The sequence below is a fragment of the Nocardia sp. NPDC127606 genome (genome assembly GCF_042671725.1).
GTDB lineage: Bacteria > Actinomycetota > Actinomycetes > Mycobacteriales > Mycobacteriaceae > Nocardia.
The window spans coordinates 396457-453787 of the sequence record NZ_JBHXWQ010000002.1 but is presented as its reverse complement, the minus strand read 5'-3'; the positions used below and the strand labels follow the sequence as shown (position 1 = coordinate 453787).

Here is a 57331-nt window from a genome sequence, read left to right as displayed (position 1 = left end):
GGGCCACACCCGCGGTCGCCCAGGCGCCGCTGGCCGAGGCGGTCAAGGAGCACTGGCGCACCATCCTGCTCGGCTGCGGTCTGCTGGCAGGCACCAACTCGCTGTTCTACGTGAGCATCGCGGGCCTGCTCAGCTACGGCACCACCGAACTCGGCATGAACCGCAATGCGCTGCTGGCCATCTCGCTGATCTCCTCCGGCCTGCTCACCGCGGTGATCCTGTGGGCCGGGGCGGTGTCGGACCGGATCGGCAGGCGACCGCTGATCCTCATCGGCGGCGCGGGCATGGCACTGTGGGCGTTCCCGTTCTTCGGGCTGATCAACACCGCCAGTGTGCTCGCCGTGTTCGTCGCGGTCTCGGTCGGCGCGGCCATGCAGGCACTCACCTACGGCCCGCTCGCCGCCTTCATGGGTGAGCTGTTCGCGCCGCGCGTGCGGTACTCGGGCGCCTCGCTGGCCTACCAGCTCGCCGCCATCACCATCAGCGGCGGCACACCGTTCATCATGACCGCGATCATCGCCGAAACCGGCTCCACCACCGGGGTTTCGCTGTTCCTGATGGTCATGGGCCTGATCACCGTGTTCAGCGCGTGGAAGTTGCGCGAGACCAACACCCCGGCGGTCCGCGACGACCCGCAGGCAGTGCCCGGAACCCAGCTGTACTGAACGAACGGAAGGAATTCTCGTGAGAGTTGCCGACAAGGTGGCCATCGTGACCGGGGGCGGCGCGGGCATCGGCGCCGCGCTGGCCGCCGCACTCGCCGCGGCGGGCGCGAAGGTGGTGGTGTCCGACCTCGACGAGCCCGCCGCGCTGGCGGTGTCGGAGCAGATCAATGCCGATCACCCCGGCACTACCGTCGGCGTCGGCGCCGACGCCGCCGTCACCGAGGAGATCCGCGGTCTGATCGCGCTGGCACAGCAGCACTTCGGGCCGGTCGACCTGTACTTCGCCAATGCGGGCATCGTCGGCGCTTCCGGACTCGACGTCACCGACGACGAGTGGGACCGTTCACTGGACGTGAACCTGCGCGCGCACATCCGTGCCGCGCGGCTGCTGGTGCCCGAGTGGGTCGAACGCGGTGCGGGCTATTTCATCAGCACCGCCTCGGCCGCCGGCCTGCTCACCCAGATCGGTTCGGCCACCTACTCGGTGAGCAAGCACGCCGCGGTCGGGTTCGCCGAGTGGCTCAGTGTCACCTACGGCGACCAGGGTGTGCGCGTCAGTTGCCTGTGCCCGATGGGCGTCAACACGAAACTGCTGTACGCGGGCCAGAATTCGGGCGAGGAACTCGGCGCCGCGGCGACCCGCGCGGTCGTCTCGGCGGGCGATGTCCTCGAACCCGCCGACGTGGCCGACATCGTGCTCACGGCCGTCGCCGCCGAGGAATTCCTGATCCTGCCGCATCCGCAGGTGCTGGACATGTACCGCCACAAAGGCGCCGACTACGACCGCTGGCTGCGCGGCATGCGTCGCTATCAGTCGTCGCTGCTGGCCGAAACCCACTGAGCGAGAGAGAAAGCCATGTCACTGTTCGATCTGAGCGATCGCGCGAAGAAGTATTCCGAAGACCTGCTCGACTTCATGGACGCGCACGTCTACCCGGCTGAAGCCGTCTACGACGCGCAGATGCGCGAATCCGGCGACCCCCATTTTCAGCCGCCCGTCCTCGAAGAGCTCAAAGCCGAAGCCAAGCGGCGCGGCCTGTGGAACCTCTTCCACCCGCACCCCGGGCGTGGACCCGGCCTCACCAACCTCGAGTACGCGCCGCTGGCCGAGATCATGGGTCGCAGCCACCTCGCCGCCGAGGCCTGCAACTGCAACGCCCCCGACACCGGCAACATGGAAGTGCTCGAGCTGTTCGGCACCGAGGAGCACAAAGAGAAATACCTGAAGCCCCTGCTCGACGGCACCATGGCATCGGCGTTCGCGATGACCGAACCGCGGGTGGCCAGCTCCGACGCCACCAATATCGAACTGTCGATGGTGCGTGACGGCGAGGACTACATCCTCAACGGCCGAAAGTGGTTCGCCACCAACGCCTTGCACAAGAACTGTCGCGTGATGATCGTGATGGGCAAGACCGATCCCACCGCGGCGCCGCACCGTCAGCAGACCATGATGGTGGTCCCGATCGACGCGCCGGGCGTCACGATCCTGCGCGGACTGCCGGTCTTCGGCTACCAGGAACGCGAAGGCCACGCCGAGATCGACTTCGCCGACGTGCGCGTGCCCGCCACCGACGTACTCAAAGGCGAGGGCGAGGGTTTCGCGATCAGCCAGGCCCGGCTCGGACCCGGCCGCATCCACCACTGCATGCGCAGCATCGGGATGGCCGAACGCGCGCTGGAGCTGATGTGCAGGCGCGCGCAGGCGCGGGTCACCTTCGGCAAGCCCATCGCCGACAACGCCAATATCCAGGACTGGATCGCCGAGTCACGCATCGAGATCGAGATGATCCGGCTGCTCACGCTCAAGGCCGCGCATCTGATGGACACCGTCGGCAACAAGGCCGCGCGCACCGAGATCGCCGCCATCAAAGTTGCCGCGCCGAACATCGCGCTCAAGGTCGTCGATCGGGCGATTCAGGTGCACGGGGCCGGCGGTGTCACCGACGACTTCCCACTCGCCGCCGCCTGGGCGCACCTGCGCACACTCCGGCTCGCCGACGGCCCCGACGAAGTACACAAGCGTGCCATCGCGCGTCAGGAACTGCACAAGTACAAGGAGAGCAACTGATATGACCGGACTGGATCTCACCGGCCGCACCGCCATCGTCACCGGCGCCTCGCGCGGCATCGGTCTGGCGATCGCCCAGGCGCTGGCCACCGCGGGGGCCAACGTCGTGTTGACCGCGCGCACACAGGAATCCGCTGACGCGGCCGCGGCGCAGATCGTCGGCACCGCGATCGGCGTCGGCGCGCACGTGGTGGACGAAGACGCCGCGCGACGCTGCGTCGAGCTGACCATCGAGCGGTTCGGCAGCGTCGACATCCTGGTCAACAACGCGGGCACCAACCCGGCGTTCGGCCCGACGATCGACCAGGATCACGCCCGCTTCGCCAAGATCTTCGACGTGAATCTGTGGGCTCCCGTGCTGTGGACGTCGCTGGTCACCCGCGCGTGGATGGGCGAGCACGGCGGCGCCGTGGTCAACACCACCTCGATCGGCGGCCTGAGTCTCGAGCCGAACATCGGGCTGTACAACGCGTCCAAGGCGGCACTGATCCACCTGACCAAGCAGTTGGCGATGGAACTGTCGCCGAAGGTGCGCGTCAACGCGATCGCGCCGGGCGTGGTGCGGACCAAGCTGGCCGAAGCGCTGTGGCAGGAGCAGGAGCGCGAGCTCTCGGCCTCGACCGCGCTGGACCGGATCGGCGAGCCCGACGACGTCGCCGCCGCGGTGGCCTTCCTGGTCTCCGACGCGGCGAGCTGGATCACCGGCGAGACCATGGTGATCGACGGCGGCCAGCGGCTCGGCGACGTCGCACCGTTCCGGAGCGGAGCCTCGGTCGGTGCCTGACGTGCACGAGGTGGTCGGCGTCGACCCGGTCGCCGTCGGCCGATGGTTCACCGCGGTCGGCGTCGAGCACACCGCGCCACTGCGTTTCGACCGGATCGGCCTCGGCCAATCGAACCTGACCTACCTGGTGCGCGACGGCGCGGACCGCCGGTGGGTGCTGCGCAGGCCGCCGCTGGGGCACCTGCTCGCCTCCGCGCACGATGTGGTGCGCGAGGCCAGGATCATGGCGGCGCTCGAGTCCACCGATGTCCCGGCGCCGCGGATTCTCGGCGTCGTCGACGATCCGGCGGTGTCCGAGGTACCGATGGTGCTGATGGAATTCGTCGACGGGCAGGTGGTCGACACCATGGCGATCGTGGAATCGCTGACCCCGCAGCGTCGCCGGGCCATCGCCGAATCACTGCCGCGCACGCTGGCGAAGATCCACGCGGTCGACCTGACCGCCGTCGGCCTCGCCGATCTGGCGAGTCACAAGCCCTACGCCGCCCGCCAGCTCAAACGGTGGGGCGGGCAATGGGAGCAATCCAAGACCCGGGAGCTGCCGGAGCTCGACGAGCTCACCCGCAGGCTGACCGCCGACATCCCGGAGCAGCGAGAGGTGACCCTCGTGCACGGCGACTTCCACCTGCGCAACGTGATCACCGCGCACGAGACCGGCGAGGTGGTGGCCGCGCTGGACTGGGAACTGTCCACCCTCGGCGACCCGCTGGCCGACATGGGCAGCCTGCTCGCCTACTGGGCCGAACCGGGTGAGAACACCGGCGGCGACTTTCCCGCGTCGGCGCTGCCCGGTTTCCCCGACCGCGCGCAGATGTCAGAGGCCTACCTCGCGCTGACCGGACGCGACCCGGCGGCCCTGCGCTACTGGCATGCCTTCGGGCTGTGGAAGCTCGCCGTCATCGCCGAGGGCGTGCTCCGCCGAGCGCGGGACACGCCGCAGAACAGGGCCGCCGCGGGCACCCCGACCGTCGAACGTATCGACGCGATCGTGCACAAGGCACTCGATGTCACCGAAGAAATCTAGACAGGAGCAGACATGACTCGCACCGCCATCGTCACCGGCGCTGCCCGCGGCATCGGCGCCGCCATCGCGACCCGGCTGGCCACCGACGGCATGGCTGTCGCCGTGCTGGACCTCGACGAATCAGCGTGTAAGGCAACGGTCGACGCCATCGAGACCGCTGGGGGCACCGCGCTCGCGGTGGGCGCCGATGTCGCCGACGAGGCCGCCGTCGCGGCGGCTGTCGAGCGCGTGGCCGGCGAACTGGGCGCGCCCACCGTGCTCGTGAACAACGCGGGCATCATCCGCGACAACATGCTGTACAAGATGACCACCGACGACTGGGACGCGGTGCTGAACGTGCACCTGCGCGGCGCCTTCCTGATGACCCGCGCGGTGCAGCAGCACATGGTCGCGGCGAACTACGGCCGCGTGGTCAACCTGTCGAGCACCTCCGCGCTGGGCAATCGCGGCCAGGCCAACTACGCCGCCGCGAAGGCGGGCATGCAGGGCTTCACCAAGACCCTGGCCTTCGAACTCGGCAAGTTCGGCGTCACCGCCAACGCCATCGCACCCGGCTTCATCGAGACCGAGATGACCGCCGCGACGGCCGCGCGCATCGGGATGGACTTCGAGGAGTTCAAGCGGGTCTCGGCCGCGCAGATTCCGGTCAACCGGACCGGAACGCCCCAGGACATCGCGCACACCGCGTCGTTCCTGGCCGGGGAGGGCGCGGGGTTCGTCTCCGGCCAGGTCATTTACGTCGCCGGCGGACCGAAGGACTGATCAACGATGAAAGCATGGCAGGTAACCGAACTCGGCGAACCGCGGGATGTGCTGCAGTTCAACGACATCGACGATCCGGTGGCCGGACCCGGGCAGGTGCTGGTGCGTGTCCTCGCGGCGCCGGCCAACTTCCCCGACGTGCTGCTGTGTCGCGGGCAGTACCAGGTCAAGCCGCCGCTACCGTTCACGCCCGGCGTCGAGCTGTGCGGTGAAGTGGTGGCGGTCGGCGACGGGGCCGACTTCGCGGTCGGTGACCGGATCGTCGGCACCACGAACCTACCCGGCGGCGCGTTCGCCGAGCTGGCCGTGCTCGATGCCGACAGCGCGTTTCCCGCGCCGGACTCCCTCGACGACGCCGAGGCCGCCGCACTCGTCATCGGCTATCAGACGAGCTGGTTCGCCCTGCACCGCCGCACCCAGGTGCGGCCCGGCGAGACGCTGTTGGTGCACGCCGCCGCGGGTGGCGTGGGCAGTTCCGCCGTGCAGCTGGGTAAGGCGGCGGGCGCGCGGATGATCGGTGTCGTCGGTGGCGCGGAGAAGGCCGACTACTGCCGCCGCCTCGGCGCCGACCTCGTGATCGACCGGCGCACCGAGGATTTCGTGCCGATCGTCAAGGAGTTCACCGGCGGCCGTGGCGCCGACGTGATCTACGACCCGGTCGGCGGCGACGCCTATGCCAAGTCCACCAAGTGCATCGCCTTCGAAGGTCGCATCCTGGTGATCGGCTTCGCGGGCGGCACGATCCCCCAGCCCGCGCTCAATCACGCGCTGATCAAGAACTATTCGATCATCGGACTGCACTGGGGTCTCTACAAGCAGTACAACCAGCAGGCGATCGCCGACTGCCACGCCGAGCTGTCTCGGCTGGCCGCGGCGGGCAAGGTGAGACCACTGATCAGCGAACGCCTTTCGCTCGGCGACGTCCCCGACGGCCTCGGCCGCCTCGGCGACGGCGACACCGTCGGCAGGCTCGTCTTCCACCCCCCGCTATAAATAGGGCATGGAACGACGTGCGGAGACCGCAGGCGACAGCGCGCCGCCCTCGATGGCGCGCACCTCGCTGCTGCGCGAGCTGCCCGCCACACCACGTGGGCTGCGAACCAGGACAGCGCTGATCGACGCGGGCCGGAAGGTGTTCGAGCGCATGGGGTATCTCGATACCCGGCTCGTGGACATCACCCAGGAGGCCAAATGCTCCTCGGGCACCTTCTACACCTATTTCGCCGGGAAAGAGGAGATCTTCGCGGCGATCCTGGAGCACGCCCAGGAAGACATGATGCATCCCGGGATGGAGCATGTGGCGGGTGACGACGATCCCGTGTCGATCATCGAGGCCAGCAATCTGGCGTACTTCGAGGCCTACAAGCGCAATGCGAAGTTGATGGGGCTGCTCGAACAGGTCGCCAATATCGACCCCGAGTTCAGCAAGCTCCGCCAGGAACGGGCCGACGCGTTCATCCGCCGCAACGCGCGCAGCATCGCCGATCTCCAGCAGCGCGGTCTCGCCGATCCCGAGCTGGACCCGATGCTGTCCTCACGGGCGCTGTCGGGGATGGTCAGCAGGCTGGCCTTCAACTATTTCGTCACCGGCGACGGGCTCCTCGACGGCAAGCCGCTCCCGGTCGAGGAGCTCGTCTATACGGTGACCCGGCTCTGGGCGAACGCGCTGCGCATGCCGCTGAAGAACTGACCGGCGCCCCGACCGAACGAAAAAATCCCCTCACCGAGTTATCTGGTGAGGGGATCGAAGGTGGCCAGAGCCGGGATCGAACCGGCGACCTACCGCTTTTCAGGCGGTCGCTCGTACCAACTGAGCTACCTGGCCGGAAGTACCGGATTGCTCTGGTACTACGTGCGACCCTGACGGGACTCGAACCCGCGACCTCCGCCGTGACAGGGCGGCGCGCTAACCAACTGCGCTACAGGGCCATGCTTCTGCAGTACTGCTAGACACAGTCCGAAGACTGTACCCCCTACGGGATTCGAACCCGCGCTACCGCCTTGAAAGGGCGGCGTCCTAGGCCGCTAGACGAAGGGGGCTCGTTCCGAATCTCTCCGGGGCGGCTTCAACGTTTCCGTTGGGAGCTCGCATAGCTTATGACAGGTGTGCGCAGAGTTCCAAATCGCCTGGTCAGGCGCCCAAACCGAGGTCATCCAGGCGTGCTTGCTCCCGCCAGCCCTCGGTGCGGAAGTTCTGGATCCACAACGGGGTGGCCATCGCCTCCACGATAACCTCCAGCACCTCGGCGAAGCGGGCGCGCAAGTCGGCGGCCGAACCGTTGGAGATCGGGTCGACCAGATAGCGCTGACCCGCCAGCGCCGCGGACAGGGTCCGGGTGAAGCGGTCGGGGTCGGCGTCGGCGCGCAGCTGGCCGTCGTCGATGGCGCGGACCGCGAGCACGCGGGTGGCGCGGCCGACGATGCGTCCGCCGCCGTTGCCGGTGTCGCGATGGAAGTCGGGTTCGATCACGAGGCGGTACTCGGCTTGGACGATGGTGTCGTGTTCCAGACGGAGGGCGATCTCGTCGACCATGCCGTGCAGCACGTCGAGCGGACCGAGGTCGGCGCGCGCGAGCCAGCGCTCCGCGCAGATCCGGTACCGCTCGACCGCGGTCTCGAGCACCGCGCGCGCCAGGTCTTCCTTGGAGTCGAAGTGGAAGTACATCGCGCCCTTGGTGGCGCGCGAACCTTCCAGAATGCGGTTGAGCGATGCCGCGGCATATCCGCTCTTCCCGAACTCGACGGCCGCGGACTTGATTATCGCCGCGCGTGTCCGGCGCGCCCGCTCTTGCTGCCGTGCCATGCTCGAAACGCCTCCGAACCTTCTCGACGCCTACGGTCGAATACAGACCGTTGGTGCGAATTGTGGTTTTAATTCAAACTTTCGGTATGAAAAACGTGCGGCGCCTCGCACAGCGGCCCCGCCACCAGTGAGAACCGCCTCCTCCCGCGGTCACGACTACCCCTTTGCCGGGAGTTCGCGCACCCATCGCGATCACCTCGGCCTGCGATCTGTCGGCGAATTCCCGAAACGCCACACCCTGCACCGGAACCACGGAAAACGCGGCACCGGTGATTGTTTCGAAATTCACCAGGCGATCACCGTACCCGTATTCGCGAGTCGACACGCGGCGATTGGAGTACCCATCCGAACATCCGATCCGGTTATCCAAACCAGCAAACGAAGCGCAACCGGAATGGTTACTTCGGGTACGAATTCCATAGGCGCGCAGCTCGGTTGACCACCGCGCCGGCACCGCCGACGTTCGCCGAACGGTCGCGAGACCGGCGCCCACCTTGGACCTCTCCATCGCTGCTGCACCCCTGCTTGTCGAAAGATGTTGCGATACAACAGTATTCGATGACCATACGCAACCCGTAACGCGAACACCGCTGGGGCACCGGGTGTTTACCAGGAATCGTCGCGCACGTCCACGTCGTTACCGGTCGCCACCAGCGGCGATCAGCCGCCCGCGACTCGGGCCGGGGGGACTGTTCGGTCCTTCGGCACAGCGTCCGCTAGACTCCGCTGCGCGCCCCTTTAGCTCAGTTGGTAGAGCTGGTGACTTTTAATCACTAGGTCGTAGGTTCGAGTCCTACAGGGGGCACCACGACGACTACCGTGACCATCGTCACGTGGCGACGCGCCAACCGCAGACGCCGCCGAAACCACCGGTTTCGCGCACCGCCTCACCTAACCTGAGCGCGACCCGGGCTTCCGGGCGCCCACAACCTCAGGCGGAGTGAGATGACTTCCTTCGACGATTTGCTCTCCCAAGTACCCATCGCCCAGATCGCCGACCAGCTCGGCGTCGACCAGGCGACCGCGACCACGGCCGTGCAGGCCGCGCTGCCGACGCTGCTCGGCGGACTCCAGGCCAATGCCGCCCAGCCACAGGGCGCGGCCGCACTGCTCGGCGCGCTCGACAACCACGGCGGCCTCGTCGAAGGCGAAGGCGCGGTGGATCTGCAGCAGGTGGACGTCGGCGACGGCGAGAAGATCGTCGACAACGTCTTCGGTGACGAGAAGAACACCGTCATCAGCGCGCTCGGCGCGGGCGGCGGAACCGGTGGCAACGACCTGATCGGCAAGCTGCTGCCGATTCTCGCCCCGATCGTGCTCGCCTACGTGGCCAAACAGCTCACCGGCGGTGGCGGCGGCGCGGCGCCGGCGCCGCAGCAGACGCAGGCCTCCGGCGGCGGTCTCGGCGATCTGCTGGGCGGTCTGCTCGGCGGCAGCGGCAACACCGGCGGGCTCGGCGGCATGATCGGCGATGCCCTGTCGAAGAACGCGGGGGGTGCGCTGGGCAGCGTGCTCGGCGGCCTGCTCGGCGGCAAGCGCTGAGATGTTCATCTACCTGTAGTTAACGTCGCGAGGCCCGCAGCGATAGTCCCTATGCTGCGGGCCGAACGCCTAGACTCGTCAGCAAGACCATCGGTTCTACCGGCGAGTTGTGGCGTTGCTCAACATCGTCGGAAAACCGCTCTGTTGCGTTTCGCATCACACCTACGGTGCCGTAAGGTATGGCCGCATCGCGACGTTCGACCGCAAGCACGACAGCGAAGGGTTTTTACATGGCAAGGGATCTGACTCAACTCGAACTGCTCACGGAGTTGGAGCCGGTTGCCGAGGAAAACGTCAACCGGCACATGTCGCTCGCCAAAGAATGGCATCCGCACGACTACGTCCCGTGGGACGAGGGCCGCAACTTCGCCGCCATGGGCGGCATCGACTGGGATCCTGAGCAGTCCAAGCTCAGTGAGGTCGCCAAGGCGGCCATGATCACCAATCTGCTCACCGAGGACAATCTGCCGTCCTACCACCGTGAGATCGCCGAGAACTTCTCCCAGGACGGCGCGTGGGGCACCTGGGTCGGTCGCTGGACCGCCGAGGAGAACCGGCACGGCATCGTGATGCGCGATTACCTGGTGGTCACCCGTGGTGTGGACCCGGTCGCCCTCGAAGAGGCCCGGATGATCCACATGACCAACGGCTTCGCCTCCCCCGCCGAGGTCGACGCCGGCTTCCTGCACTCGGTCGCCTACGTGACCTTCCAGGAACTGGCCACCCGCGTGAGTCACCGCAACACCGGCAAGGTGTGCGACGACCCGATCGCCGACCGCATGCTCCAGCGCGTCGCGGCCGACGAGAACCTGCACATGATCTTCTACCGCAACCTCTGCGGCGCGGCGATGGACCTGAGCCCCGACCAGACCATCGAGGCCATCTCGATGATCGTCGAGAACTTCCAGATGCCCGGCGCGGGCATGCCGAACTTCCGTCGCAACGGCGTGCTGATGGCCAAGCACGGCATCTACGACCTGCGTCAGCACCTCGAAGAGGTCGTGCAGCCGGTGCTCAAGAAGTGGAACGTCTTCGACCGCACCGACTTCACCGCGCGTGGCGAGGCCACCCGTGAGCGGCTGGCAGGCTTCCTGGACAAGCTGGGCCAGGACGTACTGAAGTTCGAGGAGCAGCGCGACAAGATGCTCGCTCGCGAAGCCAAGCGCCGCGAAATGGTCGCGGTTTAGGTTTCAAAAAAAGCGCTGCGCACCTTGATCGCAAAGGTGCGCAGCGCTTTTGTGTGGATGTCTACCGATGTCCGGCGATCCGGGTTCGCGAACTACTTCATCGGGAGGGCGCCGTCGGCGCTGCCGACGTCGGTGATCTTCCAGTCCTGGCCCGCGTCGACGGTGATGTTGTAGGTGACGGTGTTGCGCAGGCCGTCGGGGTTCTGCGCGTTGGTGGTGCTCACGTCCACGAACGCCGCGACCTTGTAGACCTCGCCCTCGTGCGAGAGCACCTTGGCGGTGATCGGCGTGGCGGTGGAGGTCCACTTCAGCGGGATGATGATCTGCTCGAGTTTCGCGCCGGTGGCATCGAACTTCTTCGACAGCTCGGGCGACGTTCCGGCCTTGAGCTCGGCGACCCAGGCGTTGACGTCCTGGTAGTTCAGGGTCGCCGAGCCGACGGAGTAGTCGAGGGCGATCTGTTCGGCCTTCGCGTCGTCGGCGGCCTGCTCCTTCATGTCGGAGATCTCGGAACGGGCCGAGCCGAGCAGCACGCCGAGCACCAGCGCGATAATCGCGAGGACGGCGATCACGGCACCGCCCACCAGCGAAGAGACGCGCACGGCGACCGTGCCCTTGTCGGGCGTGGCAGGGGTTTTCGTCGGGTCGGTGGCGTCTTCCATGGGGGTCTTCTCCGATTACGTGGGGACAGCGCACCGCCGGAGGCGACGATGCCAGCAGAGTAAGGCTACTGACGTCGCGGACCTGTTCCGGACACGGCGTAGCAGGTAAACGGTGTCATCTCGGTCGCAGTGGCGGCGATGACCCGCGGATAAGCACCAGGACGCGAGATCGATCACATCGGGGCGGATGAGACAATCGTGTGCGTGACTACCACGCTGCCCCAGGCGCCCACCGCGCTGCGGATCGGGCCCTACCCGGTCGATCCGCCGGTTGTGCTCGCGCCGATGGCGGGCATCACCAACCGTGCCTTCCGCAGGCTGTGCCGGGAGTTCGGTAGCGCGACCTCGATCTATGTGTGCGAGATGATCACCGCACGCGCGGTGGTCGAGCGCAACGAGAAGACGCTGCACATGATGTCGTTCGACGCCGACGAGCATCCGCGCTCGATGCAGCTCTACGGGGTGGACCCCAAGACCCTCGGCGAGGCCGTGCGGATCATCGTCGGCGAGGGCTGGGCCGACCACATCGACCTCAACTTGGGCTGCCCGGTCCGCAAGGTGACCAAGCTCGGCGGCGGTTCGGCGCTGCCGTACAAGCGCAGGCTGTTCGCCAATATCGTCCGTGAGATGGTGGCCGCTGCCGAACCGGCCGGCGTTCCGGTGACCTTCAAGTTCCGCATCGGCATCGACGACGACCACCACACCTACCTCGACACCGGCCGCATCGCCGAGGCCGAGGGCGCTGCAGCCGTGGCGCTGCACGCGCGCACCGCGGCCCAGCTCTACTCGGGCGAGGCCGACTGGTCGGCCATCGCCCGGCTCAAGGAAGCCGTCACCTCCATCCCGGTCCTCGGCAACGGCGACATCTTCACCGCCGACGACGCCCTGCGGATGATGAACGAGACCGGCTGCGACGGCGTGGTCGTCGGCCGCGGCTGCCTCGGTCGGCCGTGGCTGTTCGCCGAACTCAGCGCGGCCCTGCGCGGCGAACCGATCCCGGAGGGGCCGACGCTCGGCCGCGTCGGGGAGATCCTGGTGCGCCACGCCACCCTGCTCACCGAGCACGACGGTGAGGACAAGGCCATGCGCGATATCCGCAAGCACATGGCCTGGTACCTGATGGGTTTCCCGGTCGGCTCGCAGCTGCGGCGCAGCTTCGCCACCGTGTCGAAGCTGTCGCAGATCGAGGACCTGGTCGGGCAGCTCGACCAGGCCGTGCCGTTCCCCACCGACGCGCTCGGACCCCGCGGACGCCAGGGTTCGCCGCAGACCAAGGTGGTGCTTCCGGAGGGCTGGCTCGACGACCCGGAGGACGACACCGTCCCGGCCGCGGCCGATGTGATGCACAGCGGCGGCTGATCAGCCGCCGATAACGGGTCGACATCAATTCGTAAGCCGCCACGGTTCCGCCCGATGGCACCCGCTCGAGCAGGGCTTTTCGACGGCGATTCGCGCTTCGCAATCAAATCGTCAGCGATTCCCGTGTGTACTGGAGTGGCCTCTCGTGGCGGAATCGTTATCATTGCGGGATCGTTCGACTCTGGTTCGAATCGGAGCCGGGCGGTGACGCGCAGGCTGCGCCAGATAGAGAAGTGAGGTTCGTTGGTGGGTGACGATCGGCGCGGGCGTACGCCCCGGCCCGGAAATCGCGCCCCCTGGGAGCGATACCCGACGGCCGAACCCACCGAGCAACCGGAAAACGGCTCGCGACGTTCGCGTCACGCCGACGCGACGCAGGACGCCGGTTCCGCACCGCTGACGGTGGCCGACCTGGTGAACCGGGTCGACAGCGAACGCACCAGACGCGGCAGACGCGTTCCGCCCGCCGAGAGCGCCGAGCCCGGCTCACGCGCGGGCCGCCGCGCCCGCGAACAGGCACCGCGCCCCACCCCACGTCCCGACATCGCGCCCCGCACCGACGGCTCCCCCGTCGTCGACGACATCGTCGGCACCCCACCCCATCGCGCCGAATCCCCCGCCGACCGCACCGCGACCACCGCGCTGCCCGCCCAGTCGAAGGAGCCGGTACGCACCGCCGTCCCGGCACGGAGGGTGGGCGGTCCGGTCGATCCGCCCACGGACATCCTGCCCGCGGTGAACGCCGCCGCCGAACGCGAGCGTGCCCGGCCGGTCAAATCCGCGTCCGCGGCACCGCCACGTCGTCCGGACGGCCGTGCGGGCACAGGAGAGCGCCGGAACAAGCAGGCACGGGTGGCAGGGCGCGTCACGCTCACGTTCGTCGCGGTGCTCACGCTGGTGATCACCGGCGGCGGCTGGAGCTACCTCCAGGCCACCAACAACAGCTTCACCCAGGTCGACGCACTCGGCGGCGGCGCCACGGGCGACGTGCTCGACGGCGATATGCAGCTCGGCGACGAGAACTACCTCATCGTCGGCACCGACACCAGAGCGGGCGTCAACGCCGACATGGGCGCGGGTTCCGCCGCCGACACCGAGGGCGCCCGCGCCGACACGGCGATGCTGGTGCACATCCCGAAGAACCGCTCGCGCGTGGTGGTCGTGTCGTTCCCGCGCGACCTCGACGTCTCCCGTCCGGTGTGCTCGGGCTGGGACAACGACACGGCCACCTATACCGACCAGAAACTCGAGTCGGCCATGAGCGACAAGCTCAACGCCGTCTACGCCCGCGGCGGGCCCAAGTGCCTGGTCGACGTGATTCGCAAGATGTCGGGCCTGACCATCGGCCACTTCATCGGCATCGACTTCGCCGGCTTCGAAGCCATGGTCGACCAGGTCGACGGCGTCGAGGTGTGCTCGACCAAGCCGATCATCGACGGCGTCCTCGGCCCGGTGCTCGAGACCTCGGGCAAGCAGCGGGTCAACGGCGAGACCGCGCTCAACTATGTGCGCGCCAGGCACGTGGTCGGTGAGGAACGCAGCGACTACGACCGGATCAACCGCCAGCAGCGCTTCCTCGCGTCGCTGTTGCGCGGGGCGTTGTCGAGCAAGGTGCTCTTCGATCCGGGCAAGCTCAACGGGTTCATCCAGGCGTTCACCGCCCACACCTTCGTCGACAAGGTGACGCCGCAGGACCTGCTGCTGCTCGGCCGTTCTCTGCAGAAGATGGACGCGGGCGCGGTGACGTTCCTGACCATCCCGACGGCGGGCACCACCTCCTACGGCAACGAGATTCCGCGCGAATCCGACATCAAGGCCATCTTCCGCGCCGTGATCGACGACCAGCCGCTGCCGGGTGAGACCAAGGCCCCCGAGGTGCAGAGTTCGGCGCCGTCACCGGCCCCGGTCGCACCCAAGCAGTACGCGGTGGCCCCCGGCACGATGTCGCTGCTGGTGTCCAACGGTTCGACCACGGCGGGCGCGGCCAAGACCGTCGCCTCCAAGCTCAGCTACCAGGGTTTCGGGATCTACAACACCGGCAACTACTCCGGCGGTACCGCGACGACCTCGACGATCCGCTACGCCGCGGGTCTGGAAGCCGAGGCCGCCACCGTGGCGAGCACGATCCCCGGCGCGGTTCTGGAGCAGGCCAACGAGCTGGGCAGCATCATCGAAGTGGTGGTCGGCACCGATTTCGCGGGCACGGTCCGCACGGTGACACCGGTCGGCACCGAACTGCCGACCGTGCCGATGGGGCAGCCGCACAGCGCGGCCCCGGTCGCATTGCCCTCCGACCTCGAGCACATGAACGCCGCCGACGACACCTGCAAGTGAGGCAGCCGCTGACCTGCCACGACACTGCCACGTGGCATTAACCCAGCGTTGGGTGACAGGGGTCCGGGTACCCACTAGGGTCTGCAATCATGCGTGTCATCTACAACGAGCAAATGGCCGACCTCGCCAACCTCCTCGGCGAGATGGCCGGTCTCGCTGGCCAGGCCATGGAACAGGCCACCCAGTCACTGCTGCAGGCCGACCTGGGTCTGGCCGAGCAGGTCATCGGTGAGCAGGATCGGATCTCGGTGATGATCACCGAGGCCGAGGAGAAGGCCTTCGCGCTACTCGCACTGCAGGCCCCCGTCGCGGGCGACCTGCGCCAGGTCGTCAGCGCGATTCAGATCGTGGGCGACGTCAACCGGATGGGTGCGCTCGCGCTGCACGTCGCCAAGGTGACCCGCCGCCGCCACCCCGCCCACGCCCTGCCCGAGTCGGTCAACGGCTACTTCGCCGAGATGGGCCGCATCGCGGTCAACATGGGCGCGGGCGCCAAAGAGGTACTCGAGTCCCGCGACCCCGAGCGCGCCGCCCAGCTCAACCAGGACGACGAGGCGATGGACGACCTCCACCGCCACCTGTTCACCCTCCTGATGGACCGTGACTGGAAGTACGGCGTGGCCGCCGCCGTGGACGTCACCCTGCTCGGCCGCTACTACGAGCGCTTCGCCGACCACGCCGTGGAGATCGGCCGTCGCGTGATCTTCCTGGTAACGGGCGTCCTGCCCGGCGACGAGGACCTCGAAACCAGCTGAGAATCACGAGTCAGCCCCCGCTCACCGCGGGGGCTTTTTCGTGTCGGCCGCACAACGAAAAGCGGCTCGAACGCGTCGGGCAGAACCGTGCAGGTAGTCGACACTTTTTGGCCGGATTCCGCTGCCGCCCTGATCATTTCGATTGTCGACAGCCATTGTTTCCGCCAACACGGTTCGGTAGGCTACGTAACAAGGGGGGTTGGAAACAGCGCAACCTCTGTGGGGATCTATTGAAATGGAAGAGGATTCGCGATGGCAATACGATTGCTTTCTGGTGCACTGCTCGGTGCCGCCACGATCTTGACCGCGACGTTGCTTGCCCCGCAAGCTGCGGCCGCGCCGACAGCGCCTTGCGATGCGTACCACGTTGGCGACGTTCAGTACGAGGGCGGGACGAAGTGGTTGTGCTATTCATACGGCCAGGGCGCGTACGGATGGATCATTGCCTGATAGTCACCGCTGATAACAGGCGGTAGCCAGATCACGCAAAAACGCTCGGCCGAGGTTTCCCGGCCGAGCGTTTTTGCGTGGAAGCCCGTTGAGTTGCAAAGCCCCGCACTCCTTTCAGAAGGAGTGCGGGGCTTTGCCTGTGCTCTTTAACCGAAGCGGCCGGAGATGTAGTCCTCCGTGGCGCGCTGGGTGGGGTTGGAGAAGATCTTCTCGGTGTCGTCGATCTCGATCAGGCGGCCGGGCTTGCCCTGGGCCTCGAGGTTGAAGAAACCGGTCTGGTCACTCACCCGCGCGGCCTGCTGCATGTTGTGGGTGACGATGACGATCGTGAACTCTTTCTTGAGCTCGGTGATCAGATCCTCGATCGCCAAGGTGGAGATCGGGTCCAGGGCCGAACACGGCTCGTCCATCAGCAGGACGTCGGGCGAGACCGCGATGGCGCGGGCGATGCACAGACGCTGCTGCTGACCACCGGAGAGGCTGCCACCGGGCTTGTCGAGACGGTCCTTGACCTCGTTCCAGAGGTTGGCGCCCTTGAGCGAGCGCTCGGCGACCTCGTCGAGCTCCTTCTTGTTGCGCACACCCTGCAGCTTGAGCCCGGCCACCACGTTGTCGCGAATCGACATGGTGGGGAACGGGTTCGGGCGCTGGAACACCATGCCGATGGTGCGACGCACGCCGACCGGGTCGATCGAGGAGCTGTAGATGTCCTCGCCGTCGAGCAGCACGGCGCCTTCGACGCGGGCGTTCGGGGTCACCTCGTGCATGCGGTTGAGCGAGCGCAGCACGGTGGACTTGCCACAGCCGGAGGGACCGATGAAGGCGGTGACGCTGCGCGGCAGCACGGTCAGTTCCACATTCGCCACGGCGTGGAAGCTGCCGTAATAGATGTTGAGATCTTTGACGTCGATCCGCTTGGCCATCTGAGTATTCCGTTCGCTTCTATCGGTTCCGGGTGAGCAGCTTGTTGACGCCGGCGGCAGCCAGGTACAGCAGTGCGATCATGAGGATCAGCGTGAACGCCGCACCCCAGACACGTTCGCGGCCGGCAGCCTCCGGGTTGGCCAGCTCTTGGTAGATCAACAGCGGCAGCGAGGCCATGTTGCCGTCGAAGATGTTCTGGTTGATCGACTTGCTGTAGCCGACCAGCACGAGCACCGGCGCGGTCTCACCCATGACGCGGGCCACGGCGAGCAGGATGCCGGAGATCATGCCGGGCGCCGCCGTGGGAATGACGATCCGCAGGATGGTCTTCCACTTCGGCACACCGAGCGCGTAGGACGCCTCACGCAGCTCGTCGGGCACCAGCTTCAACATTTCCTCGGTGCTGCGCACCACCACCGGCAGCATCAGCAGCACCAGCGCCAGCGAGACGGCGAAGGAGCTCTGCGGCATGCCGAAAGTGGCGATCCAGAGCGCGAAGATGAACAGCGCGGCGACGATCGAGGGCACACCGGCCAGGATGTCGACCATGAACGTCGTCACCTTGGCGAGCCGACCGCGACCGTATTCGACGAGGTACACCGCGGCCATGATGCCCAGCGGCACCGCGATGACAGAGGCGACCAGCGACTGCACAATCGTGCCGTAGATCGCGTGGTAGACGCCGCCGCCGGTCTGGTCCGGCAGGATGCCCTTCTGCGAGTTCATCCACCAGTCAGCGGACGCGATCGCGGTGATGCCCTTGGTGACCACCAGGCCGAGCACCCACACCAGGGGGATCAGCGCGATGACGAAGCACAGCGTGACCAGGCCGGTGGCGACATTGTTCTTGATCCGGCGTGCGGTACTGACCTCACGAAAGGTCCGAGCCTTTACCGGCTTGTCGAGAGTCGTTGTGGTGGTCATCAGCCGTTCACCTTTCCACCGGAGGCCAGGCGGGCCAGTGCGTTGACGACGAAGGTCAGCGCGAAGAGGACGAAGCCCGCGGCGATATAGGCGCCGGTCGGCAGCGGTGCGCTGAACTCCGAAGCAGCCGAGGCGATCTTGGAGGCGAAGGTGTAGCCGCCGTCGAACAGCGACCAGGTGCCGGGCACCGAAGCCGTCCGCAGCACAACGAGGACGGCGATCGTCTCGCCGAGCGCACGACCGAGGCCGAGCATGGAACCGGCGATCACACCGCTGCGGCCGTACGGCAGGACAGTCATGCGAACGACTTCCCACTTGGTGGCGCCGAGCGCCTGCGCTGCCTCGATGTGCGCACGCGGAGTCAGCGAGAACACTTCACGAGACACCGAGGTGATGATCGGCAGGATCATGACAGCGAGCACGACGCCCGCGGTGAAGATCGTGCCGCCACCGCTGATCGAGATTCCGCCTTCGGTGTGGGAGAACAGGAAGAACCAGCCGAGGTTCTCGTTCAGGAATTCCTGGACCGGCACGATCTTGGGTGCCAGCACCAGGAAGCCCCACAGACCGAACACGATGGACGGCACCGCGGCGAGCAGGTCGACCAGCATCGTGAGCGGCTTACCCAGTCGCGACGGCGCGTAATGCGTCAGGAACAGCGCGATACCGACACCGATCGGCACCGCGACGATGAGCGCGAACACCGAGCTCAGCACCGTGACCATGAACAGGTCGCGGATACCGAAGCGCAGGTTGTTCGCGTCACCGGTCGAGAATTCGGTACTGGTGAAGAAGTTGACCTCGTCAGCCCTGATCGAGGGGACCGCGCGGATCAGCAGGAACAGCGCGATCAACGCGATGGCGGCGACGATCGTCGCGCCGGCCGCGGTGGCCGTCCACCGGAAGATCGTCTCGGCGTTCAGGCGGCCGGTACGACCCCCGTCAGGGGCCTTGTCGATTTTCGGTTCGGTCGGCATATTCGCAGTATCTCCGGCCGCCCGTGGGCTCGTCGAGTTCGACGAGCCCACCGCGGTCACCTCAGGGTGCATGGTCATGGCCAGGATGCGATCAGGAAATGGCGTTGATCGCGGTGGTCAGCTTGGTCTTGAACGCGTCGGGCAGCGGCACGTAGCCCGCCTCGGTCAGACCGTTCTGGCCGTTGGTGACGGCCGAGGTCAGGAAGGCCTTGACGGCCTTGCTGGTCTCGGCGTCGGCGTACTTGGAGCACACGATCTCGTAGGTGGCCATGACGATCGGGTAAGAGCCGGCGGCGGTCGGCTTGTAGAACGAGCTGGTGTCGAGGACGAGGTCGTTGCCCTCACCCTTGATCTTCACGCCGTCGATGGCCTTGGCGGCCGACTCGGCCGACAGCTTGACCGGGTCCTTGCTCGCGGAGGTGATGATCTGCGAGATGGACAGGTTCTGCGCCTTGGCGAAGGACCACTCGTTGTAGGTGATCGAGTTCTTGGTGCTCTTGATGGCGGCCGAGGTGCCCTCGTTGCCCTTGGCGCCTTCACCGACGCCACCGTTGAAGGTCTTGCCGCCGCCCTTGCCCCACGCGCCGTCGGAGGCCGCGTCGAGGTAGAGCTGGAAGTTGTCGGTGGTGCCCGACTCGTCGGAGCGGAAGATCACGGCGATCTTCTCCGAGGGGAGCTTGGCGTTGGGGTTGAGCGCCTTGATCTCGGGGGCATCCCAGGTGGCGACGGAGCCGTTGAACACCTTGGCGGCGGTCGGGCCGTCGAGCACCAGGTCGGTGACGCCGTCGACGTTGTAGGTCACGGCGATCGGGCCGAAGACGGTCGGCAGGTTCCACGCGGGGGCGCCGCAACGCTCCGCGGCCTTGGCCGGCTCTTCCTTCTTGGAGCTCAGCGCCGAGTCGGAGCCACCGAAATCGGTCTGGGCGCCGAGGAACTCGTTGACGCCGGCGCCCGAACCACTCGAGGTGTAGTTGAGGGTGAAGCCGTCGCAGTTGTTCTCGTAGGCCGCGACGAAACGCTCCATGGCGTTCTTCTGCGAGGAGGCGCCGGACGCCTTGAGCGCCTTCTTGCCACCACAGGCAACGCTGGTGTTGGCGGCGTTGCTGGCATCGCCACTGGTGGTGTTCTCGTCACTGCCACAGGCGGCCAGGGTCATGGCGCCCACGGCGAAGACGCCGACCAGGGCACTGGTGCGCTTGAAGTTCACTTTTCCTCCGACAATGCTGGGTGTCTCACTCGGTCCCTCACCGGCCCGAGCGAGGCTGGCTGGTGCTCGCTATCCCCGAAGGAATGCGCGCACCAGGCGACGACTGTGCCGCCCAGAAGTAACCTAAGGTCGTCCGGTTGACAGTTGGCCCGATGTGGGTTAACGGAGAATGAACAGCCCGGCGCGATCAATGCCGCGAATGTGACGTTAGCCCCAGTTTTACTCGCTCTTACCCGGTCATCCGCGCAATATTCTCCTCGCGCACCAGAATTCACCTCGGATGTGAGGTGACTCGCATCAGGGCAGGGAGTACGCCACGTCGATGTGGGCGGGGGCGAATCCGAGCTTGGTGTAGGTGTTCACGGCGGCGGTGTTGTCCGCCTCGGTGTAGAGCAGGACTTCCGTGGAGCCGGCCGCGCGCAGGTGTCGCAGACCGGCCAGGGTGAGCAGTCTGCCCAGGCCACGCCCCTGCGCGGACGGGTCGACCCCAACCACGTACACCTCACCGGCGGGGGCGGCGTCGGGGTGCTGTTTGGTCCAGTGGAAACCGAGCAGGCGGTTCGGGTCGGCGGCGTCGAACGCCAGGAACAGGCCGGCCGGTTCGAACCAGGACTCGGCCCGGCGAGCGGCGATATCGCGCTCGGTCCAGCCGCCCTGTTCGGGGTGCCAGGTGAAAGCCGCGTTGTTCACCCGCAGGATCTCGAGGTCGTCGACGGGGCCCGCGTAGGTGCGCAGGATGAGGTCTGCGGGGAGCTCCAGTTCCGGTAGCTCCGGGGTTGCCAGCGAGCGGCGCATCTGCCACAGCTCACGAGCCGTGACCAGCCCGAGGCCGGTCGCCAGCGCCTTGGCCGCGGGCAGGTCACCGTGTGCCCACACCCGCGCTCCCGCGCCGCCCTCGGCCAGTGCGGCACGGACCAGATCCGCGCCGATGCCGACACCACGCGCGGCGGGATCGACGGCGACCTCGGCCATCGCGGGGTGTTCGTCATGTGCCGCAACGAGATTCGCGTAGCCCACCACCTCGCCCACGCGTATCGCCAGCAGATGCCGGGTCGACGGATCGGCTTCGGCGAGGGACAGCACCGCCTGCTCCGAGACCGGGGCGACACCGTCGACGTCAGCCGCGCGGTCGAGCAGTGCGCGCACCTTTTTCGCGGTGCCGGGTTCGATCCGATCGGTCCAGGTCAGAGTTGCTGTGTCCGGCATCGCGATTCTCCTCGGTGCGCTGCTACTGCGCGGTGCCGTTGAGCGGGGCGAAGGAGTCGTCGCCGTCGATGTCCTCGTCGACGAAGGTCACCGCGGGCTCACCCTTGGCCGTGGCCGTCCGAGCCGGGCGCACCGCCTTGTAGCCGACGTTGCGCACGGTGCCGATCAGCGACTCGTACTCGGTGCCGAGCTTGGCGCGCAGGCGTCGCACGTGCACGTCGACGGTGCGGGTGCCGCCGAAGAAGTCGTAGCCCCAGACCTCCTGCAGCAGCTGGGCGCGGGTGAACACCCGGCCCGCGTGCTGCGCGAGGTACTTGAGCAGCTCGAATTCCTTGTAGGTGAGGTCGAGCGGGCGGCCACGCAGGCGCGCGGTGTAGGTGCCCTCGTCGATCACCAGCTCACCCAGGGTGATCTTGCCGGTGTTCTCCGGGCTGGCGACCCCACCGTTGCGTCCGACCAGCAGCCGCAGGCGCGCGTCGAGCTCGGCGGGGCCGGTGCCGGGCAGCAGGATGTCGTCCAGGCCCCAGTCCGCGTTGACGGCCACCAGGCCGCCCTCGGTCAGGACCGCGACCACCGGAACCGAGGACCCGGTGCTGCCCAGCAGTCGGCACAGACCGCGCGCGGCGGCCAGGTCGGTTCTGGCGTCGACCAGCGCGACATCGGCGCTACTCGCCTCCAGCAGGGACGACACCTCGGTCGGCGCGGGCCGGACGTTGTGCGCCAGGAGCGTCAACGACGGTAGGACCGCATCGGGGTTGGGGTCGGAGGTCAGTAGGAGCAGCTCCATGGGGCTCTCCTCCTATCTCGTTGCTCCGCGGACGACAGCAGCCGCGTAGCTACGTCGCCGAAACACAGGTTAAGTCGTGTGCAACATTAGCGCCTCCACAGCCACTACCTCGCAACACGGCGTCCGTTTTGTGTCCTTCGCCCTCGCGCTGGTCGGACCAGGGGCCCGCGACCCGCGGCGCCAGCCGCTACTGTCAGGGCATGCGCAAGCTGATCATCGGGCTTCTCTGCCTGGCCGGTTTGGCGGTGGTCATCGATTTCGGCGCCGCCGCCTATTCGGAGTACCACGTCTCCCGTCAACTGCGGGCGGGCGCGGATCTGTCGGCCGACCCGGAAGTCACGTTCCACGGATTCCCGTTCGCCGCCCAGGCGATGAGCGGCCGCTACGACGACGTGACCATCCGCGCCCGCGCCGTGCGCCCCGACATCCCCGGCGAGGTCGGCATCGAGGCCAAGCTGCAGGGCCTGCACGCCTCGGCCGGCGAGTTGCTCGACGGTGCGGCACGCACGGCGCAGGTCGACCGGATCGACGCGCTGATGCGTTTCGAGCCCACCGAGCTCGGCAAGCTCTTCGGCATCCCGGACCTGCAGGTCCACACCCCGCCGGCCGACAAGTCCGACGGCACGGGCGGCTCCGGTGGGTCGGGGATGACCACCGCGGGCGTCCTCGTCCTCAAGGGCACCCTGCCGACCGCGGCGAACGGCCGCGTGCTGCCCGCCGGTGTCACCCCGTCCAGCTCCGCGACGCGCGTGCCGGTGCAGATCCAGGCCGACCTGCTGCTCGAGGGCGACAAGGTCCGCATCCAGGCGACCGGTTTCTACACCGACACCACCAGCACGGTCGACACGACCGCCGCGGTCAAGACCGATTCGAAGATCCCCGAGACCGATCACGCCGCTGTCCTCGCCCGATTCAGCCGTACGATCGACATCAAGGAGTTGCCGTTCGGTGTCGCACCGACCGAGGTGTCGGCGCTCGGCGGCCAGATCGTCGTCGAGGGTGTCGGCCGCAACGTCACCATCGACCTGGACCGATTGCAGCAACCATGATCGAGATCGTCATTCTGGCCGCCGTCATCGCGGCCGCCGTCGCGGCCGGTTTCTACCTGTCGCGCAGGCAGGGACAGATTCGTCCCGCCACCCTCGACCCCGAGACACACCAGCGCGCCCGCCTGCTCGACGCCGCCGGTGTGACCGGTGCGGCCCCCGCGGTGCTGCACTTCTCCGCCGACTGGTGCGGCCCGTGTGACGCGGTCCGCCGGGTCGTCGCCGGCGTCACCGCCGACCTGTCGGAGTCCCCGAATGCCCCGCGCGACATCGAGATCGACATCGACGCCGATCCCGCGCTCGCCCGCGAGCTCAATGTCCTCTCCCTGCCGACGACCTTCGTCTTCGATGCCGAGGGCAAGGAACGCTTCCGCATCTCCGGCGTCCCGAAGGCGGGCGATCTGCGCACCGCCCTGGAGCCCCTGACAGTGTGATCCAGCCCCATATCCAGGGGGGCCGAGACATTCTCCGGTGCGACCGGGTAAACTACTTCTCGTGCAAACCGACCACGAGCTGATGCTCACCCGACGCCGCACAGTTGACCTGTGTCGCCTCGGTGGTTGTTGCTGCCTGTGCTGCTGAACGATCGGCCTTTTCTCTCCCGAGATTTCTGACGTCGATCTATGCCCGCCGCGCGAGTGATCCTCTCGGATCCCCCGGCGAACAGGTAGATCCCCCTGAAAGTGCTCATCTGAAGCGCAGGAGTTCGCACAATGACCGTTTCCGATTCCCCACCTCGCGTAGATGTCCGGGGCCCACGTTTCGTGGCCTGGATCACTACCGGCGTCCTGATCCTGGTGCTCCTCGTCAGCGCCTTCTCGACCGTCGCCGCCGCGATCCTGATCGGCCTGCAAGCCGTGGTTTTCGCGATCGGCGCGGCCGTCGGCCCTGCCAAGCACCCTTACGGCCGGATCTACGCCGCGTTCGTCGCGCCGCGTAACGGTCCGCCCACCGAGACCGAGCCCGTGCCGCCGCTGCGTTTCGCGCAAGCGCTCGGCTTCGTGTTCGCCGGTCTCTCCCTGCTGGGCTTCGCGCTCGGCTCCTCGATCGTCGGCGCGGTGTTCGCCGGCTTCGCCCTGTTCGCGGCGTTCTTGAACGCGGCGTTCGGGGTCTGCCTGGGTTGCCAGATCTATCCGCTGGTAGCCCGTTTCCGCCGGTCACCAGCCCCGGCACCGAACTGACCCCCTTGCACGTCTCTGAAAGGAACAACATGGCTCGCTCCGATGTCCTGGTCTCCGTTGACTGGGCCGAAGAGAACCTCAACGCCCCCGGCGTCGTCTTCGTCGAGGTCGACGAGGACACCTCCGCCTACGAGGGTGGCCACATCGAAGGCGCCATCCGCCTGGACTGGAAGACCGACCTGCAGGATCAGGTCCGTCGCGACTTCGTGAACCAGGAGCAGTTCTCCGACCTGCTCTCGGCGCGTGGCATCGGCAACGATGACACCGTGGTGCTCTACGGCGGCAACAACAACTGGTTCGCGGCCTACGCCTACTGGTACTTCAAGCTCTACGGCCACAACGACGTCAAGCTGCTCGACGGCGGCCGCAAGAAGTGGGAGCTCGACGGTCGTCCGCTCTCGCGTGACGCGGTCTCGCGCCCGGCCACCCAGTACAAGGCCGCCGCTCCCGACCTGAGCATCCGCGCGTTCCGTGACGAGGTCATCGCGGCCATCGGCACCAAGAACCTGGTCGACGTGCGCAGCCCCGACGAGTTCTCGGGCAAGATCCTCGCGCCCGCGCACCTGCCGCAGGAGCAGAGCCAGCGTCCCGGCCACATCCCGGGCGCGATCAACGTGCCGTGGAGCAAGGCCGCGAACGAGGACGGCACCTTCCGCAGCGACGCCGACCTGGCCGAGCTGTACAAGGACGCGGGCCTGGACGGCGAGAAGGAAACCATCGCCTACTGCCGCATCGGCGAGCGTTCCTCGCACACCTGGTTCGTGCTGCAGGAGCTGCTCGGCCACCAGAACGTCAAGAACTACGACGGCAGCTGGACCGAATACGGTTCCCTCGTCGGAGCGCCTATCGAGTTGGGAGCGTAATCAATATGTGTGCAGCACCTACCCAGGGTCAGGCCATCCCGGCCGGCGTCGATGTGGAGAAGGAAACGGTCATCACCGGCCGTGTCCTGAGCACCGACGGCCAGCCTGTCGGCGGCGCGTTCGTGCGTCTGCTCGACGGCAACGGTGACTTCACCGCCGAGGTCGTCGCCTCCGGCACCGGTGATTTCCGCTTCTTCGCCGCACCGGGTTCGTGGACCCTGCGCGCGCTGTCCTCGTCGGGCAACGGCTCCGCCGAGATCAGCCCCGAGGGCGCCGGCATTCACGCCGTCGACGTCGCGGTCGCCAAGTAAGAAGCTCACAACGGCCCTGGTAGTTCCTGTGCGGGAACTACCAGGGCCGTTTTCGTATCTGTTGCGCGGAGTAGCTAGACTCCGATTGTGGTCATCTTCTTCGAGGTACTCCTTGTCGCCGTGTCGATTCTCATCGGCTGGTTCGGCCTGTACGTCTTCTACCGGCTCTTCACCGAGTCATGAGCGGGCTCGCTGGCGAAGGTAACGAACCGGCCGAGCGAGCGAGCACAGAGCAAGACGCTCCGGCCGAGCGTCGTAGCGGCGACGAGGCAGTGAATGTCGCCGCTGAACGGGCGAAAGAGACCGGCGCCCGCAATATTTCGGTCCTGCCTGGTCTTCCCCTGCCCGAAGACACCGCCAATCTGCGCCTCGGCCCGGATCTGAACCACGCCATGCTGGCCCTGTTGCCGCTGGTCGGTGTGTGGCGCGGCGAGGGCGAGGGCAATCACCCCACCGAGGGTGACTACCGGTTCGGCCAGCAGATCATCGTCTCCCACGACGGCGGCGACTACCTGGCCTGGGAATCGCAGACCTGGAAGCTCGACGCCGAGGGCAAGTACACCGGCCCCGATCTGCGCGAGAGCGGCTACTGGCGGGTCGGCGGTGAGGGCACCGACGAACTGCTCGAACTCCTGCTCACCCACAGCAACGGCGTCATCGAGCTGTACTACGGCAAGGCCCGCAACCAGGCCTCCTGGGAGCTCGCGACCGACGTCTCCATCCGCAGCACCTCCGGCGCGGTGGTGGGCGGCGCCAAGCGCCTCTACGGCATCGTCGACAACGGCGACCTCGCCTACGTGGAAGAACGCGTGGACCCCGACGGCGCGCTCGTCCCCCGCCTGTCGGCGCGGCTGGTCCGCTACATCGGCTGAGATCCTTCGGGAACGGCCCGTCCAGAGCACTCTGGGCGGGCCGTTCTCGTTGTGAAATGGAGCGACCCCCGAGCCGTTCCACCGCATTCTGTGAACACGATGGTCCCGGTTGGATCTTCCGGGGGCTCGGGGGTCGGGTGACTGCCTGGGATTCGCTCAGCGCACCGCTGGGGAATCTCCCGCAGTGGAGCTGCTAGCGGGCAGCCACCTCACGCATCCGATGAACATACATTCTTCAGACCACCTCCTCTCTTGTGTACTGATGAATTTAGCCGCGCTCGGCGTGCTCGGCAATTGATTTAATTGCGGTTCTGACCTGGGCGAATACGTCAGGTTTCCGAGTACGTCGCGGAGTGGAGGTGCTCGATGTGGCAGGTGCCGGTCGCATCGACGGTGACGACGGTGTCGGCTCCGTGCCCACGCGGGAGTTGGTGGGTGACAACGACAACGGTGCGATCGGGGGCGACGAGACCGCTGTCCGCGTCGAGGAGGTCGCGCAGGAGTTGATCGCCTTCGGCGGCGGCCAGGTGTTCGGTCGGCTCGTCGAGGAGCAGGGTGTGCGCGGGGGCGACCAGGGCGCGGGCCAGCAGGATGCGGCGGCGTTGACCACCGGATACGGCGGCCGCGCCCGCGGTGAGCGAGGTGTGCGGACCGTCCGGCAGCGCATCCAGCCACGGCCCGAGACCGACTGTGCGCAGGGCGCTGTCGGCCTCGTCGAGGGTGAGGTCACCACGCGCGACCCGGAGGTTCTCCAGGATCGAGGTGCCGAACAGATGCGCGTCCTCCGCGAAGAACGTGACCCCGTCCCGAGGCGTGTCGAACAGGCCCGCCCAGGCCATCAGCAACGTCGTCTTCCCCGCCCCGCTCGGTCCGACGACGACCACCCGGCGCCCTTCCGGCATCGGTTCCCGCATACCAACGGCAGACGCTCTCTCGCGGTCCACACCCGTGTCGCCCTCCGTACCCGGGGCTGCCGCCGAGATGCCGCGGATCCGGTGCAGAGCGGCTCTGGAGGTGGTGAGAGTTGTCGCTGCGGCGGGCAGCGCACCCACGGCTTCGAACGCGGACAGCGGCACCAGGACGAGGATCGTGAGAGCCATCGGGGTCATGCCGCCCGGGAGCCCGCCGGTCGGCCCGTAGGCGGCGATGCCGACCAGCAGCGCACCGAACGCGCTCACCCCGATCGACAGCGGAGTGGCCGCAGCCGCCCACGCGCTCCGCGAGGCAGCCGAATCCTCGGCGATCACCGCACGTTGAGAAGCCCTGTCCGCCACCGAGAGTGCCACATCCAGCCGCCCCGCGACACGGAGCTCGGCAGCATGGTCGAGCACTGTGAGCCCCTCGGCGGTGAACTCGGCCCGATCGGCCCGCACCGACCGCTCGGCGTCGCGCGCGGCCACCGCCGACGACCACGGCGCGAGAACCCCTGAAACCCCCAGCGCCACAGCGAGAATCACGGCAGCAAGCGGCGAAATGATGGCGATCAGTCCCACCGCGGCCAGCGACAACACCACCGCCACCGCCACGGGCACCAGCACCCGCACAACCACCGCCCCGAGATCGTCGATATCAGCACCGATCCGCACCAACACGTCCCCGCGCCGCAACTCGCGCCTCGAACCGTCCTCTTCGCTGCGATCCGACGAGCCCACACGCGTCCGCCACTCGGCGGTGAGCGCCCGATCGGACTCGTCACCGGCCTGCCCGTCCGAGGAGTTGCTTCGGTCTCGCCGCCACCAGACATCCGACTGCGCCAACGCGCGATACACCGACGTGCGAGCGGTCGTCATCGCCCGCAATGCCACATCGTGGGTGGCCAGCCGCTCCAGGTACCGGCACAACCCCCGCGAGATGCCCAGTGCCCGCACCGCCACCACCGCGACGCTCAGATCCAGCACCGGCGGCATCTGCCAGGCCCGCGCGATCAACCACGCGGCCAGCGCGGCCAGCCCGAGCCCACTGCCCAACGCCGCCACTCCCCAGGCGATCGCCACCGCGACCCGCGCGGGCGACAACGCGAGCAGCCGCCAAATCTGTCGCAGATCGCCGATCATGAGACCGCCACCACCCTCTCCATCGAAGGCGCGTCCGCGGCGACTACCTCGATCACCGCATCGGCCGCTGCCAGCACAGTCGGGCGGTGGGCGACGACCACGACGGTCGCACCGGCGTCGGCGTATTCGCGCAGGGTGGTGAGCACGCGTTGCTCGCTCTCGGGATCCAGGTGAGCGGTGGGTTCGTCGAGAAGCAGGATCGGGCGGTGGGCGGCGAGGACGCGAGTGAGGGCCAGGCGCTGGCGTTGACCCAGGGACAGACCGGTGCCGTTCTGGCCGACGACGGTGTTCCAGCCGTCGGGGAGTTCGGCCAGCACGCGCTCGAATCCTGTTGCGGCGCTCACGGCTCGAAGGTCATCGGCAGTCGGGTCCGGGATGGCCCCGAGCAGTTCGACGTTCTCGCGCAATGTCCCGGGAACCAGCACGGGTCGCTGTGGCAACCAGGCGATCCGGCTCCACCAGCGATCGGGGTCGAGTTCACGCACATCGATACCGTCGACGAAGACGGCGCCTTCATCGGGTTGAACCAGGCCCAGAATCGCTTGCACCGTAGTCGATTTCCCGCACCCGTTCGGCCCGGTCAGGACGGTCACCAGTCCGGGTTCGAGCACGGCCGTCAATTGATCGGGCGCGGTGCCGGTCCTGGCGACAACGGACAATCCACGCAGGGCGATTCGCGCGGGTCCAACACCCGCGACGGACGGACCGGACCGGCGCGCCGTCCGGCTACCGGATCCGACGACCTCGCCCCACGCGGCGCGAGCAGGCACGGCTTCGTCCCGCCGGTGCGCGGCCTCCGGTTCGAGCACCGCGAAAGCCCGGTCAGCGGCGGCCATTCCGTCTTGCGCCGCGTGGAACTTCTCCCCCACCTGCCGCAGCGGCCAGTACACCTCCGGCGCCAGAATCAACGCGACCAGCCCGCTGTACAACGCCATCTCCCCGAATACCAACCGCAGCCCGATCGCGACCGCGATCAACGCGACACTCAGCGTCGCGAGGCTTTCCAGCACCATCGAGGAGAGGAACGCGATCCGCAGCGCGCGCATGGTCCGCTGTCGCAGCGAATCGCCGAGGGCCTGCACCTGATTCACCATCGAGGGTCCGTCCGCACCCTCACGTCCGAGCGCGCGCAAGGTGGGCATGCCCGCGAAAAGATCGAGGATCTGGTCCGACAACCGCGTGGTCGCGGCGAGCGTCGCCTCGGCTCGTCCCTGGGTGAGCAGCCCGATCAGCACCATGAACACCGGGATCAACGGCACCGTGATCACCGCGATCAGCGCCGAGGTCCGATCGTGCAGGGCGATGACCACCAACACCACCGGCGGCACCAGACAGGCCAGCAACAGCGCGGGCAGATAGCCGGTGAACCATCCACGCAACCCGCTCAGACCGTTGCCGACGACGACCGCGATCTCCGTTCGCCGCACGTCCAGTTCCCGCGGCGGCAGTTCGGCGCCGGCCCGCAGCACCGCCGTCTCGAGCTCCGCGACCACCGCGCTTCCGGCCCGATGAGCCAACCGCGCCTGCCACCAACTCGCCAGCCCCCGCACCGCGACGGCTACCGCCAGGACCGCCAATTCCGTGGTCCACGCACCGAACTCGCGCTTGCCCGGATCCGTGATCACCCCCGCGAGTACCCGTCCCAACACGAGGGCGATCACCACGATCGTCGCCGTGATCACCAGCGCCAGCGCGACAGCGATCACCAGATGCGGTCGCGCCGACCGCGCGTACCGCCACAACCGCGGATCCACCGGCCCGCGCCTCGACCGTTTCGGCGTCTCCGGCCCCTCCTGCGACAAGCTCTCCGGCACCACAGCGTCCGACCTTCCACGAGCGACAATGTCGCGAGACAAGGCCGACGTCATCGGTCAGCCCTTACCGCTCAGCGGCAGACCCACCGGCGGCGGAATCTGTTCCACCCGAATCCGCTGCCGGAAAACCCAATAGGTCCACCCCTGATACATCAGCACCACCGGCGTAGCGAGCAACGCCGCCCAGCTCATCACCTTCAACGTATACGGCGACGAGGACGCATTGTGGATGGTGAGGTCGTAGAGCGGGCTGATGGTCGACGGCAGCACATTCGGATACATCGACCCGATGATCAGCACCGTCGCCGAGACGACACCGAGCGTCGTGCCGACAAAGGCCCAGCCGTCACGCCCCCCGACAGTCGCCACCGCGGCGAGCGCGAGCCCGAGCACGGCGGTCACCAGCACGATCCAGGTCCACCCGGCGCCGTAGGCGAGCTGGGTCCACAATCCGAATCCGCCGACTACTACCGCGGTGGGAATCAGCAGCGACCTGGCGATCCGCACGGCGTCCGTGCGGACCTCACCCGCTGTCTTGAGCACCAGGAACACCGCACCGTGCAGCGCGAAGAGAACAGCGGTGGTCAGCCCGCCGAGTAACGCGTACGGGCTGAGCAGGTCCCCGACCGAACCGACGATCTGCCTGTCCGCGTTCAACGGCACGCCCCGCACCATGTTCGCGAACACCCATCCCCAGGCCAGCGCCGGAATCCACGACCCGATCCCGATCCCGATATCGCACCAGGCCCGCCATTTCGGATCATTGATCTTGCCCCGGTATTCGATCGCGCACACCCGCAGAATCAACGCGACGAGCAGGAGCAGCAGCGCCAGATAGAACCCGGAGAACACGCTGGCGTACCACTCGGGAAAAGCCGCGAACATCGCACCGGCGGCGGTGATCAGCCACACCTCGTTGCCGTCCCAGACCGGCCCGATCGTATTGAGCACGACGCGCCTGCGGGTATCGGACCCCTTACCGAGAATCGGCATCAGCATGCCGACGCCGAAGTCGAATCCCTCGAGCACGAAGTAGCCGGTGAACAGCACACCGATCAGGAGGAACCAGAACTGTTGCAGATCCATCGTCGGCTCCTAGTACGCGAAGGAAAGTTGGGGAGTGTCGGTGCTGTCCGAACTCTCGGCGTGCGCCTGGGTGTCCGGCCCGGCGACGACATACCGTCGCATCAGGTAGAACCACACCACCGCGAGCGCGCCGTAGAGCAGCGTGAACACCGCCAGCGAGAACATCACGGTCCCGGCGGAGTGTTCGGAGACCGCCTGCTGCACCGTCATTCGGATATTCGGATCGCCGGTCGGATTGGGCACCACCGCCCACGGCTGACGCCCCATCTCGGTGAACACCCAGCCCGCACTGTTGGCCAGGAACGGCGTGGGGATCGCGAGCAGGCTCAGCCAGGAGAACCACCGCTGATCCGGCACGCGGCCACCGCGCGTCACCCAGAACCCGGCCAACAGCAGCAGCACCGACCCGCCTGCCAGCCCGATCATGGCGCGGAAGGACCAGTAGGTGACGAACAGGTTGGGCCGGTAGTCCCCGGGCCCGTAGGCGACGTTGTAGGTCTTCTGCAGATCCACCACGCCGTCGAGCGTCACCCCGCTGAACTCGCCCTTGGCGAGATAGGGCAGCACATAGGGCACCTCGAGCACGTGGATCACGCCGTCGCAATTGTTGTGCGTGCCCACGGTGAGAACGGAGAAGTCGGGGTCGGTCGCCGTGTGGCACAACGATTCCGCCGATGCCATCTTCATCGGCTGCTGTTCGAACATCAGCTTGCCCTGGATATCGCCGGTGAAGATCAAGGCGCCACCGGACAGCGCCACCACCACGAGGGCGAATCGCCCCACCGGGCGCCACATCGTCTGCGCCTCTTCGCGTTTGGCCGGATCGCCACTGCGGGCGTTGCGCACCATCCACCAGCCCGCGATGCCCGCGACGAAGGTGCCCGCGGTGAGAAACGCGCCCGCGACCACATGTGGGAACGCGGCCAATGTCGTGTTGTTGGTCAGCAGCGCCGCGATGCTCTCCAGCTCAGCACGTCCGGTCTCCGGGTTGTACCGGGCTCCCACCGGATGCTGCATGAACGAATTGGCGGCGACGATGAAATACGCCGAAGCGTTCACCCCGATGGCGACGATCCAGATGGTCGCCAAATGCACCAGCTTGGGCAGCCGGATCCACCCGAAGATCCACAACCCGATGAACGTCGACTCCATGAAGAAGGCGATCAGCGCTTCCAGCGCCAGTGGCGCACCGAAGACGTCGCCGATGAAGCGGGAGTATTCGCTCCAGTTCATCCCGAACTGGAATTCCTGCACGATGCCCGTCGCGACGCCGAGGGCGAAGTTGATCAGGAACAGCTTGCCGAAGAATTTGGTCAGCCGGTACCAGCGTTCGTTGCCGGTGATCACCCAGGCGGTCTGCATCATCGCGATCAGCGGCGCGAGTCCGATGGTCAGCGGAACGAACAGAAAGTGGTAGACGGTCGTGATCCCGAACTGCCACCGGGAGACATCAAGGGTGTCCATCCGACCTCCACCGATCTACTACGACAACTTGTAGTAGATCGTACGCCGGGAATCACCTCGTTCGAGCGTGACAACCGCCACGGCCCGCGGAAACCCTTCCCGCAGGGGCACGCCCACCCGTGCCCCACACACGGATCACCAGTCTCCGATGGTCCCCGGCCGTTCGATCCCGAGGTCGACCATGTCGATGATCTCCTGAGCGTTGTCGGGCGCCGACAAGCGAATGCCGTCGAGCTGGTTCACTCGCGCGGCAAGGGTGATGCTGGACAACAGCCAGATGCTGTCACAGTCGAAAAGGTCCGCGGTGAACAGCGTCTGGTACTTGCACTCCCAGCCCGACTTCTCCGCCACGTTGAACAGCGCGCGCTGCGTGACGCCGGGCAGCACGCCGCTCTTGGCGGGCACGGTGATCAGCTGCTTGCCGCGAGCGATCACCACTGTCGAGCGCGGCCCCTCGAGGACCTTGTGTTCGGTGCTGTGGAAGATCACGTCCTCGGCGCCCATCCGCCGCGCGAACCGCAGCGCGGCCATGTTGGTCGCGTACGACAGCGTCTTCGCGCCGAGCAGCTGCCACGGCGCCGCCTGCGCGAGGTCGACCGAGATACCGCGCGCCAGCGACATCACCTTCACGCCCTCAGCGCGTGCAGTCGCGACCCGCGCGGGTACCGGGGAGACGAGCACATACGCGGTGGGTTGCGGATCCTCCGGTGCCAGCTCCGAGCGCGGCGCGTCGAATTCCGAGTCGCGGCCGCGCGTGTAGATCAGCCGCAACATTCCTTCCTCTTCCGATCCCCATTCCTTCACGGCGAGTTCCACCGCGGTGCGCCACCTCGACAGTCCCGGCTCCGGCAGTTCCAGCGCCTGCGCCGAGCGACGCAACCGCGCCAGGTGGAATTCCAGCGCGGTGGCCGTGCCGCCGCGCACCAAAATCGTTTCGAATACGCCATCGCCGCGAAGCGCGCCGATGTCGTCGGCATAAAGCGACGGTACGTTCGCGTCGGCGACCGTCCCGTCGAGTGTCACAAGAACCCGTTCTCCCATGCGCCGAGCGTAGGCGTTATCGCTCTGTTATGCCTATGGCTGCTTCGAATCGAGCTCGCGACGCGCGCCGCGAAGACGACCACGTGCGGCGCGTGTCGGCAGACGCGCCTACAGTGGGTGTCGTGTCACAGGTCGTCTCCCCCAGTCCTGTTCTCCATACTCCGGGTGCCGTCGCGGGTGCACCCGATACCCCGGACGCCGCGGTCGCCTGGCATTACGGTGATCCGTTCGGCGAACAGAAGGCCGCTGCGGAGCGGGTGGCGGTCGTGGATCGCTCCCATCGCAGCGTCGCCACGATCACCGGCGCCGAGCGCCTGAGCTGGCTGCACACCATCACCAGTCAGCACATCGCCGCGCTACCCGACGCGCACAGCGCCGAGACGCTCGACCTCGATCTCAACGGCCGGGTCCTCAACCACTTCGTCCTCACCGACCTCGACGGCACCCTGTGGCTCGATACCGAGGCCGACCGCGGCGCCGAACTGCTGGCGTTCCTCACGAAGATGGTCTTCTGGGCCGACGCCAAGCCGCAGGACGCGCCGGATCACGCCGTGCTGAGCCTGCTGGGCCCGCGAGTGGACACACTGCTCGACGCGCTCGGCATCGCGCAACTGCCGGAGATCTACGTCGCGGCCGCGCTGCCCGGTGGTGGATTCCTGCGGCGGATGCCGGACTCCTTCGATCTGATCGTGCCCCGTGCCGAGCTGTCGGCATGGTGGACCAGGCTCACCGCGGCGGGAGCCGCTCCAGCGGGCATGTGGGCCTACGAGGCGCTGCGTGTGGCCGCGCTGCGGCCCCGCATCGGCGTCGACACCGACGAACGCACCATCCCGCACGAGGCCCGCTGGATCGGCGGCATCGACGAGCACGGGGCCGTCCACCTCAACAAGGGGTGCTACCGCGGCCAGGAAACCGTGGCCAGGGTCCACAACCTCGGCAAGCCCCCGCGCAACCTCGTGCTGCTGCACCTCGACGGCTCGGCCGACGAGCGCCCGGCGACCGGTGACGACGTGACCGCCGCCGGCCGCACCGTCGGCCGCCTCGGCACCGTCGTCGACCACTACGAACTCGGCCCGATCGCCCTGGCTCTGATCAAGCGTTCGGTTCCCGCGGGCACCGAACTGGTGGTCGGCAGCATGGCCGCGGCCATCGACCCCGACTCGGTCCCCGCCGACGACACCGAGCAGGCGGGGCGCGCCGCCGTCAACCGGTTGCGCGGGCGATGAACCGTCCGGTCACGCGCGTCGGCGATACCGGCCGCGTCGAGGCCGTGTGCGTCGTCCACGCCGAGATCGAGGTGCGCACCCGCGTCGGCCGCACGGCCATCGACAAGCGTCCTGTCGACGGTCGGGTAGTCGTGGCCGCGCTCGGCCTGCACGGTGACCACGTCTGCGACACCGCCAACCACGGCGGCATCGACCAGGCCGTCTACGCCTACGCCGACGAAGACGCCCGCCGCTGGGCAGACGAACTCGACCGCGAACTGCCCGCGGGCTGGTTCGGCGAGAACCTGCGCCTGACCGGCCTGCCGGTCAGCGACGCGGTGCTCGGCGCGCACTGGGCGATCGGCGACACCCTGCTCGAGGTCAGCGCGCCCCGGGTGCCCTGCGCGACCTTCCAGCAGTGGTCGGGCGAGCAGCGGTGGGTCAAACGCTTCGCCCTGCGATCCGACACCGGCGCCTACTTCCGGGTCCTGACCGAGGGCACCATCGGCGCGGGCGACGAGGTCCGCGTAGTCCACGTCCCCGAACACGGCATCACCGTCCGCGATCTGTTCACCGGCGCCGACCCCGCCCGCCTCGAACGCCTGCGCGCCGAGGAACCGACCATCTCCGCCGACGTCCGCATGCAGATCGACCGCCACACCCGAACCCGCACCGTGGAGGTCCGCGCATGAGCGGTCAGCGCCCGGAGGCGGCAGCTCGCGTAACCACGCAGGGCGCCCGAGCATGCCCAAGGGAGACAGCATGAGCGTCGAACTGGTCGAAGTCGTGCGATCCGGCTTCCGTGAGTGCGTGCACCGCGGCTCGGTCGTGATCCTCGACGCCTTCGGCACCCCCACCCTCGAACTCGGCGAGATCCACGGCCCGATCTTCCCGCGCTCCACCAACAAGCCGATGCAGGCACTGGCCCTGCTGCGCAACGGTTTCGACCCCGTCGACGACGACGAACTCGCCATCGCCACCGCCTCCCACTTCGGTGAACCCGACCACATCGCTCTCGTCCGTCGCCTGCTCGACCGCTTCGGCTACACCGCCGGCGACCTCGCCTGCCCACCCGACCTGCCCTTCGAGGAGAAAGCCCGCGCCGCCGCGATCACCGGTGCGGGCCCGAGCCCGCTGTACATGAACTGTTCCGGCAAACACGCCGCGATGTTGGCGACCTGCGCGATCAACGATTGGCCGCGCACCGGATACCTCGAGATCGAACATCCACTTCAGCAAGCGGTCCTGGCCACCGTCGCCGACGTCACCGGCGAACCGGAGACCGATCTGGGCATCGACGGCTGCGGCCTGCCGATCGTGCCCGTCTCGCTGATCAACCTCGCGCGCGCCTTCGCCGGCTTCACCACGGCCGAGTCCGGCACCGCGCCGCGCCGGATCGCCGACGCCGTTCGGGCGAATCCACGAGTGATTTCCGGCACGAGCGGCCCGGATCTACTGGCCATGTCGGCGACCCCCGGACTGTTCTGCAAGATCGGCGCCGACGGCGTGCACGCGGGTGCGCTCCCCGACGGAAGGGCCTTCGCGTACAAGATCGAAGACGGTCACGATCGGGCCCGGATGCCTCTGACGCTGGCGATTCTGCGCGAACTCGGCGTCGAGTGGACCGATCAGCACACTCAGCTCGCGGCCACCGCGGTGTTCGGCGGCGACGCCAGAGTCGGTGTGATCCGCGCGATTCCGGGAGTCATCTGAGACCGGGCGGTCTGGGCGAAGAAGGGGCAAACCGGGGCGCTTCGACAGGTCTTCACCCACTCCTGGGAGCGCGACGCTCTGACACACGCTAAAGTGTCTGTCAGGAAGAGTATTAATTCGAACGGGGCCGCCAACAAACCCCAGGCCGCCCCGCAGTGACGCGAGGGGGTCAGCCATGGGCCGTGGCCGGGCTAAGGCAAAGCAGACCAAAGTCGCACGTGAGCTCAAGTACAGCTCCGCGCCGACCGACTTCGCGAGCCTTCAGCGCGAGCTGTCGGATAGCGATGCTCCGCCCTACTCCCAACCCAGGAGTAGTGCAGTGCTGTCCGATGAGCATGATGCGGACGAGTCGCCGTCTCGTTGGAACGACGAGGACGACGGCTACGACAGCTGGCGCCGCTGACCTGACAGCGACGAAGGGGGAGGCCTGCCGGCCTCCCCCTTCCAGCCGTTCTCAGGTGAGTGACGACAGGCTCGTAGTAGCAGTTACGGCGAATACCTGAATACACGACGAGCGTCCTGTGCGATACACAGGACGCTCGTCGTGTTCGCCGCCTCGAGGCCCCGACCACCCCGAGCCGACGGGTAAAAACCCTCCGGGTACGGGTTAGCCACTCAGTGGCCGGAACAAACCCTGAACGCACGTGAGCCGGGTCGCGACCATCGCGACCCGGCTCAGTGCGTAGCGGAGATCAGAACCTGGGGTGATCGCCCAGCAGCACCGCACGCGGCGCTTCGACATCGGCGGCCTTCTTGACCTGACCCAGCGTCCAGCAGTCGATGTGGCGGGCCGTGAGCACCGCCAGCGCACGATCAGCGTCCTCGGGCGCCACGATCGCGACCATGCCGACGCCCATGTTGAACGTCTTCTCCATCTCGATCCGCTCGACGCGGCCGCGCTGGGCGATCAGTTTGAACACCGGCGCCGGGTTCCAGGTGCCACGGTCCAGCTCGGCCACCAGGCCCGCGGGCAGCACGCGCGCCAGGTTGGCGGCCAGGCCACCACCGGTGACGTGCGAGAACGTGCGCACATCGGTCTCGGCGATCAGTGCGAGGCAGTCCTTGGCGTAGATCCGCGTCGGCTCGAGCAGTTCCTCACCGAGGGTGCGGCCGAACTCCTCGACATAGCCGGTGAGCGACATCCGGTCGATGTCGAGCAGCACCTTGCGGGCCAGGCTGTAGCCGTTGGAGTGCAGGCCAGAGGAGCCCATCGCGATGACGACATCGCCGGGACGCACCCGGTCGGGGCCGAGCACCGCGTCGGCCTCGACGACGCCGACGCCGGTGGCGGACAGGTCGTAGTCGTCGGGATCCATCAGGCCGGGGTGCTCGGCGGTCTCGCCGCCGAGCAGTGCGCAACCGGCCTTGATGCAGCCCTCGGCGATGCCGGAGACGATCTCGGCGACCTTCTCCGGGATGACCTTGCCGATGGCGATGTAGTCCTGCAGGAACAGCGGCTCGGCGCCACACACCACCAGGTCGTCGACGACCATGGCCACCAGGTCGAGCCCGACGGTGTCGTGCTTGTCCAGGGCCTGGGCGATGGCGATCTTGGTGCCGACGCCGTCGGTGGAGGCGGCGAGCAGCGGTTCCCGGTATCCGCCCTTGAGGGCGAACATACCGGCGAAGCCGCCGATGCCGCCCTGCACCTCGGGTCGGCTGGCCTTCCTGGCCAATGGTCCGAACAATTCGACGGCGCGGTCACCGGCTTCGATGCTCACGCCCGCCGCAGCGTAGGAAGCGCCTGCACCGCTGGGTGTCTGTTCAGTCATTGTGGGGGAAAGCTCCAAACCGAATCGGCGGATAGATGCCTAGTAACTCTAAGTGATCCGCCACTCCGGGTGTCGTGCGGCTCCTAGCTCATTGTTCCAGCTCGGTGGCGAATGTGGCGGCGATCTCGGCGCGACGCCGCCGCTGTTCGACCGGGTCGGGGACCGGAACGGCGGCGACGAGGCGACGGGTGTACTCGTGCTGCGGGTTACGCAGGATCTGTTCGTTGTCGCCCTCCTCGACGCAGGAACCCTCGCGCAGGACCATGATCCGGTCCGCGAGCTGGTCGACGACGGCGAGATCGTGGCTGATGAACAGACACGCCCAACCGCACCCTCGCTGCAGTTCGGCGAACAGTTCGAGCACCGCCGCCTGCACCGAGACATCGAGCGCGCTGGTCGGCTCGTCGGCGACGAGCAGATCGGGGTCGAGCACGAGCGCCCGCGCCAGGCTGGCCCGCTGACGCTGCCCGCCGGACAGTTCGTGCGGGTACCGGTTCTCGGTGCCCGCGGGCAGCTGCACGTCGTCGAGCATGTGCCTGACCCGCGCGCGGATGCTCGCCTTGTCCCCGATGCCGTGCACGACCAGGGGCTCGGCGACGCATTCGCCGACGGTCAGACGCGGGTTGAGGGAACCGGCCGGGTCCTGGAACACGAACCCGAAACGCCGCCGGATCGGCCGCAGCTTGCGCTGGGACAGATCCGCGATGTCCTGCCCGCGAATCAGCACGTGCCCCTCGCTCGGCCGTTGCAACGCGGCCACACAGCGCCCGATGGTCGACTTGCCCGACCCCGACTCGCCGACCAGGCCCAGGGTCTCCCCCGGCCTGATCTGCAAGCTGACGCCGTCGACGGCCCGGAAGGCGGGCCGACCGAACGGCCCGGGGAACGTGACGACCAGATCCTTCACATCGAGCACGGGCTCGACGGTCCGGTCGATCACGGGCCGCTCGATGGTCGCCGCGCCGAGATGCGGAACGGCGTCGAGCAGCGCCCTGGTGTAGTCGGCCTTCGGACTGGCGAACAGCTCGTGCACGGGCGCCTGTTCGACCACCTCGCCCGCGCGCATCACCACCACCCGATCGGCGAGGTCGGCCACCACACCCATGTTGTGGGTGATCAGCACGATCGCGCTGCCGAGCCGATCGCGCAGATCGCGCAGCAGTTCCAGGATCTCGGCCTGCACGGTGACATCGAGCGCGGTGGTCGGCTCGTCGGCGATGATCACCTTCGGCTCACACGAAATGGCGATCGCGATCATCACGCGCTGTTTCTGCCCGCCGGAGAGCTGGTGCGGGTAGTAGTCGACGCGATGCTCGGGATCGGGCAGCCCGACCAGGCGCAAGAGATCGATCGCCTTGGCCTTGGCAGCTTTTCGGCCCATCCCGCTGTGCGCGCGCAGCGCTTCACAGATCTGGAAGCCGACGGTGAACAGCGGGTCCAGCGCCCGCGCCGGTTCCTGGAACACCATCGACACCTCGCCACCGCGCAGTGCGGTGAGCTGACGTTCGGTCATCGAGGTGACCGGCCGGTCGCCGATGGTCACCAGCCCGCGCACCGACGCGGAATGCGGCAGCAGTCCGATGGCGGTGCGCGAACTCACCGATTTGCCCGACCCGGACTCGCCGACGATGGCGAGCACTTCACCGGGGAACACCTCGTAGGACACATTGCGCACCGCGTTCACGGGTCCGCTGTCGGTCGAGAAGGTGACCGACAGGCCCGAAACAGCCAGTGCGGCAGTCTTTTCACTCATCGACTGTTTCCTTGTCTGCCGAGGTGACCGCACGCCGGGTGCGCAGCAGCGGGTTCAGCGTCTCGTCGAGGCTCTCGCCGACCAGCGTCATCCCGAGCACCACCAGCACGATCGCGGTGCCGGGGAAGATCGAGGTCCACCAGATGCCGTTGGAGACATCGTTGAGCGCCTTGTTCAGGTCGTAGCCCCACTCGGCGGCCTGGGTGGGTTCGATGCCGAACCCGAGGAAGCCGAGCGCGGCGAGGGTGAGGATGGCGTCGGCGGCATTGATCGTGACGATCACCGGCAGCGAGCCGGTGACGTTGGACAGGATGTGGCGGAACATGATTCGCGTCGTCGACGCGCCGGTCACCCGGGCGGCGTCCACGTACGGCTCGGTCTTCACCGCGACCGTCGCGTTGCGCACCACCCGGAAGTACTGCGGCACATAGACAACCGTGATCGCGATGGCCGCCGACAGCATGCCGCCGAGACTGCTCGACGTGCCGCCCGCGACGACGATCGACACCACGATGGCCAGCAGCAGCGACGGGAACGCGTAGATGGCGTCCATGATCAGCACCAGCGTCTTGTCGACCCAGCGCCCCACGAACCCCGACAGCAGTCCCAGCGGCACTCCGATCAGCAGCGACAGCGTCACCGAGATCGCGATCACCAGCAGCGCGGTGCGCGCGCCGAACAGCACCCGCGAGAGCACATCCTCGCTGCGCACCGAGGTACCGAACCAGTGCTCGGCCGACGGACCCTGCTGCGGCACGAAAGCCACTCCGTCAGCGGAGTTCTGGGCCAGCCCGTAGGGCGCGAGCAACGGCGCGAACGCCGCCACGAACACGAACACACCGACCAGCACCAAGCCGGTGATCAGGGTGACCCGTTGCAGCCCCGAGGTTTTCGACAGCAGTTCGGCGCCGGGCAGACGCCGACGTTTCACAGCGGTAGTCATCAGAACCTCACCCTCGGGTCGATCAGCGCGACGATGGCGTCGACGACGAAGCTCATCACCGCGACAACCAGCGCGATGAACGCCACGATGCCCTGCACCGCGATGAAGTCGCGCGCCCGCAGATACTCGGCGAGCTGATAGCCCAAGCCTTTCCATTCGAATGTGGTCTCGGTGAGCACCGCACCGCCGAGCATCATCGCGATGCACATGCCCATCACCGTGATGATCGGGATCAGCGCGTTGCGCACCGCGTGCCTGCCGGTGACCACCCGCGTGGACAATCCGCGCGCCCGCGCCGCCTCGACGAAATCGCTGCGCAGCGTCTGGATCAGGTTCACCCGCACCAGCCGCAGGAAGATGCCGCCGGTGAGCAGCCCGAGGGCCACCGCGGGCAGCACCGCGTGTTCGAGCACGTCGAGCACATAGGACGGTTCGCCGTAGAGGATCGAATCGATGATCAGGATGTTCGTCTTCGGCGAGACATGTTGCAGCGCGAGCTCTACGTCGGTGCTGGCCCGCCCGCCGACCGGGAACCAGCCCAGCCACACCGAGAAGATCAGCTTGAGCAGCATGCCCACGAAGAACACCGGCGCCGCGTAGGCCAGCACCGCGGAGAACCGCAGGAACGCGTCCGAGGGCGTATCCCGGTGTGTCGCGGCGTATCTGCCCAGCGGAACGCCGACGGCGAACGCCACGAGCAGACCCCAGAAGACCAGTTCGAAGGTGGCGGCACCGTAGGTGATCACCACATCGCTGATCGCCTGGTTGTCCTGGGTCCGTCCGAAGTCACCGTGCAGAAAGCCGGTGATGTATTCCCAATACTGCGTCAGGATAGGGCGATTGAGCCCTGCGGCTTCCTTGCGCTCTTCGATCTGATCCTGGGTCAGTCGGCCACCCATGGCCGCGCTGATCGGGTCACCGATCACCCGCATCAGGAAGAACACCACTGTCACCAGCAACCACGCGGTCGGCAGAATCAGCAACAGCCGAATCAGCAGGTACCGCAGCAAAGCCACCTGGCGGGAACCCCCGCCGCGCATCCACCCGAAACGCCGCGCCCGGATCGGTGATCCGGGCGCAGCGGCAACGTCACTCACTTGCTCAGGACCGTGAACCGGAACTTGAAGGAGCCGTCGAGGGTCTGATCGACACCGTTGACGCCCGGCTTCGACACCGCGACCTGCTTACCCGAGAGCAGCGGCAGGGTCGGCAGGAAGTTCTGCGCCAGATCGGTCTGGATCTTCTTCAGCAACTCGGCCCGCTTGGTGGGGTCGCCCTCGGTGGTCTCGGCGGTGAGCTGGGCGTTGATGCCGGGGTTCTCGAAGTGCGACTGCAGGAAGTTGTTCGGGCCGAAGAACGGCGTCAGGTAGTTGTCGGCGTCCGGGAAGTCCGGGAACCAGCCGAACTGGTACATCGGGTAACCGTCGGAGGCGCGCTCCTTCTGGTAGGTCACCCACTCGGTGGACTGCAGGTTCACCTTGAACAGGCCCGAGGCCTCCAGCTGCGACTTGACCGCCGCGTACTCCTCCGAGGAGCTCGAGCCGTAGTGATCGGGGTTGTACTGCAGGTTCAGCGTCACCGGGGTGGCGACGCCCGCGTCGGCGAGGAACTTCGCGGCCGCGGCCTTGTCCGGCTTGGCGCCGTAGAGGTCCTTGAGCGGCTCGGCCGAACCGGCCATGCCGGCGGGCACGTAGCCGAAGGCCGGCTGATAGGTGCCCTTGTAGACGCCGTTGGCCAGTGCCTCGCGGTCGACGGAGGACGCGAAGGCCTTGCGTACGGCCAGCTTCTGCGCCGGCGTGTTGCCCGGCATGGTGTTCATGTTGAACACCACGTAGCGCAGCTCGCCGCCGGGGCCGTCGGTGACCTTCACCTTGGAATCGGCCCGCAGGGAGTCGATGTCGGTGGGGGTGAACGAGCGGTAGCCGACGTCGATGGCGCCGTTCTGCAGGTCCAGCTTCAGGTTGTCGGAGGTGGCGTAGTACTTCGTCGACACCGTCTTGGTCTTCGGCGTGCCGAGGATGCCCTGATAATCGGGGTTGGCCTGGTACTCGACGAGCTTGTTCTTGTCGTAGCTCGAGATCGTGTACGGGCCGGAGTAGCCCTTGGCCTTGACGACCTCGTCGTCGGTGGCGACCTTGTCGGCCGGGAACACCGCCTCGTCGACGATGGGGCCCGCCTGGGTCGGCAGGATGGTCGGGAAGGTCTGATCGTTGGCGACCTTGAGGGTGAACGCGACGGTGAGATCGTCGACCACATCGGTCTTCTCGAGATTGCCGAGCAGCGATGCGGGACCGTGCGGATCGTTGATCTTCACCATCCGGTCGAAGGAGAACTTCACGCTCTTCGCGGTCAGCGGGTTACCGCTGGCGAATTTCAGCCCGGACTTGATCTTGCAGGTGTACACAGTGGGAGTGGTGAATTCGCACTTTTCCGCCGCGTCGGGCTTGGGCGTGGTATCGCCCGGTGCGAAGTTCAGCAGATACGAATAGATCTGGTTCTCCACCAGCAGCGAACCGTTGTCGTACGCCGCGGCCGGGTCGAGCGAGAAGATCTTGTCGGTGGTGCCGACGACCAGGCCCGCGCCGGAGCCCGCCTCATCGGTGCGGCCGGAACCACAACCGGCCAGCGCGGCAGCCACAGCAGCGGTAATACCCACCGCGGCAATTTGTTTCGCGCGCATACTTCGTGCCTTGTTCAACATCAGGTCCCATTCTCGAACGCCGCGCAGCCGTCGCACCCGGATCACGGAGGCGACGACTACATGGTGAGCTAGCGATATATCGAGGGACCGTACAGGTGAACCATTACCGCCCAGTTTCAAATGGTCCGAATTATTGCCGCCATGTTATGAACTAATCTTACGAAATTACCGGTTACCGGAATTACTCTCGTACACAACACAAAAGGGGCCGACCAGGTTTATCCTGTCCGACCCCTCTTGTGAGGCGTAGTGCGACGCGTCTTACGCGTGTTATGGACGGCTGAGCGCGTCCACGTTGGCGTTCTCGCCGAGCAGCTTCGACTCGGCCTTGCCCGAGAGCATCCCCTCGAGCACGTTCTTGCCGATGGCTGCCTCCGGCGGCAGTTCGATCGGGTAGTCGCCGGTGAAGCAGGCGGTGCACAGGCGCGAGCGCGGCTGCTCGGTGGCGGCGATCATGCCCTCGGTGGAGACGTAGCCGAGGGTGTCGGCGCCGATGGAACGACGCACGTTCTCGACCATGTCGGCGTAGCTGTCGTCGGCGCCGGTGCCGTTGGCGATCAGCTCCGCGCGCGAGGCGAAGTCGATGCCGTAGAAGCAGGGCCACTTCACCGGCGGCGACGCGATGCGCACGTGGATCTCGAGCGCACCGGCCTCCCGCAGCATGCGGATCAGCGCGCGCTGGGTGTTGCCGCGCACGATGGAGTCGTCGACGACGATGAGTCGTTTGCCCCGGATCACTTCGCGCAGCGGGTTGAGCTTGAGGCGGATGCCGAGCTGACGAATGGTCTGGCTGGGCTGAATGAAGGTGCGGCCCACGTAGGCGTTCTTCATCAGGCCCTGGCCGTACGGAATACCGGAGCCCTGGGCGTAACCGACCGCGGCGGGCGTACCCGACTCGGGCACCGGGATCACCAGATCGGCGTCGACCGGATGCTCCTTGGCCAGCTTGCGGCCGATCTCCACCCGGGTGGAGTGCACCGAGCGACCGGCGATCGTGGTGTCGGGGCGCGCCAGGTACACGTACTCGAAGACGCAACCCTTGGGCTCGGGATTGGCGAAGCGCATGGAGCGCACGCCCTCGGAGTCGATGGCCAGCAGCTCGCCCGGCTCGATCTCGCGGACGAACGCGGCGCCGACGATGTCGAGCGCGGCGGTCTCGGACGCGACGACCCAGCCACGATCGAGCCTGCCCAGCACCAGCGGGCGCACGCCGTGCGGGTCACGCGCGGCGTAGAGGGTGTGCTCGTCCATGAAGGTGAGGCAGAACGCGCCGCGCAACTGCGGCAGCAGTTCCATCGCGGCGGCCTCGATGCTGGAGTCCGCCGAGGCGTGCGCCAGCAGCGCGGTGACGATGTCGGAGTCGGAGGTGGCGCCGGTCATCTGCGGGCGGCCATCGATCACCCCGGCGCCGATCAGGCCGAGTTCGCGTGCGCGACCGGCCAATTCGGCGGTGTTCACCAGGTTGCCGTTGTGGCCCAGCGCCAGGCCGGAGCCGACGGAGGTGGTACGGAAGATCGGCTGCGCGTTCTCCCAGGTGACACCACCGGTGGTGGAGTAGCGACAGTGTCCGACGGCGATATGCCCCGGCATTGCCGCGAGCGTCTGCTCGTCGAAGACCTGGGAGACCAGGCCGAGATCCTTGAAGACCAGGATCTGGGAACCATCGGAAACGGCGATTCCGGCCGCCTCCTGCCCGCGATGCTGCAGGGCGTACAGGCCGTAGTAGGTGAGCTTCGCCACGTCTTCGTCGGGAGCCCAGACGCCGAAGACGCCACACTCCTCGCGAGGGTCGTGTTCGATCTCGTCGGGGGTATTGGGCGTGGGGACGATCGTGGGATCGACGTCGGTCACCGTTTGCTCCCTGTTCGGGCGGGCTGGGGGCACTCGTCAGTCTACGGGTCATCCGCAGCGGGTAGTACGCGCGCTCGCATCCCGGCAGCAATCCACTGGTCACGAACCCGCCGATCGGCCACAAAGAGCTGTTACGGTGCGGATCGTGACGACGGACGACAGTGCACACGTTGCAGCCGGTGGAACCGGGTCGGATAGTGACAACACCGGTACGGAGCCGAATGATTCCGAGCAGAAACCCCCCAGCGAAGCGACGTTCGCCACACCGGTCTTGAATCGACGCCACTGGGCTCGAATCGTGCTCGCGCCGACTGCGGTTTTGACAGTGCTCACCGCACTGCTCGGCTTCATGTACCTCGGCTATATCGCCGACCCGGAGAAGAATCTGCACGACTTCCCTATCGCGCTGGTGAATTCCGATGTCGGCGATGTCATGGGCTCGGGCGATCAGCGCAAGCAGGTCGATTTCGGCAAGCAGGTCACGGATGCGCTCGTCGCGGGCGTGCCCGCCGACCAGGTAGACCTGCGCGTCGTCGGAAAATCTGAAGCCGAGCAGTTGCTGCGCACCGGACAGGTGTACGGCGCGATCATCATCCCCGGCGATTTCAGCAAACGCCTGGGCATTCTCGGTACGGGCAGCATCGTGCCCGGGGAGATGGAACGGCCGATCATCACCCTGCAGTCCAATCCGCGCATGGGCGCCTACGGCGTCGGGATCGTGCAGCGCATCGGCGACCAGGCGCTGTCGGAGGTCGACCGGCAGGTCGGGCTCCAACTGACCGAGCAGGTACGGGCGACCCTGGCCGAAACACCGGCGGGCGCACCGCCACCGCAGGTGTCCGGTGCGGCCATGATCACCCTCGAGAGTCCGATCGATGTGGTCGCGCAGGAGTTCCGTCCACTGCCGAGCGGCACCGGGATCGGCCTGACGGCCTTCTTCTTCTCGCTGCTCCTGCTGCTGGCCGGCATGGTCGGGGCGATGGTGATCCACACGATGGTCGATTCCCAGCTCGGCTTCATGCCCACCGAATACGGGCCCTGGTCCGTGCACTATCCGCCGACGCCGATCTCGCGCTTTCACACCCTGCTCATCAAGTGGGGGGTTTCGGCGCTGGTCGCGGTGATCGTTTCGCTGGTGTTCCTGCTGGTGGCGAAGGTAGTGGGCATGCCGGTCGACAATCCGCTCGCCCTGTTCCTGTTCTCGGTGCTCGCCATGATCGCGGTCGGCTGGACCGCGCTGATGACGCTGGCCGCCCTCGGCACCGCGGGTCTGCTGGTGAACCTGACCCTGTTCGTCATCCTCGGCCTGCCGTCCTCCGGCGGTACCGTCCCGATCGAGGCGACGCCGACCTATCTCGCGTGGCTCGCCGAATTCGAGCCGATGCACCAGGTGTTCCTCGGCGTCCGCTCGATCCTGTACTTCGACGCCAGCTACGCGGCCGGTCTCGACCGCGGCATCTGGATGTCGCTGCTCGGTATCGCGATCGCCGTCGTACTGGGCGCGATCATCACCCGCTACTACGACTACAAGGGCCTGCACCGCAAGCACACCGCGGCCGCATGAGCCCCGGCGACCCGGTTGCCGCTACTCGGCAGCCGGGTCGGTCCGCGCGGACAGCGGCACGATCGGCAGCCACCCCGCGATCTCCCCGGCTCTGGTTCCCGAGGCGCTCACCGCCCCTGCCCGCACCGCGTCGTCGAATCCGAGCAGCCCGGTAGCCAGCAACAACCAGGTCCGAGCATCCGTCTCCACCACATTCGGCGGATTCCCCCGCGTATGCCGCGGCCCCTCGATGCATTGCACGGCCACGAACGGCGGCACCCGCACCTCCACCGAATGCCCCGGCGCACTCCCCGCCAGCGCCCGCACCGTCCCCTTCACCGCGGCCCCCAACTCCCGCCGCCCCGGCACCGGCAACGCCGGATCCCGCAACCACTCCCCCACACCCAGCACCGCCGCCCGCACCTGCGCGGGATCGACCACATTCCGTCCAGCCATACCGCGAGACGCTACCGACCTCCGACAAATCGGTGGCCGCGAGCCAGATGTCCGGATTGTCCAGCTGGTTAGACTTGATTCCGTAAAATCGACTAGACGATTCTGGCGATCGCACCGGAACCTACGGCGCACTACCTTGAAGCGCCTCGTTGCAGCCGGATTCACCAGCCGCCCAGGCAAAGGCAGCCATACCATGTGGATCTGCAAACATGGAGTCGCCACCGTGGCCGTGGCTTCCGGGCACAACTCGCAGTCGCCTGGAGTGGTGCGGACCGTCAACAAGGCGATCGCGCAGTGCAAGGAACAATGCACGGAGGAAGCATGACCACCTACCAGATCGACGTGTCCCGAGACGACCGCTGGTGGATGATCCGAATCCCACAGCTGGACGGCGTCAACGGCAATATCGAAGGTCTCACCCAGGCACGTCGCTACGCCGACATCACCAAGGAAGCGACCGACTACATCTGCACGGTCGCCGACGTGGCCCCCTCAACTGTCGAACTCGCGATCACTGCCCACGTGGGCGGCACGGACGTGACAGCCGCCGCGGAAGAAGTGTCGCAGGCACGCGCGGAGGCAGCCCGCCAGGAAGCGCACGCCATGAAGGTCGCGACGGCGACCGCCCGACGGTTGGCTGCCGACGGCGTACCGGTCCGCGACATCGGCGCTGTCCTCGGCGTGACGTTCCAGCGGGCATCACAGCTGGCCAATTCCTGACCCGGCGCTTTCCGGACCCGACCTCGATCCGTTGCCCGATGGCGTGGGCAGGTGGGACTCGTCGTACATTCGTCCGATGAGTGTCACCGATCCCCTCGAGCCGGCAACGCTGCGATTGCGCGCTGCCGACGGGCTCACGCTGGTCGCCGACAGCTTCGGCGCGGACGACGGCCCGTTGGTCGTGATGCTGCACGGAGGTGGACAGAACCGGCATTCGTGGAAGCGGACGGGACGGGCGCTGGCCGCGGCGGGGATGCGGGTGGTCGCCGTCGACGCGCGTGGACACGGTGACAGCGAGTGGTCACCGGAGGCGGACTACTCCAGGACCGTGATGGTCGCCGACCTGCACGCCGTGCTCGAACAGCTCGGCGCGACGCGCGAGGCGGGCGCGGTGGTGGTCGGGGCCAGCATGGGCGGCATCACCGGACTGCTCGCCACCGCGACGCCGGGCGGCAGCGCGATCCGCGCGCTCGTCCTGGTCGACATCGTGCCCCGCTCGGAGTCCGCGGGCGTGGAGCGCGTGATGGACTTCCTCGGCAGGCACCGCGACGGTTTCGACACCCTCGACCAGGTGGCCGACGCGGTCGCCGCCTACCTGCCGCACCGCCCGCGTCCCGACAACGCCGACGGTCTCCTGCGCAACCTGCGTCAGCGCGACGGCCGCTGGTACTGGCACTGGGACCCCGACCTGATCAGCGACGTCAACGACGACCCTGATGCCCGCATCATCGAGATGGAAGCCGCCGCCGAGGCGCTCACCATCCCGGTCCTGCTGATCCGCGGCGGCAAGTCCGACGTGGTCAGCGACGAGGGCGCGGCAGCATTCCTGGCCCTCGCACCGCACGCCCGCCTGGCCGAGATCAGCGCGGCGGCCCACACCGCCGCGGGCGACGACAACGACGCCTTCACCGAGGCCGTCGCCGGTTTCGTCGCCACGGCCTGAGCCGGCCTACTGCCGCAGCCCGTCGACCCATCGAGCGGCGGCGGGCGCGAGCGCTCCCCCGGCGTTGATCGCCAGATGCAGGAGCGCGGGCGCGGTGGCACTGCCCGACCGGCGGCGGAGTTCGGTGAAGACGAGGCCGGCGAGGGTGGTGGCCAGCACCGTGGGGACTACCGGATCGCCTGCGGCTCTTGCCGGTTGGATGTGCCAGAGGCCGAAATCGAGGGCGCTGATCACGGGCGCGGACGATCCGACGCTCTCGGCGAGTACCGGGTCGAGAGTGCCGCGGAATACGGCCTCCTCGGCCAGCACGGTGCCCACGGGAATGTGCAGGCCGATCCATTCGAGGGTCGATGTCTCCGGTGCACGGACAGCGATTTCGAGTGGGAGACGGCGCAGGGACGGGATCGACAGGGCGACGGCGTAGCCGGCGACGACGATGGCCGCGCTGCCGAACCCCCAGCGGAAGCCACTGGGCGACAACCAGTTCGGATTGCCCCGAAAGATCTTCGTGTATCCCGTCGCGAAGGCGATGTTCGCCGCGGTGCGGCCACGCAGCGGAAGATCGAGGGCGGGCAGAACCCAGTTGCTCCACAGCAGTGGAAGGGCCAGCGCGGCAACGGCTTCGAGCTTTCTCACTTCACCTCCCGCTCATAGGTTTCCGCCGATTCCAGTGCGGCACGAATGCTTTCGACGACATCGCCGTCCACCCCAGGCGGCGCCCCGACCGCCAACCACCCGTCCAGCACCAAACTCCCGTACCGATGCCCGTGCCCGTCGGTCACCCCCTGCGCGTTGGTGAGATCGGCCGTGACCTGCCAGAACGTCACGAACGGCGCCCACCGCATCTGCGTCGACACATCGGGACCGCGTGGCTCGCTCAACCAATCCGGCTGGGTGAAGATCAGATCGGCCGACCACCACACGATCGGGTCGGACGGATGCTGCAGGTAGGCGATGCGGGGTTCCCGCCACGGCTCGGCGCGATCGAGATCTGTTGCGTCATCCGCGAATCGGACGACGAGCCCGTCCGCGTACACCGGCGCCACCGCCGGCGTCCCCGGATCGCGACGATCGACGAACTGCCGCCACAACCGATTCGAATTCGGCGGCCCGACCCACAACGCGCCATCGACCTCCTCGCGAAGATCGCCCAGCCCGTCGAACGCCTCCTCCGACCCCTGGGAACCCAGGCTCTCCCCATAGACGAACAGCTTCGGCCGATGCCCCTCCGGCTGGGCCGACCACCGCTCGTACACCGCGTCGAACAGTTCCCGGCTGGCCGCGGCGGCCTTCTCCCGGTCCGACAGGAACGAGAGCACGCTGGGCAGATACGAGAACTGGGTCGCCACGATCGCGGTATCCCCGCCATAGAGGTATTCCACGGCGCCCGCGGCCATCCCGTTGACCCAACCAGTCCCGGTCGTCGTGACCACCACCATCGCCTCGCGTTCGAAGGCTTTGGTCCGCTCGAGTTCGGCGACGGCCAACTGCGCCGCGGTCTGGTCCCGGGCCACCGACTCCAAACCCACATAGGCCCGAATGGGTTCGCGCGCGGTCTTCCCCGTCACCTCGGTGATCGCGGCGGCACTCGGCCCGTTGGACACGAACCACCGCCCCTCGAACCCCAGCGACTGCCACGGCGCCAGCGACCCTGGACTCCCGGAACGCTCCGGCGCGATCGGCTGCACCGCGTACGGCGTGGTCCGGTCGTTGCGCACGCTGAACGCCGAGTTGGCCACCGCGAAGAACGCCCGCGAGGCGACACCGTTGAAGATCGTCACCGCGAGCACGACCAGCACCAGCAACCCGGCGGCAGGCGCCACTTCGCGCGGCACCCGCACCCACCGATTCAGCTGACGGGCCAGGCCGAGCACCATGACGCGCACCGTCCGATACGCGGCCACCACCGCCACGCCGACGGCCACGCTGAGCAGCCCGGTACGCAGATAGGCGGGCGTGGTGGTGCCCGCCATCCCCATCAGCGAGGTGATCTCGCGCTGCCACCGCGCCGACTGCACCAGCATCAGCGCCGCCACCAGCGCACATGTCACCAGCACGGTCGCCTTGATCGCGTATCGCAGCCGATCGGAAGGGCTCGGGATCGGAATCCGCGACCGCACCCACCGCCGGAACAACCACTCGAGCACACATCCGAGCCCGTAGCCGATCGCGGCGTTGATCCCGCTGATCAGCCCCTGGAACAGCCAGTCACGCGGCACCAGCGAGGGCGTCACCGACAGCCCGAAGAACAGCGTCGCCAGCACCAATCCGACGTAATTCAGATCGACGACGACCTCGACGCGCCGCAAGACCGCGGCGCCGCGCGCACGCAGCATCGCTGGAGTTGAAGCGCGCTCGGTCACCGCCCCAGTATGGCCGCCGGTACCGACAATCACCGGATTTGTGACTGCGGAGCCGCTCACAAACTACGTACCGCACTCGAGTAGTTGTACGGGCGATCGCGACACCGCGGATCAGCACACTGAGAACCATGAGCACAAACACCAAGCCGAAGAACACCTCGGCCTACATGGCCCAGGCCGCGATCGCGTTCGCTGTCAGCCTGTTCGGGACCGGCGCCGGAATCGCCTATCTGCCGCTGGACGGCTGGCAGCGCGCGTTCCTGGCGATGTCGGGCCTGTTCCTGGTGACGAGCTGCTTCACCCTCGCCAAGGTCGTGCGCGACCAGCAGGAGACTCAGTCACTGATCGGTCGGATCGACGAGGCGCGGCTGGAACAGCTGATCGCCGAACACAATCCGTTCAAATCGGTGTCGTGAGCCGAGCCGGGCGGCGCCGATCGAGGGGTTCGGCGCCCCCGGTTCGTCACTTCAGCTGACGTTCGGTAGCCATGGATTCCTCGAGGAACACCCGAATCCGGGCAGCCAATTCCGGTGTGTAGTCCGGTGGTTGAGCCACCGCGGCCCACGCGTCGGGCACGAGATTGCCGTAGTTGTGACCGTGCCCGTCCGAAACCGTCTGCGCGCGCGGCAGATCCGCGGCGACCTGCCAGAACGTAACGATGGGATACCACGACATCGCCGGTGATACATCGGGTCCGCGCTTCTCCCGCAACCAATCCGGCTGACTGAACAGCAGATCCGGCGACCACCACACCACCGGGTCGGAGGCGTGTTGCAGATAGACGATGCGCGGGTCGTTCCAGGCCGGCGTCGGCCGGGCGAGCTGATCGGCGTCGGCGGCGAACCGCACCGACATCCCGTCGGCGTAGATCGGGGTGATCTCCTCGGTGCCGGGGTCACGTCGGGTCACGAATTCCGACCACAGCCGGTTGGAGTTGGGCGGTCCCACCCACAGCACGCCGTCGGTGCGGTTGCGGATATCGGCCAGACCGGAGAACGCGCCCTCCGACCCCTGCGAACCGAGACTCTCGCCGTAGACGAGCAGCTTGGGCCTGGCGTCTTCGGGCAGCGCCGACCAACGGTCGTACACCTTGTCGAACAGCGTGCGCCCCATGGTCATCGACTTGTCCCGGTCGGACAGGAACGACAGCGCGCTGGGCAGATACGAGTACTGCGTCGCCACCAGCGCGGTGTCGCCGCCGAACATCAACTCGATCGCCTCGGCGCTGATCGTATCGACCCAGCCGGTACCGGTGGTGCTGATCACCACCAGCACTTCGCGTTCGAAGGCCTTGGTGCGGTCGAGTTCGGCGATGGCCACATCGGTCTGCGCCTCGACCCCGTCCGCTGATTCCAGCCCCGCGTAGACCCGAATCGGTTCGCGCGCGGGCTTTCCGGTGACCTGCCCGATCGCGAGAGCGGTGGGCGCGTTCGCCACGAACCATCGGCCCTCCGAACCCAGCGTGTCCCACTTGGCCAACGACTCAGGGCTACCAGAACGTTCGGGCAGCGTCGGCTGGACCGCATTCGGTGAGGTGTGACTGTTGCGCGCGCCGAACGCCGAATTGGCGACGGCGAAAAAGCCTTTCGCCAGCACACCGTTGAACAGCAGCACCGCGGCTATCAGGACGACGATCACCCCGAGCGGCCGCGCGAACGCCGCCGGAATCCGCACCCACTGGTTCAGCGCCCGCGTCACCGCGCGCACCGATCGCAGCACCAGGCGCGAGATCCAGATCAGCAGACCGACCACCACCGCGCCGACCAGCACCGTGCGCGGGTACCCCGCGTCGGACACCGGCTCCATCCCCATCAGGTCGGTGATCTGGCGCTGCCACTTCGAGGACTGGATGCTCATCAGCACCGCGAAGATCAGACACGCCACCACGATCGCGCTCTCCAGCGCCACCACCAGCCAGCTCGGCCGCCGGGCCCATGCCGTGCGCACCTGCTCGGGCCAGGTGATGCGCGGCGCGACCCACGTACGCCAGGCCCACGCCAGCAAGCAACCGAGCCCGTAGCCGATTGTCGCGTTGATCCCGCTGACCAGCCCCTGGAAGAACCAGTCACGCGGCAGCAGCGAGGGCGTCAGCGACAGCCCGAAGAACAATGTCGCCACGATCAGGCCGACGTAGTTCGGATGAAAAAACCTCTCCACCAGGTGAATTCCCCTGATGAAGAGGTTCTCGCGAACTGCCGGTGGAGAAGCCGAGCTCGTATCCTCAGTGGTCACAAGCTCGACTCCTCTGTTGATCAGGCGGTGTGCGCTCCGAACAGCTTAGGCAGCGTGCCCTCGAATGCCTCACGCAATTCGGCGAGTGTCACGGAGAACTGACCCTGCACCTCGACCGAATCCGAGCCCTGATCCACCACGCCGATGCGCGCCCACGGCAGCTGCCGCGCGTCACACATCTTGGTGAAGCGGGTCTCCTCCGAGCGCGGCACCGCGACGAGCACGCGTCCGGCCGACTCGGAGAACAGCTGCACGAACGCATCCGTTCCCTCGGGAAGCACGATGCGGCAGCCGGTTTCGCCTGCCAGCGCCGCCTCGATGACGGTCTGCGCCAGACCACCCTCGGACAGGTCGTGCGCGGCGGAGATCATGCCGTCGCGCGAGCCCGAGGTGAGCACCTCCGAGAGCAGCTGCTCGCGGGCGAAGTCGACCTGCGGCGGCACGCCACCGAGGTGGTCGTGCACGACCTGCGACCAGATCGAGCCGTCCAGCTCGTCGCGGGTCTCACCGAGCAGGATCAGCGACTCGCCCGGCTCGAGGCCGAGGCCGGTCGGGATGCGGCGGTGCACATCGTCGATCACGCCGAGCACGCCGACCACCGGGGTGGGCAGGATGGCGTCCTTGCCGGTCTGGTTGTAGAAGCTCACGTTGCCGCCGGTCACCGGAATGCCCAGGGCCGCGCAACCATCCGCGAGACCGCGCACGGCCTGCTGGAACTGCCACATCACGCCCGGATCCTCCGGCGAACCGAAGTTCAGGCAGTTGGTGACGGCCTTGGGGGTGGCGCCGGTGGTGGCGACGTTGCGGAACGCCTCGGCCAGCGCCAGCTGCGCACCGGTGTACGGGTCGAGCTTGGTGTAGCGGCCCGACGCGTCGGTGGCCAGGGCGATACCGCGGCCCGAGGACTCGTCGATGCGGACGACGCCCGCGTCGGCGTGCTCGGCCAGCACGGTGTTGCCGCGCACGTAGCGGTCGTACTGCTCGGTGATCCACTTGCGGCTGCACAGCTGCGGGCTGGCGATCATCGTGAGCAAGGTCTCGCGCAGCTCGTCGCCGGTCTTCGGCCGGGTCAGGGTGGCGGTGGTGTCGGCGATCAGCGCGTCCTGGGTGTCGGGACGCTGCACGGGGCGCTCGTACACCGGGCCCTCGTGGGCGACGGTGCGCGGCGGCACGTCCACCACGGTCTCGCCGTGCCAGGTGATGACGAGGTGGTCGCCGTCGGTGACCTCACCGATGTCGGTGGCCAGCACGTCCCACTTCTTGCAGACGGCCATGAACGCGTCCACGTTCTCCGGCGTGACGACCGCGCACATGCGCTCCTGCGATTCGCTCGACAGGATCTCGGCGGGGGTCATGTGCTTGGCGCGCAGCGGGACCTTGGTCAGGTCGATGTGCATGCCGCCGTCGCCCGCCGCGGCGAGTTCGGACGTGGCACAGGACAGCCCGGCGCCGCCGAGGTCCTGGATGCCGACGACCAGCCCGGCCGCGTACAGATCGAGACAGCACTCGATGAGCACCTTCTCGGTGAACGGGTCGCCCACCTGCACGGCGGGCAGCTTCTTGCGGCCGGTGCCGGACTCGTCACCGGAGAAGGAGTCCGAGGCGAGCACGGACACGCCGCCGATGCCGTCGAGGCCGGTGCGCGCGCCGAACAGGATGATCCGGTTGCCGTTGCCCGAGGCGAAGGCCAGGTGCAGGTCTTCCACGCGCATCGCGCCCGCGCACAGCGCGTTCACGAGGGGGTTGCCCTGGTAGGAGGCATCGAACACGGTCTCGCCGCCGACATTGGGCAGGCCGAGCGAGTTGCCGTAACCGCCGACGCCGCGCACCACACCGTCGACCACGCGACGGGTGTCGGGGGCGTCCGCCGCGCCGAAGCGCAGCTGGTCCATCACCGCGATCGGGCGGGCGCCCATGGCCATGATGTCGCGCACGATGCCGCCGACGCCGGTCGCCGCACCCTGGTACGGCTCCACGTAGGAGGGGTGGTTGTGGCTCTCCACCTTGAAGGTGACGGCCCAGCCGTCGCCGATGTCGACCACGCCGGCGTTCTCGCCGATCCCGGCCAGCATCGAGGCCTTCATCTCGTCGGTGGTGGTTTCACCGAAGTAGCGAAGGTGCACCTTGGAGGACTTGTAGGAGCAGTGCTCGCTCCACATCACCGAGTACATCGCCAGCTCGGCATCAGTGGGCCGACGGCCGAGAATTTCCTTGATGCGGGCGTACTCGTCGTCTTTGAGACCGAGTTCCTTGTACGGCTGCGGAGCATCCGGGGTGGCTGCGGCGGTAGCGACGGTGTCGACCTGCAGTGTCACGGGAGACCAGGGTCCTTTCGGCCGGGGGGAACTTGATCTGCAGAGTCTAATGGTTGGGGGGTAGCCGTCTGCCGCCCGTACTGCCCTCACGCTGGGGAGGCGGCCGGATTCGGTCTGGTCACACTTGCGGTCGGGCCATTGGGGTACCCATTACTCTGGCGCTGTGAACGAAAGTCCGGGGGTTACCGAGCAGGTCGAGCCGCGTGTTTCCGATCCCGAACACCTGGACCGCCAACGACGCTGGCTGACCGCCGCCATCGGATTGTTCGTGGTCTCGGCCGCCGTCGCGCTGCTGGCGCACTGGTGGCACGGGTTCATCGACCTGCAGGTCTACCGCAACGGCGCGCGGGTGTGGCTCGACGGCGGCGACCTGTACGGCCCGATGCCGCCGGTGTACGGACTGGGCCTGCCGTTCACCTATCCCCCGCTGGCCGCGATGTTCTTCGTGCCGCTGGCCCTGATGCCGCTGGTGGTTGCCGAGGTCGTCGTCCTGCTGACCTCGCTGGCGAGCCTGGCGATCGTGCTGTGGCTGGTGCTGGTTCGCGTGCGCCCCGAGCTCGACCGGATCTCGGTGCTCACCGTGCTGATCGCCGGTCTCGGCCTCGCCCAGTACCTCGAACCGGTCCGCCAGACCTTCAACTTCGGCCAGATCAACCTGATCCTGAT

The 57331-nt window shown here is 67.4% G+C and carries 52 protein-coding genes and 4 tRNA genes (2 of these 56 running past the window's edge); 29 read left to right on the top strand and 27 right to left on the bottom strand.

Features of this window, described 5'->3' with window-relative positions:
* The 8 genes in view from ACFVJ5_RS12965 to ACFVJ5_RS12930 are tightly spaced (at most 19 nt apart) and all read left to right on the top strand, a layout consistent with a single transcriptional unit that may run on beyond the window.
* Positions 1 to 665 carry the 3' portion of an MFS transporter gene (locus ACFVJ5_RS12965; RefSeq protein WP_379220154.1) on the top strand. The gene continues 733 nt to the left of window position 1, outside the view, so only the last 665 of its 1398 coding nucleotides appear in the window; its start codon lies off the left edge, out of view; its stop codon occupies positions 663 to 665.
* Positions 666 to 684: 19 nt separating this feature from the next.
* Positions 685 to 1506: an SDR family oxidoreductase gene (locus ACFVJ5_RS12960; protein WP_379220153.1), complete on the top strand. Its 822-nt coding sequence runs from the start codon at positions 685 to 687 to the stop codon at positions 1504 to 1506.
* Between the two features lie 15 nt (positions 1507 to 1521).
* Positions 1522 to 2736, top strand: a complete 1215-nt coding sequence (locus tag ACFVJ5_RS12955) for an acyl-CoA dehydrogenase family protein (RefSeq protein WP_379220152.1) — start codon at positions 1522 to 1524, stop codon at positions 2734 to 2736.
* A 1-nt stretch (position 2737) separates the two neighbouring features.
* On the top strand, positions 2738 to 3520 hold the full coding sequence (locus ACFVJ5_RS12950) for an SDR family oxidoreductase (protein WP_379220151.1): 783 nt from the start codon (positions 2738 to 2740) through the stop codon (positions 3518 to 3520).
* Complete coding sequence (locus ACFVJ5_RS12945) at positions 3513 to 4544, top strand: phosphotransferase family protein (protein ID WP_379220150.1); 1032 nt, start codon at positions 3513 to 3515, stop codon at positions 4542 to 4544. Before ACFVJ5_RS12950 ends, ACFVJ5_RS12945 begins: the two co-directional genes overlap by 8 nt.
* Before the next feature lie 12 nt (positions 4545 to 4556).
* The gene (locus ACFVJ5_RS12940; RefSeq protein WP_379220149.1) at positions 4557 to 5306 is read left to right on the top strand and encodes an SDR family oxidoreductase; all 750 of its coding nucleotides are present in this window, start codon (positions 4557 to 4559) and stop codon (positions 5304 to 5306) included.
* Positions 5307 to 5312: 6 nt separating this feature from the next.
* The gene (locus ACFVJ5_RS12935; RefSeq protein WP_379220148.1) at positions 5313 to 6299 is read left to right on the top strand and encodes an NADPH:quinone oxidoreductase family protein; all 987 of its coding nucleotides are present in this window, start codon (positions 5313 to 5315) and stop codon (positions 6297 to 6299) included.
* A 7-nt stretch (positions 6300 to 6306) separates the two neighbouring features.
* On the top strand, positions 6307 to 6996 hold the full coding sequence (locus ACFVJ5_RS12930; RefSeq protein ID WP_379220147.1) for a TetR/AcrR family transcriptional regulator: 690 nt from the start codon (positions 6307 to 6309) through the stop codon (positions 6994 to 6996).
* 61 nt (positions 6997 to 7057) lie between these two features.
* On the opposite strand, the gene ACFVJ5_RS12925 is transcribed toward ACFVJ5_RS12930, so the two are convergent.
* The 4 genes from ACFVJ5_RS12925 to ACFVJ5_RS12910 form a co-directional block, all read right to left on the bottom strand.
* A tRNA-Phe gene (locus ACFVJ5_RS12925) sits at positions 7058 to 7131 on the bottom strand.
* Positions 7132 to 7161: 30 nt separating this feature from the next.
* Positions 7162 to 7235, bottom strand: a tRNA-Asp gene (locus ACFVJ5_RS12920).
* Positions 7236 to 7273: 38 nt separating this feature from the next.
* Positions 7274 to 7346 (bottom strand) — tRNA-Glu (locus ACFVJ5_RS12915).
* A gap of 91 nt (positions 7347 to 7437) precedes the next feature.
* Positions 7438 to 8109: a TetR family transcriptional regulator gene (locus tag ACFVJ5_RS12910; RefSeq protein WP_378657991.1), complete on the bottom strand. Its 672-nt coding sequence runs from the start codon at positions 8107 to 8109 to the stop codon at positions 7438 to 7440.
* Positions 8110 to 8841: 732 nt separating this feature from the next.
* On the opposite strand from ACFVJ5_RS12910, the gene ACFVJ5_RS12905 reads away from it, so the two are divergent.
* The 3 genes from ACFVJ5_RS12905 (at position 8842) to ACFVJ5_RS12895 (ending at position 10838) form a co-directional block, all read left to right on the top strand.
* Positions 8842 to 8917, top strand: a tRNA-Lys gene (locus ACFVJ5_RS12905).
* Between the two features lie 137 nt (positions 8918 to 9054).
* Complete coding sequence (locus tag ACFVJ5_RS12900; protein ID WP_379220146.1) at positions 9055 to 9651, top strand: DUF937 domain-containing protein; 597 nt, start codon at positions 9055 to 9057, stop codon at positions 9649 to 9651.
* A 230-nt stretch (positions 9652 to 9881) separates the two neighbouring features.
* Entirely contained in the window at positions 9882 to 10838 is a 957-nt protein-coding gene (locus tag ACFVJ5_RS12895) for an acyl-ACP desaturase (protein ID WP_378631836.1), read from the top strand.
* Between the two features lie 92 nt (positions 10839 to 10930).
* On the opposite strand, the gene ACFVJ5_RS12890 is transcribed toward ACFVJ5_RS12895, so the two are convergent.
* Positions 10931 to 11500 (bottom strand): hypothetical protein, encoded by a 570-nt coding sequence (locus ACFVJ5_RS12890; RefSeq protein WP_379220145.1) that lies wholly within the window; start codon positions 11498 to 11500, stop codon positions 10931 to 10933.
* A gap of 237 nt (positions 11501 to 11737) precedes the next feature.
* Here ACFVJ5_RS12890 and dusB point away from each other — a divergent pair, with 237 nt between their 5' ends.
* The 3 genes from dusB to phoU all read left to right on the top strand — a co-directional run bounded on the left by dusB (position 11738) and on the right by phoU (position 15948).
* Positions 11738 to 12859, top strand: a complete 1122-nt coding sequence (gene dusB, locus ACFVJ5_RS12885; RefSeq protein ID WP_379220632.1) for a tRNA dihydrouridine synthase DusB — start codon at positions 11738 to 11740, stop codon at positions 12857 to 12859.
* Between the two features lie 246 nt (positions 12860 to 13105).
* Positions 13106 to 15193 (top strand): LCP family protein, encoded by a 2088-nt coding sequence (locus ACFVJ5_RS12880; protein WP_379220144.1) that lies wholly within the window; start codon positions 13106 to 13108, stop codon positions 15191 to 15193.
* An 89-nt stretch (positions 15194 to 15282) separates the two neighbouring features.
* Positions 15283 to 15948, top strand: coding sequence for a phosphate signaling complex protein PhoU (gene phoU / locus ACFVJ5_RS12875; protein WP_378658005.1), 666 nt, complete (start codon positions 15283 to 15285; stop codon positions 15946 to 15948).
* Positions 15949 to 16544: 596 nt separating this feature from the next.
* Here phoU and pstB read toward each other — a convergent pair.
* The 6 genes from pstB to ACFVJ5_RS12845 form a co-directional block, all read right to left on the bottom strand.
* Complete coding sequence (gene pstB / locus ACFVJ5_RS12870; RefSeq protein WP_056818713.1) at positions 16545 to 17321, bottom strand: phosphate ABC transporter ATP-binding protein PstB; 777 nt, start codon at positions 17319 to 17321, stop codon at positions 16545 to 16547.
* Between the two features lie 19 nt (positions 17322 to 17340).
* A complete protein-coding gene (gene pstA / locus ACFVJ5_RS12865; RefSeq protein ID WP_379220143.1) occupies positions 17341 to 18246 on the bottom strand; it encodes a phosphate ABC transporter permease PstA in 906 nt (301 codons plus the stop codon).
* Positions 18246 to 19223, bottom strand: coding sequence for a phosphate ABC transporter permease subunit PstC (gene pstC / locus ACFVJ5_RS12860; RefSeq protein WP_379220142.1), 978 nt, complete (start codon positions 19221 to 19223; stop codon positions 18246 to 18248). The genes pstA and pstC overlap by 1 nt, the downstream gene beginning before the upstream one ends.
* A 91-nt stretch (positions 19224 to 19314) precedes the next feature.
* A complete protein-coding gene (gene pstS, locus ACFVJ5_RS12855) occupies positions 19315 to 20430 on the bottom strand; it encodes a phosphate ABC transporter substrate-binding protein PstS (protein WP_379220141.1) in 1116 nt (371 codons plus the stop codon).
* A 297-nt stretch (positions 20431 to 20727) separates the two neighbouring features.
* Positions 20728 to 21636, bottom strand: coding sequence for a mycothiol synthase (gene mshD / locus ACFVJ5_RS12850; RefSeq protein WP_379220140.1), 909 nt, complete (start codon positions 21634 to 21636; stop codon positions 20728 to 20730).
* Between the two features lie 22 nt (positions 21637 to 21658).
* Positions 21659 to 22423, bottom strand: coding sequence for a response regulator transcription factor (locus ACFVJ5_RS12845; RefSeq protein WP_101464573.1), 765 nt, complete (start codon positions 22421 to 22423; stop codon positions 21659 to 21661).
* 200 nt (positions 22424 to 22623) lie between these two features.
* On the opposite strand from ACFVJ5_RS12845, the gene ACFVJ5_RS12840 reads away from it, so the two are divergent.
* The 6 genes from ACFVJ5_RS12840 to ACFVJ5_RS12815 all read left to right on the top strand — a co-directional run bounded on the left by ACFVJ5_RS12840 (position 22624) and on the right by ACFVJ5_RS12815 (position 26696).
* On the top strand, positions 22624 to 23472 hold the full coding sequence (locus ACFVJ5_RS12840; RefSeq protein ID WP_379220139.1) for an LmeA family phospholipid-binding protein: 849 nt from the start codon (positions 22624 to 22626) through the stop codon (positions 23470 to 23472).
* Positions 23469 to 23903, top strand: coding sequence for a thioredoxin family protein (locus tag ACFVJ5_RS12835; protein WP_379220138.1), 435 nt, complete (start codon positions 23469 to 23471; stop codon positions 23901 to 23903). Before ACFVJ5_RS12840 ends, ACFVJ5_RS12835 begins: the two co-directional genes overlap by 4 nt.
* A gap of 279 nt (positions 23904 to 24182) precedes the next feature.
* Positions 24183 to 24650, top strand: coding sequence for a DUF4395 domain-containing protein (locus ACFVJ5_RS12830; RefSeq protein ID WP_379220137.1), 468 nt, complete (start codon positions 24183 to 24185; stop codon positions 24648 to 24650).
* A gap of 29 nt (positions 24651 to 24679) precedes the next feature.
* Positions 24680 to 25513, top strand: coding sequence for a sulfurtransferase (locus ACFVJ5_RS12825; protein WP_056818725.1), 834 nt, complete (start codon positions 24680 to 24682; stop codon positions 25511 to 25513).
* A 5-nt stretch (positions 25514 to 25518) separates the two neighbouring features.
* On the top strand, positions 25519 to 25824 hold the full coding sequence (locus ACFVJ5_RS12820; RefSeq protein ID WP_056818727.1) for a DUF1416 domain-containing protein: 306 nt from the start codon (positions 25519 to 25521) through the stop codon (positions 25822 to 25824).
* Between the two features lie 179 nt (positions 25825 to 26003).
* The gene (locus ACFVJ5_RS12815) at positions 26004 to 26696 is read left to right on the top strand and encodes an FABP family protein (protein ID WP_379220136.1); all 693 of its coding nucleotides are present in this window, start codon (positions 26004 to 26006) and stop codon (positions 26694 to 26696) included.
* A 329-nt stretch (positions 26697 to 27025) separates the two neighbouring features.
* Here the strand turns inward: ACFVJ5_RS12815 and cydC are convergent, their stop codons facing one another.
* The 5 genes from cydC to ACFVJ5_RS12790 form a co-directional block, all read right to left on the bottom strand.
* The gene (cydC, locus tag ACFVJ5_RS12810; protein WP_379220135.1) at positions 27026 to 28750 is read right to left on the bottom strand and encodes a thiol reductant ABC exporter subunit CydC; all 1725 of its coding nucleotides are present in this window, start codon (positions 28748 to 28750) and stop codon (positions 27026 to 27028) included.
* A complete protein-coding gene (cydD, locus tag ACFVJ5_RS12805; protein ID WP_379220134.1) occupies positions 28747 to 30504 on the bottom strand; it encodes a thiol reductant ABC exporter subunit CydD in 1758 nt (585 codons plus the stop codon). Before cydD ends, cydC begins: the two co-directional genes overlap by 4 nt.
* 117 nt (positions 30505 to 30621) lie before the next feature.
* Positions 30622 to 31650: a cytochrome d ubiquinol oxidase subunit II gene (gene cydB / locus ACFVJ5_RS12800; RefSeq protein ID WP_379220133.1), complete on the bottom strand. Its 1029-nt coding sequence runs from the start codon at positions 31648 to 31650 to the stop codon at positions 30622 to 30624.
* A gap of 9 nt (positions 31651 to 31659) precedes the next feature.
* Positions 31660 to 33114, bottom strand: a complete 1455-nt coding sequence (locus ACFVJ5_RS12795; protein WP_379220132.1) for a cytochrome ubiquinol oxidase subunit I — start codon at positions 33112 to 33114, stop codon at positions 31660 to 31662.
* Positions 33115 to 33249: 135 nt separating this feature from the next.
* Positions 33250 to 34155 carry an aminodeoxychorismate lyase gene (locus ACFVJ5_RS12790; RefSeq protein ID WP_379220131.1) on the bottom strand — a complete coding sequence of 302 codons (906 nt, stop codon included), beginning with the start codon at positions 34153 to 34155 and terminating at the stop codon, positions 33250 to 33252.
* 122 nt (positions 34156 to 34277) lie between these two features.
* On the opposite strand from ACFVJ5_RS12790, the gene ACFVJ5_RS12785 reads away from it, so the two are divergent.
* From ACFVJ5_RS12785 to ACFVJ5_RS12770, 4 genes are all read left to right on the top strand, one after another.
* A complete protein-coding gene (locus ACFVJ5_RS12785; protein WP_379220130.1) occupies positions 34278 to 35381 on the top strand; it encodes a YgfZ/GcvT domain-containing protein in 1104 nt (367 codons plus the stop codon).
* Positions 35378 to 36052 (top strand): MOSC domain-containing protein, encoded by a 675-nt coding sequence (locus tag ACFVJ5_RS12780; protein ID WP_379220129.1) that lies wholly within the window; start codon positions 35378 to 35380, stop codon positions 36050 to 36052. The genes ACFVJ5_RS12785 and ACFVJ5_RS12780 overlap by 4 nt, the downstream gene beginning before the upstream one ends.
* Before the next feature lie 70 nt (positions 36053 to 36122).
* Positions 36123 to 37073: an asparaginase gene (locus ACFVJ5_RS12775; RefSeq protein WP_379220128.1), complete on the top strand. Its 951-nt coding sequence runs from the start codon at positions 36123 to 36125 to the stop codon at positions 37071 to 37073.
* Between the two features lie 175 nt (positions 37074 to 37248).
* Positions 37249 to 37476, top strand: coding sequence for a DUF3073 domain-containing protein (locus tag ACFVJ5_RS12770; protein ID WP_301904780.1), 228 nt, complete (start codon positions 37249 to 37251; stop codon positions 37474 to 37476).
* Positions 37477 to 37765: 289 nt separating this feature from the next.
* On the opposite strand, the gene purM is transcribed toward ACFVJ5_RS12770, so the two are convergent.
* The 6 genes from purM to purF form a co-directional block, all read right to left on the bottom strand.
* Positions 37766 to 38845 carry a phosphoribosylformylglycinamidine cyclo-ligase gene (gene purM / locus ACFVJ5_RS12765; RefSeq protein WP_379220127.1) on the bottom strand — a complete coding sequence of 360 codons (1080 nt, stop codon included), beginning with the start codon at positions 38843 to 38845 and terminating at the stop codon, positions 37766 to 37768.
* A gap of 88 nt (positions 38846 to 38933) precedes the next feature.
* Entirely contained in the window at positions 38934 to 40598 is a 1665-nt protein-coding gene (locus ACFVJ5_RS12760; protein WP_379220126.1) for an ABC transporter ATP-binding protein, read from the bottom strand.
* Positions 40591 to 41541 (bottom strand): ABC transporter permease, encoded by a 951-nt coding sequence (locus tag ACFVJ5_RS12755; RefSeq protein ID WP_378990584.1) that lies wholly within the window; start codon positions 41539 to 41541, stop codon positions 40591 to 40593. The genes ACFVJ5_RS12760 and ACFVJ5_RS12755 overlap by 8 nt, the downstream gene beginning before the upstream one ends.
* On the bottom strand, positions 41541 to 42581 hold the full coding sequence (locus tag ACFVJ5_RS12750; protein ID WP_379220630.1) for an ABC transporter permease: 1041 nt from the start codon (positions 42579 to 42581) through the stop codon (positions 41541 to 41543). Before ACFVJ5_RS12750 ends, ACFVJ5_RS12755 begins: the two co-directional genes overlap by 1 nt.
* 53 nt (positions 42582 to 42634) lie before the next feature.
* Positions 42635 to 44221, bottom strand: coding sequence for an ABC transporter substrate-binding protein (locus ACFVJ5_RS12745; RefSeq protein WP_379220125.1), 1587 nt, complete (start codon positions 44219 to 44221; stop codon positions 42635 to 42637).
* 291 nt (positions 44222 to 44512) lie between these two features.
* Positions 44513 to 46093 carry an amidophosphoribosyltransferase gene (purF, locus tag ACFVJ5_RS12740; RefSeq protein WP_378865564.1) on the bottom strand — a complete coding sequence of 527 codons (1581 nt, stop codon included), beginning with the start codon at positions 46091 to 46093 and terminating at the stop codon, positions 44513 to 44515.
* 298 nt (positions 46094 to 46391) lie between these two features.
* Between purF and ACFVJ5_RS12735 the strand changes: the two genes are divergently transcribed.
* Positions 46392 to 47657 (top strand): YhgE/Pip domain-containing protein, encoded by a 1266-nt coding sequence (locus ACFVJ5_RS12735; RefSeq protein ID WP_379220124.1) that lies wholly within the window; start codon positions 46392 to 46394, stop codon positions 47655 to 47657.
* 21 nt (positions 47658 to 47678) lie between these two features.
* Here the strand turns inward: ACFVJ5_RS12735 and ACFVJ5_RS12730 are convergent, their stop codons facing one another.
* Complete coding sequence (locus tag ACFVJ5_RS12730; RefSeq protein WP_379220123.1) at positions 47679 to 48092, bottom strand: sterol carrier family protein; 414 nt, start codon at positions 48090 to 48092, stop codon at positions 47679 to 47681.
* 321 nt (positions 48093 to 48413) lie between these two features.
* Between ACFVJ5_RS12730 and ACFVJ5_RS12725 the strand changes: the two genes are divergently transcribed.
* Together ACFVJ5_RS12725 and ACFVJ5_RS12720 are read left to right on the top strand one after the other, a co-directional pair.
* Entirely contained in the window at positions 48414 to 48812 is a 399-nt protein-coding gene (locus ACFVJ5_RS12725) for a HicB family toxin-antitoxin system (RefSeq protein WP_101464595.1), read from the top strand.
* Positions 48813 to 48888: 76 nt separating this feature from the next.
* Entirely contained in the window at positions 48889 to 49755 is an 867-nt protein-coding gene (locus ACFVJ5_RS12720; RefSeq protein WP_379220122.1) for an alpha/beta fold hydrolase, read from the top strand.
* A 6-nt stretch (positions 49756 to 49761) separates the two neighbouring features.
* Here ACFVJ5_RS12720 and ACFVJ5_RS12715 read toward each other — a convergent pair whose 3' ends face one another.
* Positions 49762 to 50391 (bottom strand): CPBP family intramembrane glutamic endopeptidase, encoded by a 630-nt coding sequence (locus tag ACFVJ5_RS12715; RefSeq protein WP_379220121.1) that lies wholly within the window; start codon positions 50389 to 50391, stop codon positions 49762 to 49764.
* Positions 50388 to 52091 (bottom strand): alpha/beta hydrolase, encoded by a 1704-nt coding sequence (locus ACFVJ5_RS12710; protein WP_379220628.1) that lies wholly within the window; start codon positions 52089 to 52091, stop codon positions 50388 to 50390. The genes ACFVJ5_RS12715 and ACFVJ5_RS12710 overlap by 4 nt, the downstream gene beginning before the upstream one ends.
* Before the next feature lie 155 nt (positions 52092 to 52246).
* Between ACFVJ5_RS12710 and ACFVJ5_RS12705 the strand changes: the two genes are divergently transcribed.
* The gene (locus tag ACFVJ5_RS12705; RefSeq protein WP_056818759.1) at positions 52247 to 52534 is read left to right on the top strand and encodes a YiaA/YiaB family inner membrane protein; all 288 of its coding nucleotides are present in this window, start codon (positions 52247 to 52249) and stop codon (positions 52532 to 52534) included.
* A gap of 46 nt (positions 52535 to 52580) precedes the next feature.
* Here the strand turns inward: ACFVJ5_RS12705 and ACFVJ5_RS12700 are convergent, their stop codons facing one another.
* Entirely contained in the window at positions 52581 to 54275 is a 1695-nt protein-coding gene (locus ACFVJ5_RS12700) for an alpha/beta hydrolase (RefSeq protein ID WP_379220120.1), read from the bottom strand.
* Between the two features lie 95 nt (positions 54276 to 54370).
* Positions 54371 to 56665, bottom strand: a complete 2295-nt coding sequence (purL, locus tag ACFVJ5_RS12695) for a phosphoribosylformylglycinamidine synthase subunit PurL (protein ID WP_379220119.1) — start codon at positions 56663 to 56665, stop codon at positions 54371 to 54373.
* 163 nt (positions 56666 to 56828) lie between these two features.
* Here purL and ACFVJ5_RS12690 point away from each other — a divergent pair, with 163 nt between their 5' ends.
* Positions 56829 to 57331 carry the start of a glycosyltransferase 87 family protein gene (locus ACFVJ5_RS12690; RefSeq protein WP_379220118.1) on the top strand. The gene runs 754 nt beyond the window's last position, so 503 of the gene's 1257 nt are visible here — the first part of the coding sequence; it begins with the start codon at positions 56829 to 56831; its stop codon lies off the right edge, out of view.

Coding starts and splice junctions, on each gene's coding strand:
- ACFVJ5_RS12790 (WP_379220131.1), bottom strand. CDS start 34,155: ATGGGAGAACGGGTTCTTGTGACACTCGACGGGACGGTCGCCGACGCG.
- ACFVJ5_RS12755 (WP_378990584.1), bottom strand. CDS start 41,541: ATGACTACCGCTGTGAAACGTCGGCGTCTGCCCGGCGCCGAACTGCTG.
- ACFVJ5_RS12705 (WP_056818759.1), top strand. CDS start 52,247: ATGAGCACAAACACCAAGCCGAAGAACACCTCGGCCTACATGGCCCAG.
- ACFVJ5_RS12895 (WP_378631836.1), top strand. CDS start 9,882: ATGGCAAGGGATCTGACTCAACTCGAACTGCTCACGGAGTTGGAGCCG.
- ACFVJ5_RS12830 (WP_379220137.1), top strand. CDS start 24,183: ATGACCGTTTCCGATTCCCCACCTCGCGTAGATGTCCGGGGCCCACGT.
- cydC (WP_379220135.1), bottom strand. CDS start 28,750: ATGATCGGCGATCTGCGACAGATTTGGCGGCTGCTCGCGTTGTCGCCC.
- phoU (WP_378658005.1), top strand. CDS start 15,283: ATGCGTGTCATCTACAACGAGCAAATGGCCGACCTCGCCAACCTCCTC.
- ACFVJ5_RS12890 (WP_379220145.1), bottom strand. CDS start 11,500: ATGGAAGACGCCACCGACCCGACGAAAACCCCTGCCACGCCCGACAAG.
- ACFVJ5_RS12775 (WP_379220128.1), top strand. CDS start 36,123: ATGAGCGTCGAACTGGTCGAAGTCGTGCGATCCGGCTTCCGTGAGTGC.
- ACFVJ5_RS12955 (WP_379220152.1), top strand. CDS start 1,522: ATGTCACTGTTCGATCTGAGCGATCGCGCGAAGAAGTATTCCGAAGAC.
- pstB (WP_056818713.1), bottom strand. CDS start 17,321: ATGGCCAAGCGGATCGACGTCAAAGATCTCAACATCTATTACGGCAGC.
- ACFVJ5_RS12720 (WP_379220122.1), top strand. CDS start 48,889: ATGAGTGTCACCGATCCCCTCGAGCCGGCAACGCTGCGATTGCGCGCT.
- ACFVJ5_RS12950 (WP_379220151.1), top strand. CDS start 2,738: ATGACCGGACTGGATCTCACCGGCCGCACCGCCATCGTCACCGGCGCC.
- ACFVJ5_RS12760 (WP_379220126.1), bottom strand. CDS start 40,598: ATGAGTGAAAAGACTGCCGCACTGGCTGTTTCGGGCCTGTCGGTCACC.
- ACFVJ5_RS12845 (WP_101464573.1), bottom strand. CDS start 22,423: ATGGAGCTGCTCCTACTGACCTCCGACCCCAACCCCGATGCGGTCCTA.
- pstC (WP_379220142.1), bottom strand. CDS start 19,223: ATGCCGACCGAACCGAAAATCGACAAGGCCCCTGACGGGGGTCGTACC.
- ACFVJ5_RS12780 (WP_379220129.1), top strand. CDS start 35,378: ATGAACCGTCCGGTCACGCGCGTCGGCGATACCGGCCGCGTCGAGGCC.
- ACFVJ5_RS12940 (WP_379220149.1), top strand. CDS start 4,557: ATGACTCGCACCGCCATCGTCACCGGCGCTGCCCGCGGCATCGGCGCC.
- ACFVJ5_RS12825 (WP_056818725.1), top strand. CDS start 24,680: ATGGCTCGCTCCGATGTCCTGGTCTCCGTTGACTGGGCCGAAGAGAAC.
- ACFVJ5_RS12930 (WP_379220147.1), top strand. CDS start 6,307: ATGGAACGACGTGCGGAGACCGCAGGCGACAGCGCGCCGCCCTCGATG.
- ACFVJ5_RS12835 (WP_379220138.1), top strand. CDS start 23,469: ATGATCGAGATCGTCATTCTGGCCGCCGTCATCGCGGCCGCCGTCGCG.
- ACFVJ5_RS12710 (WP_379220628.1), bottom strand. CDS start 52,091: ATGCTGCGTGCGCGCGGCGCCGCGGTCTTGCGGCGCGTCGAGGTCGTC.
- ACFVJ5_RS12795 (WP_379220132.1), bottom strand. CDS start 33,114: ATGGACACCCTTGATGTCTCCCGGTGGCAGTTCGGGATCACGACCGTC.
- cydB (WP_379220133.1), bottom strand. CDS start 31,650: ATGGATCTGCAACAGTTCTGGTTCCTCCTGATCGGTGTGCTGTTCACC.
- pstA (WP_379220143.1), bottom strand. CDS start 18,246: ATGACCACCACAACGACTCTCGACAAGCCGGTAAAGGCTCGGACCTTT.
- purM (WP_379220127.1), bottom strand. CDS start 38,845: ATGACTGAACAGACACCCAGCGGTGCAGGCGCTTCCTACGCTGCGGCG.
- ACFVJ5_RS12770 (WP_301904780.1), top strand. CDS start 37,249: ATGGGCCGTGGCCGGGCTAAGGCAAAGCAGACCAAAGTCGCACGTGAG.
- ACFVJ5_RS12840 (WP_379220139.1), top strand. CDS start 22,624: ATGCGCAAGCTGATCATCGGGCTTCTCTGCCTGGCCGGTTTGGCGGTG.
- ACFVJ5_RS12820 (WP_056818727.1), top strand. CDS start 25,519: ATGTGTGCAGCACCTACCCAGGGTCAGGCCATCCCGGCCGGCGTCGAT.
- ACFVJ5_RS12900 (WP_379220146.1), top strand. CDS start 9,055: ATGACTTCCTTCGACGATTTGCTCTCCCAAGTACCCATCGCCCAGATC.
- ACFVJ5_RS12935 (WP_379220148.1), top strand. CDS start 5,313: ATGAAAGCATGGCAGGTAACCGAACTCGGCGAACCGCGGGATGTGCTG.
- mshD (WP_379220140.1), bottom strand. CDS start 21,636: ATGCCGGACACAGCAACTCTGACCTGGACCGATCGGATCGAACCCGGC.
- ACFVJ5_RS12815 (WP_379220136.1), top strand. CDS start 26,004: ATGAGCGGGCTCGCTGGCGAAGGTAACGAACCGGCCGAGCGAGCGAGC.
- ACFVJ5_RS12725 (WP_101464595.1), top strand. CDS start 48,414: ATGACCACCTACCAGATCGACGTGTCCCGAGACGACCGCTGGTGGATG.
- ACFVJ5_RS12750 (WP_379220630.1), bottom strand. CDS start 42,581: ATGCGCGGCGGGGGTTCCCGCCAGGTGGCTTTGCTGCGGTACCTGCTG.
- ACFVJ5_RS12910 (WP_378657991.1), bottom strand. CDS start 8,109: ATGGCACGGCAGCAAGAGCGGGCGCGCCGGACACGCGCGGCGATAATC.
- ACFVJ5_RS12730 (WP_379220123.1), bottom strand. CDS start 48,092: ATGGCTGGACGGAATGTGGTCGATCCCGCGCAGGTGCGGGCGGCGGTG.
- ACFVJ5_RS12745 (WP_379220125.1), bottom strand. CDS start 44,221: ATGCGCGCGAAACAAATTGCCGCGGTGGGTATTACCGCTGCTGTGGCT.